Source organism: Exiguobacterium sp. ERU653, from assembly GCF_018617775.1.
Lineage (GTDB): Bacteria > Bacillota > Bacilli > Exiguobacteriales > Exiguobacteriaceae > Exiguobacterium > Exiguobacterium marinum.
The window spans coordinates 227,742-285,412 of record NZ_JACSKV010000002.1 but is presented as its reverse complement, the minus strand read 5'-3'; the positions used below and the strand labels follow the sequence as shown (position 1 = coordinate 285,412).

The window sequence follows — 57,671 nt, the reverse complement described above, 5'->3', positions numbered from 1 at the left end:
ACAGTGCCTTTTTCAACGTTTGAATCGTCTCTTGCATTTCCACATCGTTTTTCAGGAGTGTACTAATCTTTTCATGGGCATGAATCACAGTCGTATGATCGCGTCCTCCGAACTCCTCCCCGATTTTAGGCAATGAACTCTCCGTCATCTCTCGAGACAAATACATCGCAATCTGGCGTGGAAATGCCAGTGTTTTAGTACGCTTTTTCGAATTTAATTCTTCTACTTGAATGTTGAAGTGTTGACTGACAATTTCTTGAATGTCACGAATGACTATCTTCTTCGCTTCCTGAACGGGCATGATATTATGAAGCGCTTCAGCTGCAACGTCCGGATCAATTGGTCGTCCGACTAGTTTTGCGTAAGCGACGACACGTGTCAATGCCCCTTCTAGCTCACGAATGTTCGTATCGATTTGATTAGCGATATAAAGCATGACTTCATTAGAGATATCAAGACCTTCAGCAGTCGCTTTTTTACGAAGAATCGCAATACGTGTCTCGAGGTCTGGCGGCGTGATATCCGTAATCAGCCCCCATTCGAAACGCGAGCGCAGCCGATCTTCTAATGTTGGAATTTCTTTCGGTGGTCGATCACTTGAAATCACAATTTGTTTTTGATCGTTGTGTAACGCGTTGAAAGTGTGGAAAAACTCTTCCTGAGTCTGCTCTTTCCCTGCTAAGAACTGAATATCATCAATGAGCAGCACATCGATATTCCGATAGCGATTACGAAACTCACCGGTTTTGTTGTCCCGGATCGAGTTGATAAATTCGTTCGTAAATTTTTCAGAGGAAACATAGGCAATTCGAGCTCCCGGTTTTTGAGCTTTTACGTAATGACCGATTGCATGCATCAAATGCGTCTTCCCAAGTCCGACGCCTCCATAAATGAATAGTGGATTATACGCGCGTGCAGGTGCTTCGGCGACAGCGAGAGATGCTGCATGGGCAAATCGGTTCCCTGAGCCGATGACAAATGTCTCGAAAATGTATTTGTCATTCAGTTGTCCAAGATCCCCTTCCTCTTTTGAAGGTAATGGTAAGGGTTGTTCTTTTGTTTCTGTCACAGCAATTGATTCGTGAGATCCATCAGCTGGAGCATACTTGTGTGCTTGAGATTCTTCAATAAAATGAATTTCAAGTTTGTTATTTGTGATCTCTTCGACTGTATCTTGTAAAAGAGATAGATACTGCCGCTCTAACCATGTAACGATAAAACTAGCAGGTGCCGACACGACGAGTGTCGTTCCCATCAAGGATATTCCTTCGGTTGATTTTAACCACATGTCAAAACTAGCTTTTGGCGTTCGCTCTTCTTCTTCGATTACCGATAAGACATTTCTCCAAATCTCGCGAGCATTCTTCAATAAAAGACCTCCTTTACTCACATGTTAGGTAAAACTTATTCACACGATATACACATACACTATTTTATAGTAGAAACTAGGGTTATCCCCAAAGAACAAAAACTGTGGATAAAGTTATCCACATGGTGTTCATTATGGGGATAACACTTATCCACAGCCTGTGTATATCTTGGAATCACGAATTGTTCATCCACAAGTTTGTGCACATTCAGTTTAGCAAAATAAAATAGACGTGGCAATGCTTTTTGGTATTTATCCACAGATTAAGAAAAGTATCCACACCCACTTATCCACATGCTGTGTAGTTTGTGGATAACATGTGGATATGTTGTGGATAACGATATATTCGGGTATGAAAGAATAAAAAAGTTATACACAAAAGAGGAAGAAGGAAACTGTAGAAATGTTTTTGTAAAAGAAGAAAACGAAAAAATGAAGAATTTAATTATGAAAAAAGAGGAGTTATTCACATATAAATGTGGATAACTTCGAGTGATTGTGGATAAAATGGCTCAACATCAATATTTATAAAGACCATTTATAAAATGTGTAAAGGTTGTGTATGAATTTTTCCTCTACTAGCATATGAACTAGATCAATTTCACCTTCAAGTAGAGATTCCAGAACGCTTCCTTCGTTGAATTCGAAAACTGCTCGAAAATACATTGACAATTGGTGAAACGATTTATATAATCTTAAAGACTGCCTTAAATGAAACTATAACTTGCTAATAGAGCGTTAATCTTGAGGAGGTGCTGTAACCATGAAACCAACTTTCAATCCTAACAACCGTAAGCGTAAGAAAGTCCACGGATTCCGTGCACGCATGGCGACTAAAAACGGTCGTAACATTCTTGCTGCTCGTCGTCGTAAAGGCCGCAAAGCCTTGACTGTATAATTTCGAATAAAAATTGCCCGGGGATCCTGTCCTCGGGCAATTTTTTAGTTCGTCACAGAAACGTAGCATTTCATCGATTCTCCCTCGTTCAAATGATGCGGATATGATATGATGTTAGTTGACGATTTTTGAAGCGAAGGATGGAGTGAGAATTTTGAAAAAAGAATACCGCCTGCAAAAGAATGAAGAGTTCCAAGCGGTGTTTCGCGAAGGACGCTCCGTGGCCAATCGTCAGTTTGTCGTCTACACGCTCAAAGCGGATCAAGCGCATTTCAGAGTGGGCCTTTCCGTCAGTAAAAAGCTTGGCAATGCTGTGGAACGGAACCGTATGAAACGATTGATGCGTGAGTCGCTTCGCTTGCTCGAACCAAACGTTGCACCAAATGATTATGTCATCATCGCCCGGAAGCCTGCGACTGCATTAACGCAGTCGGAAGTGACCGAGAGTTTGAAACACGTATTCAAACGGTCGAAAGTTTGGCAAAAGCAAGGCCGGTGACCATGACAATCTGAATTTGTTCTCTCATATAATCAGAGTCTTATAAGATTGCCCGATCGACGTGTGCGTTAAAAAAGAATTGATAATGAAAGTGTAGGAGGAACTATGAGCAAAAAGCTAAAATTAGGATTACTCGCTGCCATGACTGCGGTCATCATGCTGATGGCAGGCTGTGTGGATCCGTCTACCATCCAAGCCGAACCAGTTACGGCTGACACAGAAGGTTTTTGGTCGAAGTACTTTGTATGGCCGCTCGCATGGCTTTTGAAGGAAGTTGCTTACTTAGTAGGTGGCCCTTGGCAATACGGGATTTCAATCATCATTGCGACAATCATCGTTCGTTTGTTGATTCTCCCACTCATGATCAAGCAGACGAAGAGTATGGGGGCAATGCAAGTGTTGCAACCAGAAATGCTGAAGCTTCGTGAAAAGTACAGCTCGAAAGACCAAGAAACACAACGTAAACTCCAAGAAGAGATGATGAAACTTTATCAAGAGTATCAAATCAACCCGCTCGCAGGGTGTTTGCCAATCTTGATTCAAATGCCAATTCTCTTCGCGTTCTATGATGCGATTCGTCGTACACCTGAGATTTTTGAGGCGAACTTCTTATGGTTTGACCTCGGTGCTCCGGATCCGACATTTGTTTTGCCAATTTTAGCGGCAATCTTGACGTTTGCACAACAAAAAATCTCAATGGCGGGTCAAGAACAGAACCCACAATTGAAGATGATGCTCTATATCTTCCCGGTCATGATCTTTATCATGTCAATCAACCTTCCAGCTGCCCTCTCATTGTACTGGGTAGTCGGATATATCATCTCAATCATCGTCACGATGGCAATCATGCTCCCGATGCGTGAGAAGATGAAGGTAGCAGCAGAAGCGAAAATCGCTGCGAAAGAAGCAGAGCGTGCAGCTCTTGCTGAAGAAGAAAAGAAAAACAAAAAGAAAAAGCGTAAATAATCATTAAGCTGGGTGTCTCATGACACTCAGCTTTTTTTTGTGGGGTTGCGTGTCGATGAGACGGGAATACAGAAAGAAAGGAATAAAAAAAGGAGGTGTAGAAAAATGGAAGCATTCATTCACCGTTTGGAGCGATCGACATTATGGCAAGCTGTCATTTATTTTGTGCTCGGTGTTCTTATTCTGCTGTACCCTCGATTTTTCTTTGATGTTATGGTGTATGTGATTGCTGGATATTTGGCCATTATGGGTATATGGATGGTTTTTCAAGGCATCCGCAGACGACAGGAAGGTTTACCACCATCTTTCTTTATGGGGGTAATTTATTTGATATTGGGGGCGATTGTCTTCTTCTTCGCAGAGACGTTAGCGAGCCTTCTTCCGATTTTAATCGGAGCATTGTTTTTATTTGGTGGAATCATTCGCCTGATTCAAGCGCTTGGATACCGTCAATCAATGGCAGGACGATGGCTCTGGTTTTTGATTGGAAGTATATTGTGGATTGGTGTTGGAATTCTCATGTTGACGAATCCATTTAGCAGTCTGCTCGTCCTGTTCCAACTGTTCGGTGGGATTATCATCGCTATTGCTGTGCTAGAACTCGTTCTCTATTTCACGATTCGCTCGACGAAACGGCAAACACGTTACTAAAGAACAAGCCGCCCTATACACGGGGGCGGCTTGTTTCTCGTTGAATCAACTGTTCCATGAACGGTCCGAATACGTCGTAACCGGGTAATGTCGCGAAGAACGGTTGCTCCTCTTTGAGTCGCTCGATATACATGCGGGCGGCCTTTTCGTGCGAAGCGGGGGTCAATTGGTCATAAAACGAATGTAAATCGATTGTTTGTCGTTGTGCCACATCTTTTAAGCCGAGCGATGCCCGTTCAGGTGTGTGGTGGGCGGCTAACACATATGCGAAATGAACCATCCCTTGCCGAAGCATCTCGGTCGCCCAAATGTCATTGCCTCGATTGCGTGATTTCGTATATTGGAAAAAGAACCAAATCGTATCGAACGCATGCTCACCCGTCGACACATCATCTAACTGCAAAGAACTTTCATGCGCGGAGAGAAGGTGAGCCGGATCATAGAGCACATGAATCGAGTCTTGGTGATTCAACGAATCTATCGTGACGGTGAACAGGTCGACGTGAAGAAAATCACCGTATACGACAATGAGTTGTGGGGCGACGATGTGAATCTCATCTTTCAACAAGATTGGGCGATACGCAAGGAGGTGCTCGAGACGTCTTGACAGGAAGGATATCTCTTCGTCAGGCTGAACCATTACATAGAGGTCCACATCGGAATGTTCATCTTCTTCTCCTCGACCGAACGAACCTTTCATATAGACGGCTTGAACCGCTTCGTCCTGCTTAAGTCGTTCGGTGATAACTTGAATCGCTGCCTGTTGTTTCACATCCATACCCTCTCTTCTATGTAAATATATTCCTTTATTGTACGAAAATAATGGGAAGATTCGCAATGACTTTATTGATGGGCGAACGCTTTCGTTCAAGTCGAATATCGTGTATAGTAGTTTCGTTATGCATATGATAGAAGAAGATGTTTAGGTTTGGAGGGAGAAAGATGCTAGAGTTTGACACGATTACAGCGATTTCGACACCGATGGGTGAAGGTGCTATCGGGATTGTCCGATTATCGGGCGATTTGGCGGTCGAAACGGTGAACAATGTGTTTTCTGGAAAAGACTTAACAACAGTCGATTCACATACCATTCATTATGGAACGTTGAAACGTCCTGAAACGGGCGAGGTCGTAGATGAAGTCATGGTCAGTATTATGCGCGCACCGAAGACGTTCACACGGGAAGATGTCGTCGAGATCAATTGTCACGGAGGCGTCGTGGCAGTCAATCGTGTCCTGGAGCTCATTCTCGATCAATCCGATATCCGCTTAGCAGAACCGGGCGAGTTCACAAAACGCGCCTTTTTGAATGGTCGTATCGATTTATCTCAAGCAGAAGCGGTCATGGACCTGATTCGAGCGAAGACCGATCGGGCGATGAACGTTGCGATGTCTCAAATGGAAGGACGATTATCACGACTCGTTCGTGAGTTACGCCAACAATTACTCGAGACGATTGCGGCAGTCGAGGTCAACATCGACTATCCGGAATATGATGCAGAAGAGATGACACAGGCCATCGTCGAAGAGAAGGCTGGCGAAGTCAAGCACATCCTTGAGCAGTTGCTTGAGACAGCAAAGCAAGGGAAAATCTTACGTGAAGGTTTGGGCACGGCGATTATCGGGCGACCGAACGTCGGAAAGTCCTCACTCATGAATACGCTTGTTCAAGAGACGAAGGCAATTGTCACAGAAATCGCTGGGACGACGCGTGATACGATTGAGGAATACGTCAATGTGAAAGGCGTTCCGCTCAAATTGATCGACACGGCAGGGATTCGGGAAACGGAAGATATCGTGGAACGAATCGGTGTAGAGAAGTCGAGGAAGGCATTGGAAGCTGCGGACTTGGTCCTTCTCGTCTTGAACGGTCATGAAGGATTGACAGTTGAGGATGAGGCGTTGTTTGAAGCGGTCAAAGACATGAATGCCATCATCATCATCAATAAGACGGACTTGCCACAAAACATGGATTCTTCTAAGCTAGAGAAACTAGCGGCAGGACGTCCGATCGTGGCGACGTCGCTCTTACTAGATGAGGGAATCGATGCGCTTGAAGCGGCCATTGCAAACCTCTTCTTCGCAAAAGGCGTCGAGTCGCAGGATATGACATATATCTCGAACGCTCGACACATTCAGTTAATCAAACGAACGATTGGCCAAATTGATGAGGCGCTCGGCAGTGCCGTCATGAATATGCCGATCGATATGGTCCAAATCGATTTACGTCGTGCGTGGGATACGCTCGGTGAAATCAATGGAGATACCGTACAAGAGAGCTTGATTGACCAGCTCTTTTCACAATTTTGTCTTGGGAAATAATAAGGAGGAACGAATATGGCTTATACGGCAGGCGAATTTGACGTCATCGTCATCGGGGCCGGGCACGCAGGGATCGAAGCGGCACTCGCATCGGCTCGAATGGGTGCGAAAACAGCGATGCTGACGATGAACCCGGACATGGTCGGATTCATGTATTGTAACCCGTCAATCGGTGGACCGGCGAAAGGGATCGTCGTACGTGAAATCGATGCGCTCGGTGGTGAGATGGGTCGTGCGATTGACGCGACATACATTCAAATGAAGATGCTCAACACATCGAAAGGTCCGGCGGTACGTGCGTTACGAGCACAGGCGGACAAATTCCAATACCAAAATCATATGAAGAAAGTGCTAGAAGACGAGCCGAATCTACTTCTTCGTCAGGCACTCGTTGAACGCTTGTTGATTGAGGACGGGGTAGTACGCGGCGTGGTAACGAACACGGGTTCAGAATATCGCGCGAAAGCTGTCATCGTCACAACAGGAACGTTCATGCGTGGTCAAATCATCATCGGTGAATTGGCTTATGAAAGCGGTCCGAACAACCAAATGCCATCGGTCGAGCTGTCGAAGCATCTAGAAGAGCTCGGTCTCGACTTGGTTCGATTCAAAACGGGGACACCACCACGAATCGACGGAAAGACAATCGATTACTCGAAGACGGAGATTCAGCCAGGAGACGAGAATCCATCATTCTTCTCGTACACATCGACGGATTTGAACCCAATCGAACAAATTCCATGCTGGCTCACATACACGAGTGAGCGGACGCATCAATTGATTGATGAGAACCTTCATCGTTCACCGATGTATTCGGGCGCAATCAAAGGGACGGGACCGCGTTATTGCCCATCAATCGAAGATAAGGTCGTTCGATTTAACGATAAACCGCGTCACCAAATCTTCTTGGAGCCAGAAGGTCGCGACACAGAAGAAATTTACGTCCAAGGCTTCTCGACGAGTATGCCAGAAGACGTGCAGCATCAAATGCTTCGGACAATCCCAGGTCTTGAAAACTCAGAGATGATGCGTCCGGGTTATGCGATCGAGTACGATGCGGTCGTACCGACTCAACTTTGGCCAACTCTCGAAACAAAAGCAGTCCCAGGTCTCTTCACAGCGGGACAAATCAATGGGACGAGTGGTTATGAAGAAGCGGCCGGACAAGGCATCATGGCGGGAATCAACGCCGCATGCAAAGTGCTCGGTAAAGAGTCTGTCATCTTGGACCGTTCGCAAGCGTATATCGGCGTCTTGATCGATGACCTCGTGACGAAAGGGACGAACGAACCGTATCGGCTACTCACTTCGCGTGCCGAATATCGTCTCTTGTTGCGTCATGACAACGCGGACTTGCGACTTAGCGACATCGGGTATGAGATCGGATTACTTTCAGAAGATCGTCATGCCCACCTCAACGAGAAGCGTGTAGCGATTGAAAAAGAAGTGAAGCGACTTGCGTCACTTGTCGTTAAATCGACACCTGAAGTCAATGCGATGCTCGAATCACTCGGTGCACACCCGCTCAAAGAAGCGACGCATGCCAACATCTTGTTGAAACGTCCGGAAGTATCTTATGAAGCGCTCATGACGGTCGTTCCATCAACAGAAGAATTGTCGTTTGAAGTGAAAGAGCAAGTTGAGATTCAAGTGAAGTATGAAGGCTATATTTCCAAACAGCTTGAACAAGTCGAGAAGATGCGTCGTATGGAAGAAAAACGAATCCCAGAAAACTTGGATTACGATGCAATCGGTGGTCTCGCGACAGAAGCAAAACAAAAACTAAAACAAGTTCGTCCCCTTTCGATCGGACAAGCGTCACGCATCTCAGGCGTAAATCCGGCAGACGTGTCAATCTTGCTCGTCTACATCGAACAAGGACAATACGCAACGGTGGAGTGAAACGATGAACGAATCTCAATTTATTGAAGCGTTACGAGCTGAAGGGTTTGAATTGAATGAGACACAACTCACTCAGTTCAAACGCTACTTCGAAATGCTTGTCGAATGGAACGAAAAAATGAATTTAACAGCCATCACAGATCAGGAAGAAGTGTATTTGAAACACTTTTATGATTCGCTCAGCGCAGCGTTTCACTTCGATTTCACGAAAGTCGAAACGGTATGTGATGTCGGGGCGGGGGCGGGATTCCCGAGTCTTCCTCTTAAAATTTTATTCCCGCACTTACACGTCACAATCATCGATTCATTGAATAAGCGCATCACGTTCTTGAACGAGTTGGCCCTTGCCCTCGGACTAGAAGGTGTCGCTTTCCATCATGGGCGGGCCGAAGAGTTCGGGAAAAATAAAAAGTTCCGTGAACAGTTTGATGTCGTCACAGCGCGTGCGGTTGCCCGCATGACCGTGTTGGCGGAATACTGTTTACCACTCGCGAAAGTAAGCGGAAGCTTCGTCGCGCTTAAAGCGGCCAAGGTTTCTGACGAGATGGCAGATGCCAAAAACGCTTTAGCTGTTCTAGGCGGAAAAGAAAAATCGACACACCAGTTCCTATTGCCAGGAGAGATGAGTGAGCGTAATATCGTAGTTGTAGATAAACTACGAAAAACGCCCGGGAAATATCCGCGTAAAGCGGGGACGCCGGCGAAAGAGCCACTTATCTGATGATGTCGTTTCACGTGAAACAAAAGCAGATTCCAGTGGTGGAGTCTGCTTATTTTTTTACATAAAAAGGGGTGCCCGACGTTGAAGAATAGATTTGCGAAATTGTTCGGTGTGAATCGAAAAGACGAAGTTGCCGTGACTCAGATTGCGGAAGTTCGAGCGGATGACACGGTACAGGAACTCTCGTTATCACGATTACGTCCCAACCGTTACCAACCACGAAAAGTGTTTGAACCGGCTAAAATTGAAGAACTGGCAACGACGATTTCGGAACACGGGCTGCTTCAACCAATCGTGGTCCGAAAGGCAGACGGGGACTGCTATGAAATCATTGCCGGAGAGCGTCGCTTCCGAGCGGTGAAATCTCTCGGTTGGTCAGCAATCCCGGCAATCGTTCGCGATATGGACGATGATACGACAGCCGCACTCGCCCTGATTGAAAACTTGCAGCGTGAGCAGTTGAGCCCAATCGAAGAGGCAGAAGCATACGATCGTTTACTTGCCTTGAACGGCTTGACTCAAGATGCGCTCGCGAAGAGTTTAGGGAAGAGTCAGTCGACGATTGCCAATAAGTTGCGTTTGTTGAAATTACCTGAGGATGTAAAACAGTCGCTTCGCGATCGTCGGATCAATGAACGACATGCGCGTGCACTGCTACCGTTAAAAGAAGAAGGATTACAACTCCAAGTTCTCGCTGAAGTATTGGAGCAAGACTTCAACGTCAAGGAGACGGAAGAGCGAGTCGCCTTTTTGACAACACCAATCGAGGAAGAAAAGCGTAAGCCAAAAAAACAACGTCGTCGGACGAAGAGTTTTGCGCGCGACACGCGAATCGCCATTAACACGATTCGTGACTCAATCGATTTGATTGGGAAAACAGGGATTGATGTCCAAACTGAAGAAGTAGACGAAGAGGAATTTGTTGAAATTCGAATTCGCATCCCGAAAGCGCGGCCTCAAAAATGAGTCCGTGCTTTTTCATACGATGAAGGAGGTTTGTAGATGGAACGATTAGCCTTAAAATTCATTCGCCCAAACCCGAATCAGCCCCGGAAACAATTTGAGGTGGAAAAACTCGAAGAATTGCGTCAATCGATTGAGCGCTACGGGGTATTACAGCCGATTGTCGTTCGAAAAGCGACTGGATACTATGAAATCATCGCCGGAGAAAGGCGATTTCAGGCTGCGAAACTCGCCGGGCAAGAAGACATTCCCGCTTTAATCGTCACGGCCGACTCGGATCGGGTCATGGAACTAGCTTTGATTGAAAACATACAGCGAGCAGACTTGAACGCGATCGAAGAAGCGGTCGCATATGAACAATTGATGAAGACGCTAGGACTGACGCAACAACAGTTGGCAGACCGTGTCGGGAAAAGTAGAAGCCACGTGACGAACAGCTTACGTTTGCTTCGCTTACCGAGTGCGGTTCAGCACGCGGTCATGGTCGGAGATTTAACGATGGGTCATGCGCGGGCCATTACAGGTGTGAAGTCGGAACAATTGATGGAACAGATCGCAAAACGCGTCATCACCGAGCATTGGACGGTCCGACGCCTTGAGCGTTACTTACAAAAAGAGCGCACAGAAAAAAAGACGCTGAAGCAATCGAACGCCGATATCGAAGCGGTCGAAGCGGTGCTTGCAGAGCGTCTTCAAATGGATGTATCGATTCGCCCACGCAGAAAAGGGGGCGTCCTCGAGTTGAAGTATTTTTCACAAGACGACTTGGAACAATTGTTGACGTTATTATCACCTCAAGACTTTGACTCGTCCCGTGACTGACGAAGTCGTGTGATGGCGGCCTCTTCATGATGAAGACGTCCGATGCGTGCATCAAAGTCGACGAACCCGTCTGTAATGAAGCGTGCGAGTTCATAAACGAGATGAAGGCGGGTATTCTGCAAAATCATCATTTCCATGAACCCGCTCACGTTTACGACGGCTTTTATATTATAAGCGCCTACTGCCGGAAGTTCTTTTTGAACACCCGCGCCAGGGGCAAGTGGCCCTTCTGAGAAAAAGACATACCCGACACTCGACAAACGACCGAGGCAAGCATCAATAGCAATAATGAGCGGCTGATGAAAGCGTGTTTGAATCTCATGCAACGTTTCCACCAAGTTAAGCGCATGTACGGGCTTGGTTAACGTGCCGTAAACGTGTAAATTCCGGATGTGACGTTCTTCCAAGAACGTCCCGACGAGGGGACCGAGAGAATCACCGGTCGAACGGTCCGAACCGATGCAAACAAGGACGATGGGGCGATGGGCTTCATTGGCCAACTGTTCATGAAGCTGGTCCGCAAGCAGTCTGGATCCACTCCGCTCAGTGTGTTCAATGAAGAAGGAGTATGGTTTATGAGGTTTTAAGCGAAACGGCATGAATCTCATCCTCTCTTCTAAGCTGCCTATTCCTAGTTGCGATGGGGGATTGATCTCGTATTAAACCATTCCCAAAAGTGGAAAACATCTAAACTTCCGAATGCAGTGTTTGAGAAAAGTCACGAAATGTGTTTTGATGATTTAGAATCTACGACTTTTGAGGTGAAAAGATGGCTTCGCAAAATACAGAAAAAGATTTAAACACGGTTGCGGATGAAACGATTGATAGCGTGAACCGATTCGTGGAATATTTCAAAGATACGGACATGTGGATTGGGCTTGGGATTAAACTCGCCGGTGTGGCGCTCATTATCCTTGGTTTATACATCGCGACAAGAATCTTGACCACGATGGTGGAACGCGTGTTTACGCTCCGAAAAATAAAAGAAAATGACATTGTCGCACAACGACAGAACGAAACGTTATTGAAACTGGCACAAAATACGATTCGTTATGTCATCGGATTGATCATGGTCCTGACGGTGCTTGGGCAATTCGGCGTAAATATTGCCGGGTTGATTGCTTCGGCCGGTGTGGCAGGTCTCGCTATTTCATTTGGTGCCCAAAGTTTGGTGAAAGACGTCATCACCGGTGCGTTCATCATTTTCGAAAACCAGTATAAAAATGGGGATTACGTCAGCTTGAACCAAGAAGTTGAAGGGATCGTCATCGAAGTCGGCATCCGGACGACAAAGTTAAAAGGATTGAACGGACAAGTATCCATTATTCCGAACGGACAGATCATGCAAGTGACGAACTACTCACTTGAAAACAGTGTGGCGGTCGTCGATGTTGGTGTTGCTTATGAAGAAGACATGGAACGCGTTGAATCGGCGATTAAAGAAATCGCAAAAGAAGTTGAGGCAAAATATCATGACCTCTTCATCGAACCGATTACCCTTGCTGGCGTGCAATCGCTCGGGGCTTCAGAGGTCGTCTATCGCTTGATGGCAGAAGTACCACCGACCCAACATTTCACAGCCGGCCGGATTCTGCATAAAGAATTGAAAGCCGGATTCGACAAACGCAATATTGAAATTCCGTACCCACGTACGGTTATGTTACCCCCTAACCCGACTCCTAAAGGAGGAGAAGTAGAAAATGCACAGTAAAACTTATGCGTTGAACGATATTGTGGAAATGAAAAAACCACATGCCTGCAAGACGAATCGCTGGCAAATCACACGTGTAGGGATGGACATTCGCATCAAATGTCAAGGTTGTGGAGCAAGTGTGCTCATGCAACGCCGGGACTTTGATAAGCGATTCAAGAAAGTGCTTGAGCAAGGCAACGCCGCGGAATAAGCGGCGTTTTTCTTTAGGTTATGAACGTGAGTTGCGGTTTAATCGTGGACTATCTATAATTGTGAAGGATGTGACGGTGTGGTGTACTGAATGTACCCACTCCACAGACGGTTTAACATTTCCCGGGAAACACCGGATGAGGAGGAACTATTAGTGGGATTAACAGCAGGAATTGTCGGATTGCCAAACGTCGGGAAATCGACATTGTTTAATGCGATTACACAAGCAGGAGTCGAAGCGGCTAACTATCCGTTCGCGACGATCGACCCGAATGTCGGCGTCGTAGAAGTACCAGATGCACGCCTTGATCGATTGACAGAACTCGTCAAACCAAAAAAGACGGTTCCAACAGCGTTTGAATTTACAGATATCGCCGGAATCGTTAAAGGGGCTTCAAAAGGTGAAGGACTCGGAAACAAGTTCTTAGCGAATATTCGCGAAGTCGATGCAATCTGCCAAGTCGTTCGTTGTTTTGAAGATGAGAACATCACGCACGTCGCGGGTCGTGTCTCACCAATAGACGATATTACGACAATTAACCTTGAATTGATTTTAGCCGACCTCGAGTTAGTTGAAAAACGGATCACGCGTGTTCAAAAAATGGTCAAATCAAAAGATAAAGGTGCCGCACAAGAACTCGAGGCACTTGAAATCGTGCAAGCCGTCTTAGAAGAAGAACGTCCTGCCCGTGTCGCAGAGCTCACGGATGACCAATTGGCAATCGTGAAGCACTTCCAACTATTGACGATGAAACCGATGTTGTACGTGGCAAACGTCAGTGAAGAAGAAGTAGCGGATGCGGATGCAAACGAACATGTTCAAGCCGTCCGTGATCACGCGACAACAGAAGGGGCGCAAGTGATTGTCATCTGTGCACGCATCGAAGAAGAAATTTCAGAACTCGAACCTGAAGAACGTCTTGAGTTCTTACAAGATCTCGGCATCGAAGAGTCTGGACTCGATCAATTGATTCGTGCGGCTTATTCGACACTCGGTCTTGCAACGTACTTCACTGCAGGTGAAAAAGAAGTTCGTGCTTGGACGTTCAAACAAGGGATGAAAGCACCACAGTGTGCTGGTGTCATCCACTCAGACTTCGAACGGGGCTTTATTCGTGCCGAAGTCGTCTCATATGACGATCTTTCAACGGCTGGCAATATGACGATGGTAAAAGAACAAGGGAAACTTCGTTCTGAAGGAAAAGAATACGTCTTCCAAGACGGCGATGTTGTCACATTCCGTTTCAACGTATAAGTTGATTTTCGGAAACGTATTGTAAAAGTTAAGTAAGTTTGATAGTATATTATGACGTGAGTAAAACAATTGTTTGCTCCTTGCTCCTGCAATTGGTAGGGGCCGCTAGTCCAAGAGGAGGTGAAAGATAATGCGTAAATACGAACTTCTTTACATTATCCGTCCATCAGTTGATGAGGAAGCGAAGAAAGCTTTAATCGAACGCTTCAACAACGTCATCACTGAAAACGGTGGTACTGTTGAAAAAACAACAGACATGGGTAAACGTCGTCTCGCTTATGAAATCAACAAGATGCGTGAAGGACACTACGTTCTTCTTAACATCGTTGCTGAACCTAAAGCGATCCAAGAAACAGAGCGTCTCATGAAGATCTCTGACGACGTTGTCCGTCAAATGACAACAAAAGACGAGCGTTAATCCTTAACGTTTCGTATCGTGAAAGGGGATCTTGGAGATGATTAACCGAGTTGTGTTAGTTGGTCGATTGACTCGCGATCCGGAAATGCGTTATACGCAGAGCGGAATCGCCGTAACACGCTTTACTCTCGCTTGCGATCGTCCATTTGCTGGGCAGGATGGGAAGCGCGAGACGGACTTTATTGATTGTGTCGTTTGGCGCAAACAAGCAGAGAACGTAGCACAATACTTGAAAAAGGGCAGCATGGCCGGCGTTGACGGTCGCCTTCAAATCAGTAGTTACGAAGGACAAGATGGCCAACGTCGTTACCGGGCAGAAGTAGTCGCCGACAGCGTACGCTTCCTTGAACCACGCGGAGCTTCAGGGCAACGTGAGCAAGCACCATCTGGAGATGTCTTCAGTGGTGGTGAGTCAAGTGGATCAGGATGGGGCGCAGGAGCTGCTTCGACTTCATCTCAGTCCTCAAACCAGTCTTCAAATAAAGGTTTTGATGCAGATCCGTTCTCGGGTGGCAACAAAATTGACTTGTCAGATGATGATTTGCCATTCTAATCATCGTTGACATGAAAAACTAACTTATAAAGGAGGTCTTCACATGGCACGTCGTCCAGGAGGTCGTCGTCGTCGTAAAGTATGTTTCTTTACGTCGAACAACATCACTCATATCGATTATAAAGACGTAGAATTACTCAAACGCTTCGTTTCAGAGCGTGGTAAAATTCTTCCACGTCGTGTGACTGGTACTTCAGCGAAATACCAACGTCCACTTACTGTCGCTATCAAGCGTTCACGTCAAATGGCTTTGCTTCCATACGTTGCAGAGTAATGTTTGACGAACGACTTATCCTTTTGGATAAGTCGTTTTTTTGTATTTCATCTCGTCTGTAAGTGTGTAAGTGAAACCGACGAATATGGTATGATAGAGCAGAAACCTTTACGATTCCATGGGTGAACATTACTCATTTTAGGAGGCATACATGCACAGTGGTGAAGCATTAACATCCGTGAAGAACCAATACGCGCGTCACATGGTTCCATATGTGATTGGAGTCCTTGTCTCGTTAGGATTGGCGTTCTACAATATTGTGGCGGCAATCACCCTGTTTATGGGCACGCTGATTTTCTTCATCTATCAGCAAGTAACAATGCGACGGGAGCGTAAAAATTGGGAACAGTATGTCCTCTCACTCTCTCATCAAATCGAAGAGGTCGGGAAAGAAGCGTTGACGACGATGCCGATTGGAATTTTAGTCTTTGATCAAGACCGGCGCATCAGTTGGTTTAACGAACAATCGCGATTGATCTTCGAACTCGATATGGCGATTGGAGTCCCGCTCGACGCGCTCCATTCTGCATTCGCTGAATTGATTGAAGAGGAAGAGGATGAAGCCACGATTGAAGTAGGCGATCGTGTCTACCGCGTCTACTACAATCAAATACATCAAACCCTTTATTTATTTGACATGACCGAGGAAGCAGAAATTGAGCAAAAGTATGTGCAATCGCAAACAGTCATTGGTATTTTGTACTTGGATAACTATGATGAGATGTCGACTGCGGTGGATGAACAAGTGCGTAGTGAGATCAATCGTCGTGTGACGGTACTTCTCAATCAATGGGCACAGCAGCATCACATCTACATGCGCCGTACAGCGGCGGATCGCTTTTTCCTCGTCATGAACGAGCGAACGTTATCTGAACTTGAAAACAACAGATTCTCAATTTTAGATGAAGTACGTGAAGCGACGAAAGAGCAGAGGATCCCGTTGACGTTATCGATCGGGATTGGATGTGGAGAGACAACGCTAACGGAGCTCGGCAACTTATCTCAGTCAAGTCTAGACCTCGGACTTGGTCGTGGTGGTGACCAGGCTGTTGTCAAACGTCACAACGGAAAAGTACGTTTCTTCGGAGGGAAGACAAACCCGACCGAAAAGCGGACGCGCGTCCGGGCACGTGTCATCTCGAACTCGATGCGTGACTTGATTCGAGAATCGAGTCGTGTTCTCATAATGGGACATAAAAATCCAGATATGGACTCACTCGGGGCGTCCATCGGGATTATGAAATTGGCTGAGTTTGTCGGACGTGAGGCGTATGTCGTGATTCCGTCTGGCGAAACGAGTATCGGAATTCAACGCCTCGTCCAAGAAGTAGAGAACGATGACGCGTTGATTAGCCAGTTCCTAACCGAATATGAAGCACAACCCCTCATTGATGAGCAGACGCTTCTCGTCGTCGTCGATACACACCGTCCATCGCTCGTCATTTCAAAAGATATTCTCTACCGAGCGGAACGAGTCGTCGTCATCGACCATCACCGTCGCGGGGAAGAGTTTATCGAAGATCCGGTCCTCGTTTATATGGAGCCATACGCGTCATCAACATGTGAACTTGTCACGGAGCTGATTGAGTATCAGGCGGGAAGCCGCAAGCTTTCCATTTTGGAAGCGACATCGCTTCTTGCAGGAATCATGGTCGACACGAAAGGATTTACGCTCCGAACAGGCTCGCGTACGTTTGACGCGGCATCTTTCTTACGAATTCAAGGGGCGGATACGGTTCTCGTACAGCATTTTATGCGCCAGGACCTCGATGCTTATATCGAGCAGTCTCAGATTTTGAGAAACACCGAAATTTATGCAGGCGGCATGGCGATTGCGGTCGCTTCTGACGATGAGGCGCATCATCAAGTGTTGATTGCCCAATCGGCAGACCAACTGTTAAATATGGAAGGCGTGAAAGCATCATTCGTCATCGCGATTTTACCGGATGGACGAACAGGGATTAGCGCAAGATCCCTCGGTGACGTCAATGTTCAAGTCATCATGGAAATGCTTGATGGTGGTGGACATTTGACGAATGCGGCGACGCAGCTCGAAGTGAGTCGCGAACAAGCGAATGCCATGTTGAAAGAGGCAATCGATCATTATGTAACAGATGAAACTGAAGGAGAGGAATTAGAATGAAAGTCATTTTGAAAGTAGATGTAAAAGGGCAAGGAAAAGCTGGAGAAGTGAAAAATGTGGCAGACGCTTACGCGAAAAATGTCTTGTTCAAGAAAAATTTGGCGGTAGAAGCGACACCTGGGAACCTAAAAGCGTTCGCAGCGAAAGAACGTCGTGCCGAAGAGGCCGCAGAAGAAGAGTTGAACGAAGCGAAACAACTAAAAGAGAAGCTTGAAAAAGAGACGATCGCCGTCACGACGAAAGCAGGGGAAGGCGGTCGCGTGTTCGGGTCAGTCACAAGCAAACAAATCGCGGATGCCCTTAAAACAATGGGCTACAAGATTGATAAGCGTAAAATTGAACTCGAGCACCCAATCAAGGCGCTCGGCTTCACGAAAGTGCCTGTGAAGTTGCACCATGACGTCGTCGCGACGTTGAACGTACATGTACAAGAAGCTTGAAGGTGAGGTAGAGACGGATGAGTGATGCGATTCAAGTCAATACACCACCGCATAGCGTGGAAGCGGAGCAAGCCGTCTTAGGGGCAATCATCCTCGATTCGGATCGGTTGATCACGGCCTCAGAGCGCGTCGACCCGGACGACTTTTATCGTGTCAGCCACCAACGCATCTTTGAAGCGATGTTAAAGATCAATGACCGGGGCGAACTCGTCGACTTAGTCACGCTCAGTTCAGAGTTACAGGCTCAAGGCATTCTTGACGAAATCGGCGGTCTCAACTATTTGGCAGAAGTCGCTGAATCTGTACCGGCCATTGGAAACATCGGCTATTACTTGAACGTCGTCGACCAAAAAGCGGCACTCCGTCGCCTGATTCGAACAGCGACCAATATCGTGTCAGACGGTTATGAGCGCCAAGATGAGGTCGATTCCGTGCTGTCAGATGCCGAACGGAATATTTTAAAAGTATCGCAGCGAAAAGGACAATCGAGTTTCCATCCAATCGGATCGGTTCTCTCGGATGCATATTCAACGATTGAAAAACTACATCAGTCGAGTGGTGAAATCACTGGAATTGCGACCGGCTTCACCGATTTGGATAAGATGACGGCCGGTTTCCAACGAAACGATTTGATTATCGTGGCCGCTCGTCCATCTGTCGGGAAGACCGCGTTCGCTTTGAACATCTCGCAAAACGTTGCCGTCCGTACGGGCGAGAACGTCGCCATCTTCAGTTTGGAGATGGGTGCCGAGCAACTCGTTATGCGTATGTTGTGTGCGGAAGGGAACATCGATGCCCAGCGTCTCCGGACCGGTCGTCTCGAAGCAGAAGACTGGGGCCGTCTGTCACTCGCAATGTCGTCGCTTTCGCAAGCAGGCATCTACATCGACGATACGCCGGGTCTCCGTGTCAACGAGATTCGAGCGAAGTGTCGTCGTTTGAAACAGGAGTACGGCCTCGGGATGATTATGATTGACTACTTGCAGCTCATCGTCGGGAACGGGAAACCGGGCGAGAACCGCCAACAAGAAGTATCGGAGATCTCGCGTACGCTCAAAGCGATTGCGCGGGAACTGCAAGTACCGGTTATCGCCTTGTCACAGCTCTCGCGTGGCGTAGAGAGTCGTCAAGACAAGCGACCGATGATGTCGGATATCCGGGAATCGGGAGCGATCGAGCAGGATGCCGATATCGTCGCCTTCCTCTATCGTGATGACTATTACGATAAAGAGAGTGAAGACGCCAATACGATTGAGATCATCATTGCGAAACAACGTAACGGTCCGACCGGTACGGTCAAGCTCTCCTTCCGGAAAGAGTATAACAAGTTCGTCAATATGGAGACACAAGCCTTCGCACCACCGATGTAACGTCGGTGGTGTCTTTTTTTTAATAGGTGATTTAAAAAATAACGAACGAATAGTTACATCTTATATAAAACGTTCGGTATTAGATTGACTTTCTCACTTTTCAAGTGTACACTTACGGATGGTTTGAACAGAACGTTGATTAATAAGGAGGATTCATTATGTCATCAGTAGTCGTAGTGGGAACGCAGTGGGGCGATGAAGGAAAAGGAAAGATCACCGATTTCTTATCGAAACAAGCCGAAGTCGTCGCGCGTTATCAAGGGGGAGACAACGCTGGTCACACGATCGTCTTCAATGATACGAAATATAAACTTCACCTCATTCCGTCTGGGATCTTCTATTCGGACAAAACGTGTGTCATCGGAAACGGAATGGTCGTCAACCCGAAATCACTCGTGACCGAACTCGCTTACTTACATGAGCGCGGTGTGAGCACGGATAACCTTCGGATCTCGAACCGGGCGCACATCATCTTGCCGTATCACCAGCTTCAAGACCGTCTAGAGGAAGACGCAAAAGGTGACGCAAAAGTCGGTACGACGCTCAAAGGAATCGGTCCGGCATACATGGATAAGGCGGCACGTATCGGGCTTCGCATCGCTGACCTTCTTGATAAAGAAGTGTTTGCGGAGAAACTAAAGACCGTGCTTGAGTTGAAAAACCGCATGTTCGTGAAAATGTATGAGGTCGACCCGATCGAGTTTGATGATATCTTTGAAGAGTACTATGCGTATGGCCAACAGTTCGCTAAATACGTGTGTGATACATCGGTCGTCTTAAACGATGCACTCGACGAAGAAAAGAAAGTTCTCTTTGAAGGGGCACAAGGGGTCCTTCTCGATATCGACCACGGAACGTACCCGTTCGTCACATCGTCGAACGCCGCGTCAGGTGGCGTATCGAGCGGTGCCGGAATCGGACCATCGAAGATTCATCACGTGGTCGGTGTCTGTAAAGCATACACGTCACGTGTCGGTGACGGTCCGTTCCCGACAGAACTTGACGATGAGATCGGCCATACGATCCGTGAAGTCGGTAAAGAGTACGGGACAACAACAGGTCGTCCCCGTCGTGTCGGCTGGTTCGACTCGGTTGTCGTACGTCACTCACGTCGTGTCAGTGGAATCACAGATCTTTGCCTCAACTCCATCGATGTATTGACAGGTCTTGAGACGCTCAAGATTTGCACATCGTATGAGTACGAAGGGAAGCATCTTGATGAGTACCCGCCGAACTTCCGCGTCCTCGAGAAGTGTGTACCAGTATACGAAGAACTTCCGGGTTGGACAGAAGACATCACGGGTGTCCGCAACTTCGATGACCTTCCGAAGAATGCACAGCGTTACGTACGTCGCATCGAAGAATTGACAGGAATCGAATTGTTGACGTTCTCGGTCGGACCGGCTCGTGAACAGACGGTTATCTTGCGTGATATTTACGAAGCATAAGAAAGGGAGCCATCGGGCTCTCTTTTTCATTTCCGCGGAAATGGACCACGCTTTCTAAGCTGTATAAAAAGAGTTACAATGTAGGCATGTACGTTTAATGATAAGAGGAGGACTCACTGAATGGATCGTACGATTTTAGTGGTAGATGACGAACAACCAATCGCAGATATATTGAAGTTTAAACTTGAAAAAGAAGGTTATCAGGTGCATGTCGCCTATGACGGTGAAGAAGCCCTCGTAAAAGTAGAGGAGATTCAACCGGACCTCATCTTACTCGACATCATGCTTCCGCTCAAAGACGGCATGGAAGTATGTCGTGAGGTACGGAAGAAGTATGATATGCCGATCATCATGTTGACGGCGAAAGACTCCGAGATCGATAAAGTACTCGGGTTAGAGCTCGGAGCGGATGACTACGTCACGAAACCGTTCAGCTCACGTGAACTGTTGGCTCGTGTCAAAGCGAATATGCGACGTCACGCGACGGCGCCGGCGCCAGAAGCGAAAGGGGCGAATGCGAACGATATCGCGATCGGCGACTTGACGATTCATCCGGATTCGTACATGGTGACGAAACGGGAAGAGAAAATCGAATTGACGCATCGCGAGTTCGAATTAATTCATTACCTCGCGCAAAACATTGGACAAGTGATGACGCGTGAACACTTGCTCCAAACGGTATGGGGCTATGATTACTTCGGTGACGTACGTACCGTGGATGTTACAGTACGTCGTCTTCGCGAAAAAGTAGAGGATAACCCATCGACGCCGACGTACATCATTACGCGTCGTGGCGTCGGATATTATTTGAAGGCAGGAGAAGAAGACTAAACGATGAAACGGACGAACTTCTTTAAATCAATCCAGTGGAAGCTCGTCGTCATCTATGCGCTGCTCATTCTCGTTGCGATGCAAGTCATCGGCGTGTACTTTGTACGTTCTTTGGAACGACAATACATCAACAACTTCTCGCAGTCACTCGTCGACCGGGCGAACCTACTGAGCTATAACGTCAGTGAGGGAATCGCAGCGAACGAGAGTGACTCGACTACGGACCAGCAGTTGAACCAGTTACTGGATCAGCTGCTGTCTGAATTTACAGAGAGCACGACGCTAGCTGACGACATTCGGGAAGTCCAAATCATCGACACGAACAGTGTCGTGCGGGCGACCTCGAATCAAAATAATCAAAGTCTCGTCGGACAACGGACGGCGAGTACGTTTATCCAGAAGTCATTCGCGACAGGCGGGGCGCAGGAGACGCTCGTCTATGAGGATTCGAATGACCGAATGCGCGTCGTCGCCGTTCCGATTAAATCAGAAGTGGATGGGACGACGACCGGGATGATTTATATCGAGGCATCGATGAAGTCCATCTACAACCAGATGGAACAAGTGACACGTATCCTCGCAACGGGGACGTTGATTGCACTCATCATCACCTCGTTCCTTGGTATTCTCTTATCGCGCACCATCACGCGACCGATTGCCGACATGCGCAGGCAGGCCGTAGAGATGCGGAAAGGGAACTTCTCGCGGAAAGTTAAAGTGTACTCGGATGACGAGGTCGGTCAACTCGCGTATGCGTTCAACGAATTGACAGACGAATTGATGGAAGCAAATGCGACGACGGAAGCGGAACGACGTCGCTTGACGAGTGTCCTTGAGAACATGTCGGACGGGGTGGTCGCGACCGACCGCTCGTTACGCGTCATCTTGATGAACGACCAAGCGCGCGACATGATCGGGGTTGCGGAGGAAGAGGCGATGGGGACGAATTTACAAAGTCTCCTCGCGTTCGAAGAGGAAATCGTTATTCCAGAAGATGGGACGATGCCGACGAAGCTGATTGACCTCAGTACGGATGAAGAATTGTTCCTCGTCCGTGCCTACTTCTCACCGATTCAAAAGCACAGCGGACCGATCACAGGTCTCATCGTCGTCTTGCATGATGTCACGGAACAAGAACAAGTCGAACAGGACCGCCGTGAATTCGTGGCGAACGTCAGTCACGAGTTGCGTACACCGCTCACGACAATGCGCAGCTATTTGGAAGTCCTCGCGGAAGGCGCTTATCAAGACGATGAGTTGGCGCCACGCTTCTTAGAGACGACACAAAACGAGACGGAGCGGATGATTCGCCTCGTCAACGACTTGTTGCAACTCTCGAAGATGGACAGTAAAGAATACAAGATGCAGAAAGTGAAGTTCGACTTCGTGCAATTCTTTAACGACATCATCGACCGTCACGAGATGACGAAAGGAGAGGCGATTCAATTCCGTCGCAAACTGATGAAGCGTCGTGTCTACGTGCATGCCGACCAAGATAAGATGACCCAAGTCATCGACAACATCATCACGAATGCCATCAAGTTCTCACCAGAAGGCGGGACGATCACGTTCCGGACGATGCTTCGGGCGAAGCGCCTCGTCATCGGGATCAAGGATGAAGGGGTCGGGATTCCGAAGTCGAACTTGAAGAAAATTTTTGAGCGCTTCTACCGTGTCGATAAGGCACGGGCGCGTAACATCGGTGGAACCGGACTCGGTCTATCGATTGCCAAAGAAGTCGTATCCGCTCACGGGGGCGACATCTGGGCAGAGAGTGAGTTTGGCCGCGGTACGACGATTTACTTCACCATCCCGTTCGATACGATTGTGGAGGTGAATGATTGATGAAACGGTTTACGATTGCAAAGCCGGAACTGTGGAAGTCGTTCATTTTGCTCACGTTAATCGTCACGTCGATTGTTCAAACCATCATCTTGTGGGATTACCATCCCACGTATCAGGCCGTTCAATCGGAGACGCAGCTCACGACGGTGGACGAGTCCCTGCAGCGCCGGGCGAATCAGGTCATCATCCCGACTCAAGCGGTCGTACATGACAACAATGCCGTCTTCGCTTCGAAGAATACGCCGAAGCAACTGATGCGCGTCATTCGGGATTCGTTTGAAGCGAGTGAGTTCAAACCACTCGCCGTGAAAAATGTCCCGAGCTTCTATACGGATATCAACGAGGGACTCGAGTTGATCTTACCAGAGGCCTACTATGCGGATACGCTCAGCTATATGTTGCCGGGAACGTATAGTCTGTCTGGGAAAATTCCACAACGGATCCTCATCTATATGGACGAAAATGCGTTCAACATTCGCACCATCATGAGCGACCAATCGATTTGGGAAGGAAAGTTGACGAAAGTCGGAAACGGCGATGTGAACAGTCTCTTCTTGAAAAATTCGAGTCGAACGATGAAGCGGGTGACGTACACCGATGAGCGGGTGAATTACATTCCGGTCATTGGACCTGAGATGAATGAGTTGTTTGCTTACGACGTATCATCGATTCAAATCGATACCCGTCTTGACTGGATGCGGGACACGTTCTTCCCGGGCGACCCGAATGTTCAGGAGGTCGACCCGGCAAGTTCGATTGGAGCCTTGACGAATGGTGTCAGCGTTGGGGAATATGATGCGACCCTGAACGCCAGTCGTTACCGAAACTTGTCTCGGAACAGTACAGAACGTGACACGGCACTCGGATTAGATTCGATTGTAGAATTCGTGAACTTCCACGGTGGATGGGTCGATGAAGCTTCTGAGAATCAAGGGCTCTCACTTCGCTTTGATGCCATCACACCTGCAAATAAAGGTTTTGAAACGACTGTGTTCCGTTTTCATGTGAAAGGGTATCCGGTCTTTAGTCAGCGCGAGGCATTTATCAACAACGATGCCATCGACTTATCCACATTACGTGTGGAAAACGACGGGGCACAGGTCCGGTCGATCACACGTCACCACTTGGAAATCGATCGGCTGATCACGGTCGGTACGACACAGTTGGCTAATGCGAACGAGGTGCTCAGTACCCTCATCAACTCCGGACGGTTTGAGAACGTAACGGAGATTCGAATCGGTTATGAAATCGAATATAACGAAGATACGAGCCGCTACGTGACGTTCTCACCGAACTGGTTCGTGCGTGAGGCGGGGCGTTGGGTCCCATATAATCAAGCAGACGGTTGGACAGAAAGGATGATGTATCGTGGATTGGAGTAAAGCGAAAACAATTTTAATCTTCGCCTTCCTCGCCTTGAACATCTATCTATTGTTCCAATTGTTGACGGAAACGTGGGCGACCGAAGTCGTGACGAATGACAACACGTCGATTGCACAAATTTTAGATCAGCGGAATGTCGATCCGGCAAAATTGCCACGAATGGGTCGCGATATCGGATATTTGACGGGATCGTCTGAAGAGATGTCCGCCGCGATGATTACAAAGAATCGGGAAGCGCAGCTAGCGACGACGCTCGATAACATGCAACTTGAAGTCGAATTGAAGCAACCTGTGCCACTCGATGCGAAAGATTTACGAACGACCGCTTCGACGTTTGTGGCGGAATATGTTCCGTTCGGAGATGAATATGCCTACTGGCGATACGATGAGTCGACGAAACAAATCGCCTTCGTGCAAACGTTCGAGGAGAACAAGATTTTTTCAACACCTGAAGTCGAGGGGGACACGGAAATGTATATCGGTCCGTCCCTCATCCTCATTCAGTTGAGCGAGGCATTTGAAGTGACAGATTATAAGCAGCGTCATTTAAAAAACCTGTCGTCGAAAACGCAAGACGACCTCGTGTTGACGGCGAGCGAAGCGATTTCTCAACTAGCATCCCGGAAGTATTTTCAGCCGAACCAAGAGATGCGAGCCATCAACACCGGGTTTTATAGCTTACCGCTCGATAGCTCGGGCAGTTTGATTATCATGCCTCCGCTCTGGTCGATTGGGATAGATGATCAAGTCTATTTCGTCAATGCGATCGATGGAACGGTCGAGCACGTCGAGTTTGAAAAGAAAGAATGAAAGGAGTGATCGCGTGACTTTACAGTATAGTGTGTTAGCGAGTGGATCGACCGGAAACGCCCTCTATATCGAGACGGAACGGACGAAGCTGCTCGTCGATGCCGGATTGACCGGAAAAGCGATGCAACAACGTATCGAAGCCATCGGTCGGTCGTTTGAGGGAATCGATGCACTACTCGTCACTCATGAGCACTCCGACCATATCAAAGGTGTCGGTATATTAGCACGAAAGTACAACTTACCGATTTATGCGAATGCGAAGACATGGACGGCGATGGAAGCGAACATCGGCAAGATTGATCCCGCCTTGAAGTTTCAAATCGAAGTCGGAGATGTGAAACAGTTCGGAGATATCGAAATCGAGACGTTCAACGTGAGCCACGATGCGGCAGACCCGATGTTTTATCAGTTTGCCCATGACGGGAAACGGCTGGCTCATATCACCGATACGGGTTATGTCTCGGACCGGATGAAAGGAGTCATCCGTGGAGCGGACGACTTCATCTTTGAGTCGAACCATGACGTCTCAATGCTCCAGATGGGGCGTTATCCATGGAGTGTCAAACGACGTATCCTCGGCGACTATGGGCACGTTTCGAACGAAGACGCGGCCATTGCGATGAGTGAGGTCATCGGTGACAGTACGAAACGGATTTATTTGGCCCACTTAAGCAAGGACAACAACATGAAGGAGCTCGCGCAAATGAGCGTCTCACAAACACTCGGCATGCGAGATGTCGACTTAGGTCGAATCAAATTGTGCGACACGGACCCGACAAACCCCACTTCACTCGTTTCTTTATAAGGAAACTTGGGAAAAGACAGGTATCACACTGTCTTGAAGGGGGGACGCGTCGTGAACGAAGAGAGACACCATGAGTATGAACCTCAAGACGTCGAACCTGAAGCACACGAAGCAAATGAAACAAACGAACAACAATCGACGTACCCATCTCGGAGCGAATGGCGACCGAAGCAAGAGGAGCACGTACGCCATAAGCCGAGACCAAATATAAAACCGTTGTTACTCGGAGGGGTTGGCGGATTCTTAGGAGCGGCTTTGTTTTTTGTCATTGTGATGCTCTGGGATTCGCCGACCTCTCGTTTTGTGACGAATGAACTGACACGGACCGAACAGGCCGTCACCGTCACAGAATCGGACGTGACGACGGCCGTACTTGGTGCCAAGACCTCCGTCGTCAGCATCACGAATATCCAGCGCGCCTTCACCTCGGACTCGCAGTGGGAGGCGGGTGCCGGCTCTGGCGTCATTTATAAAGTAGAAGGAAACACGGCCTATATCGTCACGAACTTCCACGTCATCGAAGAAGCGGACGAGGTCAACATCGCCTTCTCCGATGGTCAAATCGCATCGGCAACCATTTTAGGCGAAGACCCGCTTAACGACTTGGCTGTCGCCGAAGTTGAACTGCCGAAAAATATCGATGTGGAGCCGATTGTTCTCGGTGACTCTACCGTCCTACAGGCCGGCGAGACCGTCATGGCCATCGGAAATCCGCTCGGTGTCTTCTCAAACTCGGTCACCCGTGGTATCGTCAGTGGTGTCGAGCGGACGGTGCCGGTCGATACGAACAGCGACGGCTTGATGGATTATAACGCGGAAGTCATTCAGACGGATGCGGCCATCAACCCGGGGAATTCGGGTGGTGCCCTCATCAACATTCGTGGAGAGCTCGTCGGAATCAATTCGATGAAAATCGCCGAGGCGAGCGTAGAAGGGGTCGGATTCTCCATTCCCGTCAACGTGGCGCTACCGGTCATTGACATGTTAGAACGCGACGGTAAGGTGACACGGGCTCAGCTCGGGGTCACGATTCAGGAAGTCATCGCCGTACCTGGTAACATCCGGGAAGAGTACGGGATTTCATTCGACCAGGAAGACGGTGTCTTCGTCGAAGAGGTGACACCGGGTAGTCCGGCCGAAGAAGCAGGACTTCGGGTCGGGGATGTGATCACAAAAATCGGAGACCGGGAGATCAAACGATACGTCGATTTACGTGATGCGTTGTATCGTGACGCAACGGTCGGTGATACGATCTCCATTGAGTATTTACGTCGAGGGGAAGCAAGAGAAACTGAGGCGACATTAACTGAAGCAACATAAAGAAGCGGCGACGCTTCTTTTTTAAGGAGGAAAAACTGTGGAAAAAAAAGTATGCAAGGAACATGTTGAAATCGCTTTAGACATCATTGTAGATGAAACAGAGGAGTACCCGTTGCTAGAGGAATTATCCACAAGTGGACAAGTGGCATGTGAGTTCTGTGATGCCGATGCAACATATGTTGTGTCAAGCAAAAACTAATTATCAACATGTGGATTTGTGGATAACTCTGTGGATAACCCTATGGATAACTCCAAAAAAACTGTGGAAAAAGGAAGAATTGGATGAATATTTCAATTATCACGGTCGGCAAACTGAAAGAAAAATATTTAAAACAAGGAATTGCCGAGTATACAAAGCGGCTTTCCGCCTACGCAAAAGTGCAGGAAATCGAGGTGTCAGACGAAAAAGCACCCGAGCATTTGAGTGAGGCAGATATGTTACTAGTAAAACAAAAAGAAGGCGAGCGTATTTTGGCGAAGATATCCCCAGATACGCACGTCATCGCCTTGGCGATTCAAGGAAAGCAGCGGACGAGTGAAGAGTTCGCCCGTGAACTCGATCAACTCGCGACGTATGGAAAGAGTAAAATCGCCTTCGTCATCGGAGGATCACTAGGATTATCCGATGATGTAATGAAACGAGCGAACGATACGATCTCGTTCTCGAAAATGACATTCCCCCATCAACTCATGAAGCTCGTATTGTGTGAGCAGATATATCGGGCGTATCGAATCAATCGGAATGAACCGTATCACAAATAAACGTTATTTCTGAGGTACAGATATTAACGAACTCTCTTCTCTTTGTTATTTACGTGAAGCAAATGAATTTAACAAAAGCGAAGAACGTGACTATTCATGAAAATCATCTAAGTTGGACCTCAAATTTATGTTGCTACTGGCTATTAATACAAAATTTGAGGTCATGGATGATATATGAATCACAAAAGTTTGGTTGTGCACTGTAGATTACACTGAAATACGCTTCGCTACTCTATCTAAAAATCTTTTTCTTCGATGATCTTTCCCACTACTCGTAAACGGACTATTCAACCATTTCACATTTTTAAGTCCAATCCCTTTGAATGTTCTACGAATAAGAGTCCCTTCAATGGGATTCCCGGCCAGAAATTTTAAATACCACGTTGGCACTTCCGAAGTAGAAATGACAGTGGTTTTTTTAATATGAGTTAGTAATCCTTTCAATCCAGTAGATTCCTCTACATAGGCAAAATTTTTTAACATGACCTTGTCAAAAAAACCTTTTAAAATGGCTGGAACATCAAACCACCAAACAGGGAAGATAAAAACTAACTCATCACTGTCACTTAGCATCTTCTGATATTGATTCACTAAGGGATCTTGGGATTGACCTTTCGAGTAAAGAGATAAATCAGATTCACTTAATACAGGATTGAATTGATCCTTATTTAAGTCAATGATTTGGTAATCTTTTTTCCGACGGACTAACTGTTCAATTGTTGTATCCATAATAGATTTATTGAAACTACCATGCCATGGATGAGCAAGAATGATTGTTGTTTTCATAGGTAACCCTCCTACTATTTTTAGAATTTAAATAACCTTTAATTTGAGCATATGCTTTTATTTGAACAATTGCTCAAATAATATATCTGCAATATAATGTTAGTGTAGACGCTAGGTCAATAAGTAGAGAGGTATTTATACAAATCCCTCATTTTGTACAAATTAAGGAGTACTTATGCTAAAACAAAAACCAATAAACACGAATTCTAAGAGATCAATCAATCTTTTAGTGGATACTATGTTGGAATTAATGCGTCGAACGAACTTTACGAGTATCACCATATCAGAACTTACGAAAACTGCGGGATTGGCGCGAAATACATTTTATGCTCACTTTGATACGAAAGAGGATGTACTAACCTATCATATGTATCAAATATTTAGACAGAGGATTCAACTTGCATCAACAGAAGTGAAACAAGGACCATTTGATTTCGATACATTGTATTTTGAGATATGGAGTGATAACCTCGAATTCTTGAATCTCTTAAAGGAAAATGATTTACTTCCGCTTTTGAATCGCTTTGAGGAACATTTTGATTTACTTTGTACAGATTTTCAAATTTATGAGAATTGTAATGTATCTGAAAAAGCGGAAGCATATGCGAATGCAGTATACGCGGATTCATTAGCAAGCATTGTAAAAAGGTGGATGAAGACTGGCATGAAAGAAACTCCACAAGAGTTAAGTGAGATTTTTAAAGAGTTTATTCGGTAAACGTTGTTTAAAGTTTGCTCGGAATTGACGCAGGATTCACATATTCAGTTTCACAAATAACGAATCAAAACATAGGAGCGCTTTATGAACCACACCATCAATCTTCTTACAAAAAGAATAAATCAAGACTTTTTAAACACTTTCGAACGTTTCCAGGAAACGCATCGCATCTATGCTGTAGATCCGAGCGGTAAATTTTATCAAAAGGATGAGCATTACATTGATGAATGGGACGATGCGAAGAAACAACAGGTCATTGAGATTCTCAACTACTACATCGACCGTGGCGGAGTTGTTGTTGCAATCCGAAATGGTGAAACGTTACTCGGCTTTGCCGGACTGAACGGACAACCGCTCGGAACGGAAGGCCAGTATTTGAATTTGGGTTTCATTCATGTGAGTCGTCCTTGCCGAGGTCAGGGAATCGGAATGCGATTATTTGAACGTGTCTGTCAGGCAGCAATCGAACGGAGTGCGAAAAAACTGTACATCGGGGCGAATCCGGCCGTTGATACGTATCATTTCTACAAAGCGATGGGATGTACGTTAGCCGAAGAAATCGTGCCAGAAGTCTACGAGGCAGAACCACTCGACTTACAACTCGAATATGTTTTATCATCTCCTGAGACTGCATCATAACGATGTGGTCTTTTTCATGCAAAAAATCGCTTAACTTCAAGCTTTATCTCCTATGAAGAATTGAGGATTTCGAAAAATTGTGATAGAATCACAAGGCAAATGATTATCATTATCAGTCGATAAGAATAGATGGAATCGAATCGTTGGAGTGAACGTGAAAGGATGAATACAATGAGCACGCTTGAGACATATAACATGGCATTTAAAAACGGATTGGAACTAGAGGACGATGTGATCCTTGAAGGGATGAAGCTCGGGGAATCCACAGAATGGGATTCCATCGGGCACATGACGCTCATCGCAGAGATTGAGGATGCGTTTGACGTCTATATCGACTCGGATGAAATGACAGAGTTCCATTCGTACAAGTCTGGTATCGCGTTGTTGCAGCGTCTCGGTGTGGACATCAAATCATGACGCTTTTTCAAACACTCGAGCAGTATGCGAATCGTGAGGCGGTCTATGCGGACCGCTCTTATTCATACAGAGAGATGTTGGAAGTCGGGGATTCGATTTGTGAGGAAGTCGGCGAACGGTCGCTCGTCTTCTGTTTATGTGCGAACCGGGTCGAGTCGCTCTTCGGATATATCGGCTTTCTCCGTGGACGTTTCGTCCCGGTCTTGCTCGATGCAGATATTCCAGTAGAACAATTACAGAAGTTGATGGAACGGTATCAACCAACGCACGTCTGGGCTCCGGAGACAAGGGAGGATTTGGCGAACTCGTTGAATGCCTTCTATGGCTATGGTGGCTACGCCTTATTTGAAACCGGAACATCGGTTCACCACGAACTTCATGAAGAGTTGGCCCTTCTATTGACGACATCAGGTAGTACCGGAAGTCCGAAACTTGTTCGCCTCACATACAAAAATCTGAAGGCGAACGCTTCATCCATCATCGACTATCTCGACATCGATCAGACGGATAAACCAATCACGACGCTGCCGATGAACTATTCGTATGGACTCTCCATCATCAACAGTCATCTGTTGAAAGGGGCGACCCTCATCCTGACAGACCGCTCGATCGTTCAAAAGGAGTTTTGGGAGCTGTGTCGTGCCGAGCAGGCGACGACGTTTGGTGGGGTCCCGTTTCATTATGAGATGTTGAAACGATTGAAGTTTGAGACGTACGACCTCCCAAGTCTGAAGAAGTTGACGCAAGCCGGTGGCAAGTTGGACCCGGTGCTCGCACAGCACTTCGCAACGGTATGTGAAGAGAAAGGGATTCAATTTTTCATCATGTACGGTCAGACGGAGGCGACGGCCCGGATGTCGTATTTACCGGATCGGATGCATGCGAAAAAAGCAGGAAGCATCGGAATTGCCATCCCTGGTGGAACGCTCACGTTGCGTGACGAATCCGGAAATGACATCAAAGAGGCGAACGTGACGGGCGAACTGGTGTATCAAGGTGATAACGTGTCGTTCGGGTATGCGACCTCGTTAGCTGACCTTTCAAAAGGTGATGACAACAAAGGTATCTTGCGTACGGGTGACATGGCGTATCGCGACGAGGATGGATATTTCTTCATCGTCGGCCGCATCAAGCGCATGATTAAACTGTATGGAAGTCGAATCAGCCTGGACGAAGTCGAGGCGCTCCTTCGAGAGCATGGACATGATTGCGTCTGTGCCGGAGAAGACGACCAGTTATACGTGTATACGTTACAGGATGACGTCGCACGCATAAAAAAAATCATGAAAGAACAAATCAAGGTGAAAGGTGTTCGGGTGATGCAGATTGACGAGATTCCACGCAATGCGTTCGGAAAGATTCGTTATGCCGCGTTACCGAAGCGAGAACTTGTGACCACCTGATTGTCAGGAATCGGTACATCATCAAGTTTCATAGCATCAGGTGGTAAATATGACTTTTATTTCGATTGAATTTCTCTTATTTTTAACACTCATCGTTGGAACGTACTATATGATTCCACATCGATTCCGTTGGATACTCCTTCTCCTGGCGAGCTATGTCTTTTACGCCACGTTGAGCATTCAATTCATACCACTCCTGCTGATCAGTACCGCTTTCACCTATGTGATTGGAATTCTGATTGAGAAGCAGGAGAAGAAGGAGCAGAAAAAACGGCTCATGTGGGTCGGTGTCTCGGGGCTCGTCTTCTGCCTCGGCTGGTTCAAATATTTTAATTTCGTCAATGACTCGCTTCGTTCGTTCGCTGTATGGAGCGGGTTTGATTATGATGTTCCGTATAAAGAAATCGTCTTACCATTGGCGATTTCGTTCTATACGTTTCAGGCGATCAGCTATGTCGTGGACGTCTCACGCGGGAAGCAAAAGGCGGAGCGTCATTACGGCTATTTCTCGGTCTATTTTGCCTTCTTCCCGCAACTTGTAGCGGGACCGATTGAGCGGGCGAAAAAGCTACTTCCACAGTTGAAGACGGAACAACATCTCGACTACGACAACATCAGCTATGGTATCCAGCGCATTATCTGGGGATTCTTCAAGAAGACGTTAATCGCTGACCGGTTAGCCCCGATTGTCGCAAGCGTGTTCAACAGTCCGGACCCGACCGGTTCGGAGATCGTGCTCGCGACGATGTTGTTCTCGATTCAACTGTTCGCCGACTTCTCGGCGTGCAGTGACATCGCCATCGGCTGTGCACGCTTACTTGGGATTCGCTTATCGGAAAACTTCAAGCAGCCACACTTCGCCGTCTCAATCGCTGACTTTTGGAACCGCTGGCATATCACGCTTTCGATGTGGCTACGTGATTATATCTTCATGCCGCTCGCAAAAGGAAAGAAGAAGCGTGAACAGATTTATGGTGCCATCCTTGCGACGTTTTTAGTAAGTGGAATTTGGCATGGAGCCGCATGGAACTTTGTACTCTGGGGACTCATTCACGGAATCTATCGCGTGTTCGGAGACCATACGAAACAGCAGCGTGAAAAAATGGCATCATGGGCAGGATTTGACCGCGTGCCGACACTGCATCGGTGGTGGAAAATCGCCATCACGTTCCAGCTCGTCTGTTTTTCACGCGTCTTTTTCCAGTCGCACTCTATGGCAGAAGCGTTCTCTCATGCCAAACTATATATGACGCCTTCTTCATGGGCACCGTCAGGCATGGTGCAGGCGATTCAAATGTTCTCGTTACTCGATTTAATCATCTTCCTCGTCGTCTTTGTCGTCGTTCATCTGTTCCAACATATCGAGCGGACGAGAGGGTCGGCGTGGGACTGGATGGCACGTCAGTCTGCCGTGACGAGCGTAGCCATCAACTTGTTCTTGATTGTCTCGGCGTTCTTATTTGGTGTGTCTAGCCAAGGATTTGTATACGGTGGGTTTTAAGGTGAATGGAAAGGAATTAGCATGAAGCGTTTAGGAATCAAATTAGGTGTCGTATTACTCGTCATCATCGCAATCTTCATTCCCGTTAACGAGTTTGTGAAAGATTCGTGGGAATATAATAATAACCGAGCTGTCCTAGCGTTTAAAGAAGACCCTCATCCTGTCGACATCATCAATTTGGGGACGTCCCATGCGATGTATGGGTATTCATTCAAGTCGCTTGGATTGTCGCATCTGGATTTGGCGTTACCGAGTCAACCGATTGAATATGACTTGAAGATGTTAAAAGAATACGATGAGCACCTGAAGCCAGGTGGGGTCGTCATCGTGTCGCTATCTCAAATCACCTTCAGCAACTCGGACGTCGGGCGGAAAGAAAACTACTATCGCGTGTTGGAACGTGAAGACTTGGAGTCGGTCAGTTGGTTCAACTACTATACGCATGAACGCTTCCCGGCGCTGAACAGCGGTAGTGTCTACGCCGCTATTTCCCGGGAAATCCGAGATTTCCGGTTTGATGCGCATAAGCCATGGGAGAATGGTGGACTGAACTACTCAGAGCGTAAGTATGAGGAAGTGGCCGCTCAATATGAGAACGCTGTGAACAATCATGAGATTGAAGAAAACATGGCGCATTTACAAAGCATCATCGACTACTGTAAACAACAAGGCTATCGTGTCGTCTTGACGATGGAGCCGGTCCATACGTCATATCATACGTATTTTGATGAAGAAGTCATGGAGCGCCTCGTGTTTCAGCATTTAGAGAAGCTGGATTTAGATGTCCCGTTCCTCAATTATATGGGGGATGAACGATTCATTTATGAGCAGTCGTTCTTCCATAACCCTGACCATTTGAACGGGGACGGACGGGAGTTATTGTCTACGCTTGTCTATGAAGATTTGAAGCGATTGGGGTATGTTCAAGAAAAATGACTTCGTATTCAATCAAAAAGAATGCTCGCAAAGGTCCAAAATACTACTAGTATCGACAGGAACGAGAAGAATACTGTCTGATTCGATACCCGTTGCTCCGCAAAGCGTCGAAATAATGGGATGGATATCGCTTGACCGATGACGACAGATAAAAAGATGATCACCATTTCGATGAATAGCGAAAAATCGTTAAGGGCAGTAAATGTAACTGCTGAAAAGATGATAATAGAACTGACTAGTGTGATGAAGAAACGTTGTTTATTCAATCAAATCTCTCCCTTCTCTCATCATTACGTGTATGCTTTAGAAAAGATTCAAATAGACGGGGAGTGATTCCAATCGAAACGATCTATTTAGCCGGAGGATGTCTATGGGGCGTTCAAGAATTCGTGAAGACGTTACCCGGCGTCCTTTCAACTGAAGCAGGACGCGCGAACGGAATGACCGATATGTTGGACGGAGAGTATGATGGCTACGCCGAGTGTGTCAAAACAACGTTCGATCCGGACGTAGTGACGGTCGAAGATTTGATGCATTACTTGTTCGAAATCATCGACCCATACAGTATCAATCAACAAGGGATTGATGTCGGGGAGAAGTATCGAACGGGCGTCTACAGTGAGGAGTCACGACATTTGCTCGAGGCGCGAGCGTTTATAGATCAACGCGCTGATGTGGAACGGATTGCTGTTGAAGTGAAGCCGCTCACGAACTATGTGCGAAGTGCGGACGAACATCAGGACCGTCTGACACGTTGCCCGGACGATTATTGTCATATCCCGAAAGACGTGTTAATAAAATATCAGACCATATAGCCATTGAAAGCGTCTCTTTTTGAGGTGCTTTTTTAGATGAAAAAGTAAAAGAAGTAGTCTTTCACTCGAATTGAACTGAACCCAGAAAGGGGCACATTTATAAAAATTGCCCCATTCGTGAATATTCATGAGCATCTGAGTGACTGTTCAGCCTCCTATTGTTTCTTTGGAACTAGTAACCAATCAGGACTGGTATAATGGGTGACATGGATTGATAGAAAAGAAGAGGTGGATGGAATGAACAAGAAAGAGATTGCGGCGATTCGCCGACAGTTTAAAGTAAATGCGACCAAACTCAAGATTGCTGATCTATATACGATTTACATCCGACAGGAAACGAATGAGATTTATTACGAAGAGTTGCGCCCGTTCCCGTTCCTTGAAGAAGAACAGCAAGAACTGTTTTTGACGAACTTCAAAAAAGTGCTCGGCGGGAAGCTAGATGAAAAGTTGTTCGAAGTGAAGTTCCAATATCCTGAGGAAGGTCAAGTCGACCATACGCAAGGGTTGCTCTATGAAGGACTCCGTACGGAAGAGACAGACGTATGGACGGACTATATGCAGCGCATCGCGTTGAAGATGGTGAAGGACACGCCGTTTGAGAAAGACATGGTCGTGACGTTCATTCGGGGGAATTACAATAAACCGACGAACCGACATTCGGAAGAGTCTGAGATTCACGCGAACGATGAAGTGTATACGACGAAGTTCATCCTCGGCAGTATCAGCCCGACAGAACTTCCGAAAAAGTCACTCGTTTTTGACTTCGTCGAGCGGGAATTCAAAGCCAGCTTGATTGTAAATCCGATCATCAAACTCGAGGCGCCGATCGGTGGATTCTTATTCCCGTGTTTCACGGATAACGCGGCCGATGTGAACCATGTGCTTTACTCGGCGCATAAAGCGCATCAACCGGATATGACGTTCATCGAGAACGTGTTGAACGGTTCGGAAATCGTCACGGCAGTTGAAGAGAAGGCTGTCTTTGAAGAAGTCATCAAAGCGGTCATCGGCGAAGAAGTTAATTCCCGGACACTCGCGACCGTTTACGATGAGATCAATCAAATCATCGTCGCCGAGGAAGAGAATGAGCAAGAAGAAGAGACGGTGGCCATGCTCGACTCTCGGGCGGTCGAGGTCGTCTTACGGGCGAGCGGTGTGGAAGATGTGACGACGGAGAAGGTCGAGCAGGCGTTCAAGCAAGTCGTGGATGACACGAAATATGAGATGAAAGCGACGAGTGTCGTTCCGAAGTATACGTCAAAATCAATCAAGATCAATACAAAGGTCGCCAATATTTCGGTCAGTCCACAAGATTTGAAATACGTGAAGCAAGTGAATTATAAAGGAAAACCATGTCTCTTAATCGAAGTAGAAGAGGAGACAGAAATCGAAGGGTTCAAGCTCATCTCTGAAGAGTCGTTAGACTGATTGGGGGAAAATCGATGCATCCGATCGAGTTGATTGAATATGTTGCATTTTTCATCCTGGTTGCCATCCCACTATTACTTGCGCTAGCATTGCGTGGAAAATGGAGACTCGGTATGGTTGGCGTTGCATTGCTGATTGTTATGACGTACGGTACGTTCTATTTTTCACGCCCTGTTCTTATAGCGGAGCGGGTCGCAGAAGACAAGCACCTCGTTGACATGTATCTCGCTGAGCAGTATCCGGACGAAACATACAGCATAAGAACAATCCCGTTTCGCGCGGATGGTTTCGAACACACGAATCCGTATACGATCTACGTCACATTTACAAATGAACCGAACGCAGAATACTACTATCGCGTCGATGAAAAGAATGACGTGTCGATCTCGGGATTCACAGGGAACGTTCAAGATTTTCGATTCAAGTGAAGGGTCCAAGGCTTAAACCTTGGGCTCTTTTTTGACAATCAAGTGAGGAAGGTTGAATTCAATCTTTGATACAGGTATGATGCAGATGAAAACGTTTTCTAAAAACTATATTTTTTTACCGTTTATCGAAAGCGCTTTCGATGTTTGTCGAATAACGAAAAAGCCTCAAAGACGAACATCATCTTTGAGGCTGGGTATGCATTATTTATAAGCTTTGCTTACTTTAAGTTTCTTCCCTTTGATTGGCGTCGTTTCCATCGCCTGAAGGACGATCGAACCTTTTCCGTTGAGGATATCGACGTACGTCATCTGGTCGTTGATTGTGATGATTCCGATGTCGTCAGCGGATACTCCAGGGATTTTTGCAATCGTTCCAACGAAGTCGACGGCACGAAGTTTTTTCTTCTTCCCGCCACTGAAATGGAGCTTCATGATGTCTTGATTGATGCGAGCCGTCTTGTTGTTGCGAACGACGCGTCGTCCGCTCAACTTTTGCTCAAAGGCATCTTGGTTAGCCGCTACTTCCGCTTCTGTCGGAGCATCGATTATCGGAATTTCGAATTGAACGTAAGATTCGATGGCTCCGATGAGGCGCTCTTCCTGACGGGTCATGAGCGTGATGGCCGTCCCTTGTTTGCCGGCACGTCCGGTACGACCCGTACGGTGCACGTAACTTTCTTTTTCGACAGGAACGTCATAGTTGACGACGAGCTCGACGTTATCGACATCGATTCCGCGCGCTGCGACGTCTGTCGCCACGAGATAACGGAAGTTGCCCATCTTGAATCCGTTCATGACGGCGAAGCGATCCTCTTGCTCGAGTCCACCGTGAAGACGTTCAGTCGAATAGCCAGCTTTGTCGAGCTCGGCGTACACCGTGTCGACGTTCTCTTTCGTTCGACAGAAAATCATACAGCTGTCCGGGTTCTCGACGACCGTGATGTCTTGAAGGACAGCAAGTTTCTCATTCCGATGAACCGGGAGGAGACGGTGTTCGATTGTCGAAGCGGTCATGCCGGTCGATTCGATGGCGACACGCGCAGGAGCATTCATATGCTTCTGACAGAGGCGTTCGATATCTTGTGGGAACGTCGCTGAGAAGACCATCGTCACGCGTTCGTTTGGCAACTGCTGAAGAATCTTCTCGACGTCAGCGAGGAAGCCACGGTTGAGCATCTCATCCGCTTCATCGATGATCAAGTATTCGATACGGTCGAGTGAGAGGGTTTCGCGCTCGATGTGGTCCATGACGCGTCCTGGCGTACCGACGACGATATGTGTCTTTTGCTTCAACTCTTCACGCTGTTTCGAGAACGGTTCTTTCCCGTAGACGGCAGTCGCTTTGATTCGTTTGAAACGTCCGATGTTCGTCATATCTTCTCGGACTTGAACGGCGAGTTCGCGTGTCGGTGTCAAAACGAGCACTTGGGGTTTATTTTCAGCCCAGTCGATGAGCTCGATGACCGGAATCCCAAAAGCGGCAGTCTTTCCGCTTCCTGTCTGTGCTTTGACGATTAAGTCTTCGCGCTCGAGCGCACGGGGGATGACCTGCTGTTGTACTTCGGTAGGTGATTCGTATTTCATAATGCCTAACGCACGAGTGATCTCGTCGCTCAGGCGATAATCAGTAAATTGCTGTTTGTTCATGGGTAACCTCATTCTTTCGTGAAAACTTCTGCTACAGAAAATTTCAATGTCTATTTGCAATACAGTCCATTATAGACCGAAAGTTGGTAGGAAAGCGAATGACAATCCATTATCCGAAGTCAGGCAGCGTCGGATCGGGTTGAATTGCATAAAAAATAAATTGATCATGAACATCTTCTAACTGGTCAATCAACTCTTCATTTTGTTGTCGATATGCGTCTAGTAGTTGAGGGCATATGTAGTGGATGGTTCCATCTTCTCGAGCCAGACTAGCGGTCTCTTCCGCATCATATTGTAAAACTAACGGTTGTTGGCATGCTGTGCAACAACCAATCTCCATCTTGTTAAAACCGATTTTCGCTCCTTCGATGAAACAAGAATCACAATAATGTTTGATTGGATCACCAAAGTGACCGAGTTCATCTGTATGGATGACGTCATGTTCGTTCAATGATTTGTTGCAGCTAACGCAGTTGTACATCAATAACACTCCTTTAGTGATCTGTTCCAACAACGTATCATGCGATGAGTCGATGTACAACTTTACCCATAAACAATATTTTTACAGGCTAAAGAATATCGAAAGAAAGGGGCTTACATAATGGAATCCGATTATGAACATCTCGTCCAACACCTTCAACAAGACCAATATCGAACATACGCGAACCACCTCGAAACCATCATCAAACCTATTCCAGATTCAGACCGTACTGGAGACCTCGATCCACGCGTGTTCGCGACACTGGCCATGAATCATTCAGATGACGAACCGGACGTGGCGTTCAATCTCGAGGCAGCACGCGCCGGCATGGGCTGGCCAAATCAGGATCAGACAACGATTGAGATCGCAACGGAATCTCTACTCATTCCAAGTGAGGACGGCGACATCCGGGCCCGTCTGTATCGTCCGCATCATACTGAAGCAATCCCGGCCATTCTCTTCTTCCACGGCGGTGGATTCTTCGGGGGGACGCTTGAGACGATCGAGAATCCATGTAAGCTACTCGCGGAACGGGCGAATGCGGTCGTCATCTCTGTTGATTATCGTCTCGCCCCGGAGCATGCGTTCCCAGCCGGATTGAATGACTGTTACCGCGCCTTTGAATGGGTGTATGAAAATGCGACTGAGTTGAACGTCCATCGCGACCGAATCGGCGTCGCCGGTGACAGTGCCGGTGGCAACTTGGCGACCGCTTGCTGTCTGATGGACCAAGAACGAGGGGAACATCGAATCAGTTATCAAGCGCTCGTCTATCCCGTCGTCAATCTAGGGTCGATTCCGACAGATGATTTTGAATGGACACTCGATGCGTACGACATCTCATACCATCACGATTTGATTCGTGGTGTCGTGCTTGCGCTTGCGGATCCAGATTCGCTACTAAATGATCTCTATCTTCAAGGGAAGACGGATCTCAAACATCCCCTCGTATCGCCGTTGTTCGCAGACGATGTCACGGGTCTACCACCTACCCTGATTGTGACAGCCGAATACGATTATTTACGACTTGAAGGAGAGGCCTATGCACGGAAACTGTCGAGAGCAGGTATTCCGACAAGGCTCATTCAATATCGAGGGATGGACCATGCTTTCATCGATAAGTTGGGAGACTATCCACAAGCAGAAGATTGTATGTATGAAATCGCAAATGGACTAAAGGAGCTGACGAAATGAAACAGTATACATTAGATTGGACACGTTATGAGGAATTGGCCCGTCAAGCGGTCGCGGAAGGCGTCGTGTTAGTCAAAAACGAACAGAAGACCCTCCCGTTACAGCCTGAAACAAAGCTCGCCGTATTTGGTCGTAGCCAGTTCCATTACTATAAGAGCGGTACCGGATCAGGCGGGATGGTGAACGTCGGACACGTCACGACACCGCTCGAGGCACTACGTGAGCGTACGGACATTCACATCAATGAATCGCTCTATGCGACGTATGAAGAGTGGGTGACGGAGAATCCATTTGACCAAGGTGTCGGTTGGGCGGGTGAACCGTGGTCGCAACAGGAGATGGACGTAACGGACGAACTCGTCGATCAAGCCGCACAAGAGTCAGATGTCGCGCTCATCATGATTGGACGCACGGCAGGGGAAGACCGTGACAACACGGCCGACCCGGGTAGCTACTTGTTGACGGATATCGAACACGCGATGATCGAGTGCGTCACGAAACGCTTCCAAAAGACAGTCGTCGTCCTAAACGTCGGGAACATCATCGACATGAAATGGGCAGAGCAACCGAGTGCCATCCTCTATGCTTGGCAAGGCGGGATGGAAGGTGGAAAAGGACTTGTCGACGTTCTCGTCGGAGACGTGACTCCTTCCGGGAAACTGACAGATACGATCGCTCGTTCGATCGAGGATTATCCGTCGACAAAGAACTTTGGTCACGCAGACAAAGGAATTTATCAAGAAGACATCTATGTCGGCTATCGCTATTTCGAGACGTTCGCGAAGGATGATGTCTTGTACCCATTCGGATTCGGACTGTCTTACACGACGTTCAAAACGGAGGTCAAACAGACTAAAGAAGTCGATGGTGTCCTAACGGTTGACGTGGAAGTGACGAACACGGGAGACTGTGACGGGAAAGAAGTCGTTCAGCTCTATGTCGAGAAGCCACAAGGGAAGCTCGGGAACCCACTCCGGTCAATGGTCGCGTTCGAGAAGACGTTGCTTCTTGAGCCAGGTGAGCGACAGACACTTTCTTTCACCGTCCACATGACTGACTTTGCGAGTTATGACGACTCTGGCGTGACGGGTCATGAATCGAGCTTCGTTTTAGAGGCGGGGACGTATCGGTTATATGTCGGAACAGACGTGCGTTCGGCTGCACTCGCTTTTGAGGTCGAGCAGCGTGAGCAACGTGTCCTTGAGACGTTGAGCGAGAATATGGCACCTGTCCTCCCGTTCGAACGGATGAAACCGATTCAAGGCGAACGAGGGTTTGAAGTGAGCTATGAGTCGACACCGCTTCGCGCCGTTGACGTCGAGACACGTTATTTGGAAGAACGCCCTGAGACGCGAGCGTTCACGGGTGACCAAGGCATCAAATTGAGTGATGTGTACCACGGGAAGGCGTCGCTCGACGCATTTCTAGATCAATTGACGGATGAGGACTTGGCTTGTATCGTCCGCGGACAAGGGATGAACTCACCACGCGTCACACCGGGAACGGCCGCTGCGTTTGGTGGGGTGTCCGACCGATTGAACGAGCTTGAGATTCCAGCGGCCTGTTGTGCCGATGGTCCATCAGGGATTCGCATGGATATCGGGATGAAGGCGTTCGCGCTTCCGAACGGCACACTCTTGGCGTCCACGTTCAACGTCGATCTCGTCGAAGACTTGTTTGAGATGACAGGACTCGAGATGCGGAAAAATCGCGTCGATACGTTGCTTGGACCAGGGATGAACATTCACCGAAATCCGTTGAACGGACGTAACTTCGAGTACTTCTCGGAAGACCCACATGTGACTGGGAAGATGGCAATCGCCCAACTAAATGGGATGCATCGTGTCGGCGTGACGGGCACACTCAAACACTTCAGCGCCAACAACCAAGAGGCACATCGTCACGATATCGATTCGGTCGTCTCGGAGCGGGCATTACGCGAGATTTATTTGAAAGGCTTCGAGATGGCGGTGAAAGAAGGACGTGCAACGTCAATCATGACGACTTATGGCGCGGTCAACGGAATCTGGACGGCTGGACTGTATGACCAAAACACGCGTATCTTACGTGACGAGTGGGGCTTTGAAGGGATTGTCATGACGGACTGGTGGGCAAAAGTGAACTTCCGTGAGGATGAGTCGGCCAACCGTAAAAACACGGCAGCGATGGTTCGTTCGCAAAACGACTTGTATATGGTCGTCGACCGCCCGGACCTCAACTCATTCGAGGACAACACGATGGCATCGGTCGAAGAAGGCGTGGTCACACGAGGCGAGTTGTTGCGGAGTGCGCACAACATTTGTTCATTCATCTTGAAATCACCGGCGATGGAGCGTCTGCTTGGGATTCATGATGGTTCGGTCGAGGTGCTCGGCTTTGAAGACGAAACGAATCAACAGGATGCATTTGAGTTGGACTATCAACATCTCGAAAACGGGGAACACGTTGATTTGTCAGGAATCGACACCTCGACCGGAAACACACACGTCTTCGCTATCTCGGTCGACCAGACCGGAACGTATGACATCACGTTGACTGCCCGTTCGAACGCGGGAGAATTGGCACAGATGCCGGTGACATTGTTTGCGAACAATATCCCAGGTGCGACGTTCACGTTTAACGGGACGGACGGAGAATGGGTGACGCAGACGAAGCAGGTCTTCTTCTTGAACCAGCATAATTATCTCCAGCTCTATTTCGCGTTGAGCGGATTAGAAGTGAAGGACGTGTCCTTCACGCTCGCAGATGAATTCAGTATGAAGAACGGCTGAGTCGCCCTTTTGCCGATTCATTGAATTCGGTATAATTGAAGGAACGACACATCGCAAAGGAGGCGCATACCCGTGGAAAATCGGCTTCGATTTTCTAGGTCTTCACGCACTCATGCAAAGCCATTTGGACGAAAGGCGATCACTTGCATGGGGCGAAACGAATACCTTGATCGCTTGATTTAACGTAACCCACTTGGCTTTGCTCCCTTATCGAATTGGATTCATTCAATAAGGAGCGAGGTATGATGAAGTACGTCAATGCGCAACACATTCTGCCAGAACGATTGTTGCAAGAGGTGCAACAATACGTACAAGGTGAAACGTTATATGTGCCGACCCCGACCGACACGAAACGGAAGTGGGGAACGGTCAACGGAGGGAAACAATTACTTGAGAAACGAAACGAAGCCATACGCGCAGCGTTTCGGAACGGAGAGCGAATCGAAAATCTGGCCATATCCTATCATTTGGCGACGCACACGATTCGAAAGATTGTATACTGCTCGACATGAATGAGGTACGACTAGTTCGCTAGTCGTACCTTTTTAGGTCGACTATGTTTCTTAATCAAAGTGTACACAGTAAGGAAGCGTCGTCTCCTGTAAACTGAGGATTGAGGAAGGGGGCGACAAGATGTCAGATCCATTTATTCAAAACGAACAATATAATCTCATCAAAGAACAAGTGAGGCTCGTCAAAGAGAGTCGAATGCAAAGCTTGCCGTCTTCTGTTTTGCGGGCAGTCATCGACTTGGCACAGTCGAAAGTGATTTATGCATTCCCTGAGGCAACGACTGAACAATTGAAGCTTTTACAGTTCTCGACGTTACAGACGAACGAAGCGTTCGAAGAGTACATGCAACAATTACAAGAATGGGTTCAACCATTTCCCGTCGTATCTGCCGAGCAGCTGAAGGATTTGTTCCCGAAACAGAAGAAGCTTCGCTTACCGGAGCTAGCCGATGTTGATTTTGGACGACTCACTTATTTGAGTTGGAACGATGGACGTTCCAAGCAAAAGTTGATGATTTGTCAACATGAAGGTCGATTGATTGGCATCGTATGTAAACCGAGCACGAATACGAAGAAAAACATATGTGCCTTCTGTAATCAGTTCACGGACGTGACGTACTGCGTTACGATCACGAAAGCGAAACAAGCGAAAAATCCGGACTATTACAAAGCCATCGGCACATACATATGTGTAGACAGTAAGACGTGCAACGAACACATCACGAGCCAAGAGGCTTTGCATACTTTTGTTCATAAAGCGTTACAGGCCTGACGAGGGAGTCAGGCTTTTTATTTTTCATAAAATACTGTACAACCTTTCCGATATCCCTTTAGATAGAATCCAAGAAGTTTCAATCTAGAAAGAAGGGAATGAATGAAACACGTAGTCATTTTTGATATGGAATGGATCGTTGGATTACAGAAACATATAGCATTCAACAAATCGAAACGTTGGATAAGGGCGATTTAGTGTCAGAAATCGTGAAGAAGTATGAACTGCCGGATGGCTTCGTGGTAGGTGACCGATTATCGGAAGTTCTCGAAACTGTATCAAAAGAAACTGTTTCGTGATAAGTGAATCGATTTCAAGATTGGACTCGTACGTAAAGGACTACATAAAATCGGAGGGATCATCATGCACACGCTTTACATGAAACAAAAAGTGTTCAGTTTACGCGGGCGCTTCACCATCAAGGATGCAGACGGACATGACCATTATTTCATCGAGGGTAGCTTTATGAAGTTTCCAAAATCATTTGAAATCAAAGATATGAACGGTCAGACGGTCACGACGATCACAAAAAAGACGTTCAGCTTTTTGCCGAAGTTTTTCGTAGAAGTGGACGGCACAGATATGATGACCATCTCGAAAGATTTTTCATTCTTCAAACCGAAATATTCCATCGATGCAGCTGGGATTGATGTCCAAGGCGATTGGTGGGACATGGATTTTGATGTGACGAAGAACGGACATTCTATCGGAAGTGTTCAAAAGAAATGGTTCACGTGGGGAGACAGTTACGAGATTCGTGTCGAAGAACCAGAGATGGAGCACCTTCTCATCTCCATCGTCGTAGCCATCGATTGTGCGAAAGCCGATCAAGCAGCAGCATCTAGCGCCGCAACATAAAGGGGAGGATCTAATGGAATTTTGGGACGTCTATACGGTGAACCGAGAAAAAACCGGTCGCACGTGGCAACGGGGAATTCGATTGCCAGAAAGCGAGTATCATCTTGTCATTCACGTGTGTATCTTTAACCAGAAGGGCGAGATGTTGATTCAACAGCGCCAACCGTTCAAGGAAGGTTGGGCAAACATGTGGGATATCACGGTCGGAGGAAGTGCCACGGTAGGGGATACGAGTCAGCAAGCCGCCATGCGGGAACTCGAAGAGGAGATTGGGCTCAAGCTTGATCTATCTCAGACACGACCGCATCTGACCGTCAATTTTGATGAAGGGTTTGACGACATTTATCTGGTCGAAATGGAAGTGGATTTGAATGAACTGACGCTACAGGAATCTGAAGTGCAAGCCGTGAAATGGGCGGATGAAGCGGCGGTTCTGCAGATGATTCAACAGCAAGAATTCATACCGTATCACACACCGATGATACCGTTACTTTTTGCCATGCGAGGGCAATGGGGAGGAATCAATCATAAAGCTGCGGTGAAAGTAGATTCGTGAATAACATGAGATCTGATTCGTATTGAAGAATCAGATCTCTTTTCTTTGAGTTGATTTTGAATCAAATAGACCTCTAGTTTTACATGTAATTTTTTGAAAATGAGTCGATGAGCGGTATCTCTCGTTATGATTTTTTCCGACTAATCAACCGCGCTGTCCGTAAAATCGAGGGCAACAACTTCCGACGTTGACGGAATGCGAGATAGCGTCCTTCCCACGACGGTTTGAACTTCTGTTTGAACTGTCGCAAGCCACTGAACGGATAGATATAGCTGATATTTTCAAAAATATCGGCGGCGACGCGCTCTGGCCAGTGCGAGAACGTCTGCCCCCCGACGGCCGCAAGTGGTGCCACGCCGAGTCCGACATGTTCATAACCTTCCGCACGCGCCCATTCGATGATGTGAAGAATCAATACTTCGATTGCTCCAGATGGCGCATCATTTTTCGAACGCATCAAATCGATTGAGATGGCTCCGTCTCCTCGGAGTAACGAAATGAAAGCTACGACGACACCGTCCGCATCTCGTAATAAGGCAATCGGATAACGGGTCAACGTTTCATAGTCGAAGAAACCGAGGGAGAAGCCTTTCTCATTTCGATTGCCAATCCACTCATCTGAGATGTCTTTTAACTCTTGTAACAGAAGGAGGCTCGGTTCACAGACGATGTCGAACGTGATGCCCTTCTTCTCAAACTGATTGTAGAGAGAGCGCATATTTGCACGCTTCTTCCCGGATAAGGAGAAGGTCGAGACGTCAATCGTCGCCTCTTCCCCTAGTTTGAAGAACGTGAAGCCGGCATCATGAAGGCGCGGCATCCAATTCGGTGTAATTTGATAAAATAAAGGGATATACCCGATTCGGTCCGCATCCTCGATGAAACGTGTCAATAACGCAGTCGCCGCCTGTCGCTCACCTTGGATATCACCAAGAACAATCGCATGGTTCCGCGCTGTCGCAAACAACAGACACGCATCTCCGGCCTCGGTCATGTAAAAGCGCTTATCTGCCATATGGGCCAAATCAAAGCTACTTGATGTTTGTTGCGCCGCTTGGAACTGTCGGATTCGATGTTCATCGTATGCCTCTCCAAGCGCCGGGCGTTTCCAACGGTCGAATAAGAGCAGAAGCGCACTTGCTACGATCGAAGTCAATAACAAGACAAACGTCGTCAACCAGCCGGCTTGATGAGATGTGAAGAATAAGTCATCCGTACCCGCGAATGATTGCAACAAGAGGGCCTGGGTGCCGACATAGAGCAGGACGTAGATCAAGCTTCGAATGAGACGTCCTGTCGTTAAAATCGAGCGGTATCGGACGTGTCGTTTACGTGTCAACCAGACGAACATCGCAAACCCGATGACGACGAAGGTCTCAAACAGGTTTAAACCACGAGCGATGACCCCGATGGTCGCCAAGATGAAGGCAGTGTTGAGTAACCAGAGTGTTCGTTTAGTCCGCACATACATGCCATAGACGGACAAAAACATGAGAAGTCCGGCACTCAATATGAAAAGGGTACCGACCCATTCAAACCAGCGATTCACTTCATAGAGCGGCGTCACGCTCGGGAGAAGCGTCTGGAACCAAATCAACAGACTGCTCATGAGTGCGATGAGACTTCCGGTCAATCGTCCAATCTTCGCAAGCGTCCGCGAAACGACGCGCCAGACGACGGTCCCAATCTCATACGATGACCCGATGATTGGCCGATACTCGATTTGTTTGACGACCTGGTCCCCAAACGCGATAGCCGCGAGAAAGAGTCCAATTAAAAATGGGACGACAAAATAAACGAATCGGTAGATGATTAGTGAAGACAAAACGATGTCTTGATGAATCCCAAGTTGAGTCATCCCAACGAGATACAGTAAGTCAAACGTTCCGGCACCCCCAGGTACGAGAGAGACGACACCGACGACCGTCGCGACGATGAATACTCCGAAAAGTTGCACGAACGAGGCCGAACCGTCTAGTAATGTCAAAGCATAGATGGCGACGAATCCAGCGGTGACCCATTCTGCGAGCGAGGTCATCGTATACCCGAGCAGAGTGGACCACCCGACGTTTGATCGGCGTGAGGTGACGAACAAATAAAACGGGAGCATCGCACTCACGGCGAGTAACACTGGCCAAATCCACGGTTTCGTACCGACGAGCCCACCGGCCGGGAAGATACCGAGGAGCACACCGATGGAAAGAATGGACAGACCGCTGATAAGTGTCGGAGTCATCCACCCGATGGCACGGAGCAAGCGTTTCGTGTCCGTATAGGGACGATAGAGCGAGGTACGAAGCGCGATCCCGATCACGCCGCCGAAGCCGAGCAACCCGTTCATCGAGTTCGTGATCCATGCCGTTTGAACGATTTTTCGTTTCGGTAGCTCGATATGTAAAGAGCGTAGCAAGAAATAGTCATAGCCCGTCATGGTCAAGACAGCGAATCCACCGAGTAGGATGAGTGTGAACTGTTCCCAACCGGTCAGTTGTTTCAGTGTCGTGAAGGCGGTCGCGAGCGAGAGGTCTTTCAACTCTTGTCCGCTCTGAATCAAGATCAAACCGATTAATGCTATAGGGATGAGCCATTTTAATTGTTTCCATGAAAAACGAGTGCGCATGAGGTTTTCTCCTTATCTGTCATATGACTGACAGTGTCTTCTAACTAAATCGTACTATAGGATACGATTGAAATCTGTAAAACGTTTCAAAAACAGGGGATTGTAAGCGCAAGAAAGAGGACGAAATGTTGATTTTAGATTTGCTACAGTGTAAGGAGAAAGGGGTGTGGAGATGCTGACATTTGAAGAAAAATGGGCGAAAGTGCTCGCTTGTGATGCGACGTATGACGGGCTATTCTATACGGCCGTTAAGACGACAGGAATCTATTGCCGACCATCATGCCGTTCCCGCAAACCGAAAAAAGAGAATGTCGATTTTTATATGACGAGACAAGAGGTGGAAGCGAACGGATTCCGACCGTGCAAGCGATGCCAGCCGGAAGTCGAGCATGCTCCACACCGAGCGCTCGTACAACAGGTGACAGTGTATCTGATGGAACATTATAAACAGCCGATTCGCCTCGAACAAATTGCCGAGCATGTCCAGCTGAGTCCGTTCCATTTGGAGCGAACGTTCACCCAAACGACAGGAGAGACGCCAAGGCAACTATTGGAGCGACTTCGTATCGACAAGGCAGCTTATTTATTACGAACGACCGCGATGAGCAATCTGACAGTCTGCTATGAGGTCGGGTTTCAAACACCGTCGAACTTTTACCGCGTGTTCCGTCAAGTGAAAGGTTGTACACCAAATACGTATCGAAAAGGAGAGGACGTATGACAGAGATGCTAATCGCTGTACAGCAGCCGTTTGATTTTCAAGAGTGTCTCGTCTTTTTAAGTCGGTCAAATCAAGAGGTGCTCCATGTCACGACGGACGAGGCGATTCAAAAGTTGATGCGAATCGGGGAACGCCTTATCCTCGTCGAACTTCAAGGAGAGCAGGGTCACATTCGTGTGGTGTTCCCAGTCGATGACGTTTCAGAGATGGAGATGGAAAGCATTGAACGTGAGGTGCGTGACTGGTTAGACCTCGATCGTGACCTAACACCGTTTGAGGCGATGGGGGCAGAGGATGAATTACTGGCTCCTTTGATTGAAGTGCATCGCGGGTTACGGATGATCGGCTTCCCAGATTTGTTCGAGGCACTCACGTGGGCCATCATCGGGCAACAAATCACGTTATCCTTCGCCTATACAATCAAACGTCGGTTCGTCGAACGATATGGAGAACAGCGAGTCGTCGAGGGAAGAACGTATTGGACGTTCCCACGGGCGGAACGAATCGCCTCGCTCGAACCGGAAGCGTTACGTGAGCTTCAGTTCAGTCGAAGGAAAGCGGAGTATATCATTGATATTGCACGGGAAATAACAGGTGGGACATTATCAAAATCGGCTCTACAATCGCAATCTTCAACTGATACCCGTCAACGGTTACTCGCAATCCGGGGTGTCGGAGAATGGACGGCAGACTATGTGTTGATGAAGTGTTTCCAAGACGCCTCAGCATTCCCAGTCGCGGATGTCGGATTGCATCAAGCGATTCAACATCGTTTAGGGACGACTGAAAAGCCGACGATTGAAGAAGTGAGACGTTACGGTGAGTCCTGGAAGGGTTGGGAAGGATACGCGACATTTTATCTGTGGAGGTCATTATATGGAAACGTATAGACTAGACGTGGAGACACCAATTGGCTTGATCGAAGTCGTTGGGACAGAGAAAGTCATTCAATCAATCTTATTCGTCGAACGCGAAGCGGCGCAATTACCTGAACCGAATGTACCTGATGTGTTGCGACAGTGTAAGGATGAACTCGATGATTATTTTCGAGGGGAGAGGATGACGTTCACCTTTCCGATTGAACAAGTGGGCACGCCGTTTCAGCGGGATGTGTGGAGTACGTTACAGAAAATTCCTTATGCGGAGACGGCTTCTTACCGAGAACTCGCCGAACGAGTGAAACGACCCGCGGCTGTCCGCGCGGTCGGAGCAACGAACGGACGCAACAAGCTGAGCATCGTTGTGCCATGTCACCGTGTCATCGGATTAAACGGGAAATTGACTGGCTATGCCGGCGGATTATGGCGAAAAGAATGGCTCTTACACCACGAGAAACAAGTCGCACATCAAACCCAGTAAAAAAACATTTCCCCCTCCAAATCTGCTACACTAGAAGAGGTCCTATCGTGACGTCGGAATCGACGAAGTTATAGGATGATTCCCGTCACTTATGGAGAAAGTTTTGGAGGAATGCATGATTAAATTATTAGCAGATTCAACGTGTGACTTATCGGATGAAGTGCTTGAACGGTACAACATCGGGGTCGCGCCGTTGATCATTACCATGAACAATATGTCTTACCAGGACCGGGTGGATATCCAGCCGGATGATTTTTATGGAATGTTGGAAGCGCTCCCGGAATTTCCGACGACGGCAATGCCGAGCCCGGCGACGTTCTTACGATTGATGGAAGATGCGGTCGCTGCCGGTCATGAGGAGATTTTATGCATTTGTATGTCGAGTGGCACGAGCGGCTCGTATCAGTCGGCGATCATCGGAAAAGAGTACTTCGAAGAGGCGCATCCTGACTCGACTGTTAAAATTCACGTTGTCGACTCCCGTTCGATGAGTCACGGGAGCGGCTGGCTGTTGCTAAAGAGTGCGCAGATGCGTGAAGCCGGTGCGACGTTCGAACAGCTCGTTGACTTCAATGAGACGTACAAGACGAAAGTGAAGCATTTCTTATCCGTGGACGACTTGGACCATTTGATCAAGAGCGGACGAATCTCGAACACGAGTGCCATCATCGGAAAGCTACTTATGGTCAAGCCGATTATGAGCATGAAGGACGGCAAAGGTGCGATTGTTGCCAAGGAACGAGGTACCCGTAAAGTGCTGAAGCATTATACGGACGAGTTCGTGAAACGCGTGAATCCGGATATCACGAATTTTGTGATCATCGGGTACACATCGGACCAACGAATCGCGGAGAACTTAAAAGCGAAGCTCGAAACCGAAACCGATTTCGCCGGTGAGATTTACCTCATGCAGATGGGGGTTTCGGTCGGAACGCATGTCGGACTCGGTGCCATCTCGATGTTTTTCGTAGAGAAGTAACAAAAGCCGTCTCATCGCGAGACGGCTTATTTGTTTGGCCAAATATGCTCGATGGACGGTGTGCTGTCGTGATAATCGAGACGATAGACGTCTGGGTTACGCATCGTGCGCCATGTCTCAAAGTCATATTGCGGGTCGAGATGTTGCAATAAGAGTGCGAGCAGATTGCCGTGCGTCACCAATAGTGTCGCGGCATGTTGAGATTGAGCACGCTCCACAACTTGTAGGATGCGATTCGTCGCTTCTTGGCTAGATTCAGCATCAAGTAGTTTGAAAGTCGGGTCGATGAATGACTGACGTAATGGGGTCAGCCAGTCTTCGAGCGGTTCGTGAGACAGGATGCGTTCTCTCAGTAACGGTTCACGCTCGATTGAGAGGTGATGAGAATCGGCGAGTGACGTGACCGAAGCGACCGCACGGATATAATCGCTTGAGATGATCCGACCAATCGAGATATCACGAAAAAAGTCGTGAAGCAGGAGAGCTTGTGCGTGACCTGCTTCCGTGAGCGGGGCGTCAGGTTCTTGGCCCGCGGCTGAGCAGTGGCGAATCAAATAGAGTGTGGGCATGATGGATTCTCCTTGATCATTTTTAGTGAAAAGCCAATAATGAAATATATGTAAAACTATTTCACATCATAGAATATATTTCAATTTACTTAGTGATAAGTAGGAGGAACCAATGAGTCATTTTAAAAGACAATTAGAAAGCTCTCTTTATACTGGGTTTATAGATAAAGATCACCATCATTCTAGTCCATTTAAACCAGAACTTTTAGTAAACGAACGAGTTAAAAGACAGGATGTATTGACCGTGTTACTCGATGAATTGAAAGTTTGTAAGAAGTTTCAATTCGCTGTTGCGTTCATTACAGAATCAGGTTTGGCAACACTCAAATCAACATTATACGACTTGAGTCAAAAAGGTATCCGAGGCGAGATCATTACTTCTACATATCAACTGTTTAATCAGCCAAAAATGTTTAAAGAACTTTTAAAAATTTCGAACGTTGACGTAAGAATTGCAGATGTGAATGCGTTTCATTCAAAAGGGTATATTTTTCAACATGAAGAGTACTATTCATTGATTGTTGGTAGTTCAAACTTAACTGCAGGAGCATTAAAAACAAACTACGAATGGAATATTAAACTTACTTCTCATGAAAACGGTGAAATTGTTCAACACTTTTTCAATCGATTTGAAACGATGTGGAATGAATCGATTCCGTTAACCTTAGAATGGATTAAGGCTTATGAAAATGTATATCGTCCAATGGTTAGAGATCGAGTTGCTGAGTTTCCAAGTATTCACGATTTTAATCAAATTAAGCGGGACCTTGAAATTAAACCGAATGCTATGCAGCGTTCTGCTTTAGACGGTATTGAAACAGTCCGACAGCAATGTCATCAACGCGCACTAGTTGTATCAGCTACGGGGACTGGGAAAACATACTTAGCTGCATTTGATGTTCGTAGGTATGAACCGAAGCGAATGTTATTTGTAGTCCATCGTGAACAAATTTTGAAAAAAGCTATAAGTGATTTTCATAAAGTGATTGGTGGAAACATTGAAGATTTCGGGATTTTGTCGGGAACTAGTCGAGCAATTGATTCTAAATATATATTTGCAACTATTCAAACCATCTCAAAAGATGAAACTTTATATCAATTTGCACGAGAGACTTTTGATTACATCTTGATTGATGAAAGTCATCGGGCCGGAGCAAATACATATCAAAAACTATTAGAATATTTCGCGCCGAAGTTCTTACTTGGAATGACTGCTACTCCTGAACGTTCAGATGGATATGATTTGTTCAGACTTTTTGATTACAATATTGCATATGAAATTCGTTTACAAGAAGCACTTGAAGAAAATATGCTATGTCCATTCCATTATTTTGGGGTAACTGATCTTGAAATTGATGGGGAACAAAAAGAAATTGAAGTGTTTCAAAAACTTGTATCAACTGAAAGAATTGATAGGATTATTGAAAAGATTAAATACTACGGTTATTCGGGGGAAAAGTTGCGAGGCCTAATGTTCTGCAGCTCTAAAAAAGAAGCAATGTATTTATCTGAGCAATTAAATGCTCGAGGTTTTAGAACATGTGCTTTAACCGGGGATGATACTCAAGCGAAGCGAAAGCAAGAAGTAAATAATTTAGAACAAGGATTACTAGACTATATTCTCACTGTGGATATATTTAACGAAGGGATCGATATACCAAGCATTAATCAAGTTGTAATGCTTCGACAAACTGAATCGAGTATTATTTTTATTCAACAATTAGGAAGGGGCTTACGAAAGCATAAATCTAAACGTTACGTAACCGTTATTGATTTTATAGCAAACTATAAAAACAATTATTTAATTCCAATTGCTCTCTCGGATGATCGTTCTCAAAATAAAGATTCTATTCGTCGTAAAGTAATCGATCGGAGCTATATCTCTGGTACATCAACTATTAATTTTGAAGCGGTTGCTAAAGAACGCATTTATGAATCAATTAACCAAGCAAGGTTAACAGATTTAAAAACTTTAAAAGAAGCATATCAGAACTTAAAAAATCGATTAGGTAGACAACCTATGTTGACTGACTTTATAGAGAACCACTCAATGGATCCAATTGTTATAGCAACTAAAAATGGACATTATGGTGCTTTTTTAAGAGTTGTTGAAAGTGAATTGCCTTCTCTTTCGAAAGAGGAAGAGCAAATTTTACTTATGGTAACGCAAGAACTTTTATCAGGTAAAAGAATACATGAGATTTATTTGTTAAAACTTTTGGCCTCTGATCGCTCTATAAGTAAACTCAATTTTATTAACTACCTACATGATCATCATGTTCGAGTAGATGAAGCAACGCTTAAATCAGTAGAGAATGTATTATTATTAGACTTTTTTAATGATGCAGATCGAAAGAAATATGGTAATAAGCCGTATGTTGAATTAGATCGTGACATGTATCGGTTACCTTCACACATACAATCTATGTTACAAAACGAATGGTTTGCTAAGTTATTTAACGACTCACTAGAAGCATCAATCCTAAGAAGTAAACGATATAATCAAACACAACCTTTAACGAGGTTGGAAAAATACACGAGAAAAGATGTATGTCGATTATTAAATTGGAAAAAAGAAGAGCAATCTACGATGTATGGCTATAAAGTTAAGCATCATACATGTCCTATATTTGTAACGTATCATAAAAGTGAAGACGTTGAAGCAAGTGTTAATTACGGTGATTCCTTTATTAGTCCAGAGGTATTTCATTGGTATACTCGGAGTCGAAGAACCACAAAATCTGAAGAAGTGCGCAAAATTATTGATTCAGAGAAAGACAACATTGATATTCACCTATTTGTAAAAAAAGATGATGATGAAGGCGGAGATTTTTTTTATTTAGGTGAAGTGAAACCAGATCAACAATCTATAAAAAATACCACGATGCTAAATAAAAATGGTCAAGAACTTCCTGTAGTCACGATGAATTTAATGTTGAGAGAGAGTGTCGATCAACAGATATACGATTACTTGCACGAGATAACGCATTAAAAAAAAGCCGAGGCGTAATTTATACGTTCTCGGCTTCAGTTATTTGATTGATCACATCATTTACTGCAGGTAAATCTGCTGGTGCCCAGACCAAGGAACGTAGATTTTCACGCTTTAACCAGATTAATGCATCATGCTCCGTAGCTATAGGAGTTCCCGATTTTAATTCTGCACGTAATGAAACTAAATGAATAATGAAAGTTTCATATTCATGTACATGTTCATTAATAATTTCATGAGCAGTAATTTCACATTGCAACTCTTCAAAAATTTCACGTTCGAGTGCTTCTTGTAAGTTCTCTCCATCCTCAACTTTTCCTCCGGGAAATTCCCACATGTTTGGAATGAGCATAGTTGTTGAACGAAGTGCACAAAGAATTTCATGTTTTTCGTTTTCAATAACTGCTGCTACGACTTTTACTGTTTTTTTCATTGGTACTCCCTCATTTTTGAGATTTGATTACCTCTATCATAACATTCGTCTTTTCTTTATGAATTCAATCTTCACTTAAAGAATTTTTTCGCCCTAAACCCCTTATCATTCATCACAAAAGAGTTATAATCGGTATAACGATTATAAAATATACGATTGAGGAATGGGGATTCTTCGATTGTATGACAAAAAATTCAGGGGATAAGGATGGGGTTTTCATGAGCAGTACGCAAACGAGAACAGACGTCATTTTAATTGGGGCAGGCATTATGAGCGCAACGCTCGGTTCACTCTTTAAAGAGCTCGTACCGGAGTGGAACATTAAAGTGTTCGAAAAGCTCGATGCAGCAGGGGAAGAAAGTTCAAACGAATGGAATAACGCAGGTACGGGACATGCCGCACTATGCGAATTAAACTATACAACTGAGAACGCAGATGGGACGATCGATATCTCCAAAGCAGTCAACGTTAACGAGCAGTTCCAAATCTCGCGCCAGTTTTGGGCGCATCTCGTCAAGCAAGGATTAATTGAAAACCCAGAGGCCTTTATTCGTTCGATTCCACATATGAGCATGGTCCAAGGGGAGCAGAATGTCGATTTCCTGAAACGCCGTTTGGAAGCGCTCACAACGAATCCGTTATTTGAAGGGATGGTCTTATCAGACGATCCGAATCAGCTACGGGAATGGTTCCCGCTCATCATGGATGGACGGACATCGGATGAACCGATTGCCGCGACGAAAATCGATTCAGGGACGGACGTGAACTTCGGTGCATTGACACGTATGTTGTTTGAGCATCTCACATCAAACGGGGTCGAGGTCAACTATGGTCATAGCGTCGAGGACGTGAAGCGTCTCGACAACGGTCATTGGGAAGTGAAAGTGAAAGACGTGTCTCGAGACACGATTGAGACGCATACGGCACCGTTTCTCTTTATCGGGGGCGGGGGTGGCAGTTTGCCACTCTTACAAAAGACAGGGATTCCCGAGTCGAAACAAATCGGAGGATTTCCGGTCAGTGGACTCTTCCTCGTCTGTAAAAATCGCGAGATTATCGAGCAACATCACGCTAAAGTTTACGGAAAGGCGAAAGTCGGGGCACCACCGATGTCGGTCCCGCACCTCGACACACGCTTTATCGATGGACGAAAAGAGTTGTTGTTTGGACCGTTCGCTGGCTTCACGTCGAAGTTCTTGAAAACAGGTTCGAATTTGGATTTGATTCGTTCGGTCAAACCAAACAATGTCATCACGATGCTTGCGGCAGGGGCGAAAGAGATGCCGCTCACGAAATACTTAATCGAGCAGGTACTCTTGTCACACGACAAGCGTATGGATGAACTTCGCGAATTCATTCCGAACGCCAAGAACGAAGATTGGGAAATCGTTGTGGCTGGGCAACGGGTTCAGGTCATCAAAGATACACCGCAAGGAAAAGGGACACTCCAGTTCGGAACA

Annotated in this window: 58 protein-coding genes and 1 pseudogene (2 of these 59 cut by a window edge); 49 read left to right on the top strand and 10 right to left on the bottom strand. The window is 46.8% G+C overall.

What is annotated here, in order from left to right; translation table 11 throughout:
* A protein-coding gene (gene dnaA, locus KNO95_RS11420) for a chromosomal replication initiator protein DnaA (protein ID WP_026824742.1) crosses the window boundary here: on the bottom strand, positions 1–1,369 show its 5' portion. 8 nt of this gene lie to the left of the window's left edge; the window shows 1,369 of its 1,377 coding nt (coding positions 1–1,369); its start codon is at positions 1,367–1,369; its stop codon lies off the left edge, out of view.
* A 763-nt stretch (positions 1,370–2,132) separates the two neighbouring features.
* Here dnaA and rpmH point away from each other — a divergent pair.
* The 4 genes from rpmH (at position 2,133) to KNO95_RS11400 (ending at position 4,383) form a co-directional block, all read left to right on the top strand.
* On the top strand, positions 2,133–2,267 hold the full coding sequence (gene rpmH, locus KNO95_RS11415) for a 50S ribosomal protein L34 (RefSeq protein ID WP_015880216.1): 135 nt from the start codon (positions 2,133–2,135) through the stop codon (positions 2,265–2,267).
* Between the two features lie 154 nt (positions 2,268–2,421).
* A complete protein-coding gene (gene rnpA / locus KNO95_RS11410; RefSeq protein ID WP_214700767.1) occupies positions 2,422–2,766 on the top strand; it encodes a ribonuclease P protein component in 345 nt (114 codons plus the stop codon).
* A 105-nt stretch (positions 2,767–2,871) separates the two neighbouring features.
* The gene (gene yidC, locus KNO95_RS11405) at positions 2,872–3,732 is read left to right on the top strand and encodes a membrane protein insertase YidC (protein WP_026824740.1); all 861 of its coding nucleotides are present in this window, start codon (positions 2,872–2,874) and stop codon (positions 3,730–3,732) included.
* A gap of 105 nt (positions 3,733–3,837) precedes the next feature.
* Positions 3,838–4,383, top strand: coding sequence for an HdeD family acid-resistance protein (locus KNO95_RS11400; RefSeq protein WP_214879054.1), 546 nt, complete (start codon positions 3,838–3,840; stop codon positions 4,381–4,383).
* Between the two features lie 13 nt (positions 4,384–4,396).
* Here the strand turns inward: KNO95_RS11400 and KNO95_RS11395 are convergent, their stop codons facing one another.
* Positions 4,397–5,161 carry a nucleotidyltransferase domain-containing protein gene (locus tag KNO95_RS11395; protein WP_251129397.1) on the bottom strand — a complete coding sequence of 255 codons (765 nt, stop codon included), beginning with the start codon at positions 5,159–5,161 and terminating at the stop codon, positions 4,397–4,399.
* A gap of 164 nt (positions 5,162–5,325) precedes the next feature.
* On the opposite strand from KNO95_RS11395, the gene mnmE reads away from it, so the two are divergent.
* The 5 genes from mnmE to KNO95_RS11370 all read left to right on the top strand — a co-directional run bounded on the left by mnmE (position 5,326) and on the right by KNO95_RS11370 (position 11,113).
* Positions 5,326–6,705, top strand: a complete 1,380-nt coding sequence (mnmE, locus tag KNO95_RS11390; RefSeq protein ID WP_026824737.1) for a tRNA uridine-5-carboxymethylaminomethyl(34) synthesis GTPase MnmE — start codon at positions 5,326–5,328, stop codon at positions 6,703–6,705.
* 15 nt (positions 6,706–6,720) lie between these two features.
* Positions 6,721–8,607 (top strand): tRNA uridine-5-carboxymethylaminomethyl(34) synthesis enzyme MnmG, encoded by a 1,887-nt coding sequence (mnmG, locus tag KNO95_RS11385; protein WP_026824736.1) that lies wholly within the window; start codon positions 6,721–6,723, stop codon positions 8,605–8,607.
* 4 nt (positions 8,608–8,611) lie between these two features.
* Entirely contained in the window at positions 8,612–9,328 is a 717-nt protein-coding gene (rsmG, locus tag KNO95_RS11380; protein ID WP_214879052.1) for a 16S rRNA (guanine(527)-N(7))-methyltransferase RsmG, read from the top strand.
* 81 nt (positions 9,329–9,409) lie between these two features.
* Positions 9,410–10,294 (top strand): nucleoid occlusion protein, encoded by an 885-nt coding sequence (gene noc, locus KNO95_RS11375; protein ID WP_015880224.1) that lies wholly within the window; start codon positions 9,410–9,412, stop codon positions 10,292–10,294.
* 36 nt (positions 10,295–10,330) lie between these two features.
* Positions 10,331–11,113 (top strand): ParB/RepB/Spo0J family partition protein, encoded by a 783-nt coding sequence (locus KNO95_RS11370; RefSeq protein ID WP_214703532.1) that lies wholly within the window; start codon positions 10,331–10,333, stop codon positions 11,111–11,113.
* Here KNO95_RS11370 and yyaC read toward each other — a convergent pair.
* Positions 11,086–11,712: a spore protease YyaC gene (gene yyaC / locus KNO95_RS11365; RefSeq protein WP_026824733.1), complete on the bottom strand. Its 627-nt coding sequence runs from the start codon at positions 11,710–11,712 to the stop codon at positions 11,086–11,088. The genes KNO95_RS11370 and yyaC overlap by 28 nt on opposite strands.
* A gap of 170 nt (positions 11,713–11,882) precedes the next feature.
* On the opposite strand from yyaC, the gene KNO95_RS11360 reads away from it, so the two are divergent.
* The 18 genes from KNO95_RS11360 (at position 11,883) to rlmH (ending at position 28,673) form a co-directional block, all read left to right on the top strand.
* Entirely contained in the window at positions 11,883–12,824 is a 942-nt protein-coding gene (locus tag KNO95_RS11360) for a mechanosensitive ion channel family protein (RefSeq protein WP_051545930.1), read from the top strand.
* Positions 12,814–13,017 carry a DUF951 domain-containing protein gene (locus tag KNO95_RS11355; RefSeq protein WP_026824731.1) on the top strand — a complete coding sequence of 68 codons (204 nt, stop codon included), beginning with the start codon at positions 12,814–12,816 and terminating at the stop codon, positions 13,015–13,017. Before KNO95_RS11360 ends, KNO95_RS11355 begins: the two co-directional genes overlap by 11 nt.
* Before the next feature lie 153 nt (positions 13,018–13,170).
* Entirely contained in the window at positions 13,171–14,271 is a 1,101-nt protein-coding gene (gene ychF, locus KNO95_RS11350) for a redox-regulated ATPase YchF (protein WP_026824730.1), read from the top strand.
* A gap of 130 nt (positions 14,272–14,401) precedes the next feature.
* Positions 14,402–14,689: a 30S ribosomal protein S6 gene (gene rpsF / locus KNO95_RS11345; RefSeq protein WP_026824729.1), complete on the top strand. Its 288-nt coding sequence runs from the start codon at positions 14,402–14,404 to the stop codon at positions 14,687–14,689.
* 37 nt (positions 14,690–14,726) lie between these two features.
* A complete protein-coding gene (gene ssb, locus KNO95_RS11340; RefSeq protein WP_026824728.1) occupies positions 14,727–15,242 on the top strand; it encodes a single-stranded DNA-binding protein in 516 nt (171 codons plus the stop codon).
* 43 nt (positions 15,243–15,285) lie between these two features.
* Positions 15,286–15,516 carry a 30S ribosomal protein S18 gene (rpsR, locus tag KNO95_RS11335; protein WP_015880232.1) on the top strand — a complete coding sequence of 77 codons (231 nt, stop codon included), beginning with the start codon at positions 15,286–15,288 and terminating at the stop codon, positions 15,514–15,516.
* A 151-nt stretch (positions 15,517–15,667) separates the two neighbouring features.
* Positions 15,668–17,659: a DHH family phosphoesterase gene (locus KNO95_RS11330; RefSeq protein WP_214703533.1), complete on the top strand. Its 1,992-nt coding sequence runs from the start codon at positions 15,668–15,670 to the stop codon at positions 17,657–17,659.
* Positions 17,656–18,099, top strand: a complete 444-nt coding sequence (gene rplI / locus KNO95_RS11325; protein ID WP_214700773.1) for a 50S ribosomal protein L9 — start codon at positions 17,656–17,658, stop codon at positions 18,097–18,099. The genes KNO95_RS11330 and rplI overlap by 4 nt, the downstream gene beginning before the upstream one ends.
* Positions 18,100–18,116: 17 nt before the next feature.
* Positions 18,117–19,469: a replicative DNA helicase gene (gene dnaB, locus KNO95_RS11320; RefSeq protein ID WP_026824725.1), complete on the top strand. Its 1,353-nt coding sequence runs from the start codon at positions 18,117–18,119 to the stop codon at positions 19,467–19,469.
* A gap of 158 nt (positions 19,470–19,627) precedes the next feature.
* Positions 19,628–20,917: an adenylosuccinate synthase gene (locus tag KNO95_RS11315; RefSeq protein ID WP_026824724.1), complete on the top strand. Its 1,290-nt coding sequence runs from the start codon at positions 19,628–19,630 to the stop codon at positions 20,915–20,917.
* A gap of 120 nt (positions 20,918–21,037) precedes the next feature.
* Entirely contained in the window at positions 21,038–21,748 is a 711-nt protein-coding gene (gene yycF, locus KNO95_RS11310) for a response regulator YycF (RefSeq protein WP_026824723.1), read from the top strand.
* Positions 21,749–21,751: 3 nt separating this feature from the next.
* The gene (gene walK, locus KNO95_RS11305; RefSeq protein ID WP_026824722.1) at positions 21,752–23,593 is read left to right on the top strand and encodes a cell wall metabolism sensor histidine kinase WalK; all 1,842 of its coding nucleotides are present in this window, start codon (positions 21,752–21,754) and stop codon (positions 23,591–23,593) included.
* Positions 23,593–24,975 carry a two-component system activity regulator YycH gene (gene yycH / locus KNO95_RS11300; RefSeq protein WP_026824721.1) on the top strand — a complete coding sequence of 461 codons (1,383 nt, stop codon included), beginning with the start codon at positions 23,593–23,595 and terminating at the stop codon, positions 24,973–24,975. The genes walK and yycH overlap by 1 nt, the downstream gene beginning before the upstream one ends.
* Entirely contained in the window at positions 24,962–25,786 is an 825-nt protein-coding gene (locus KNO95_RS11295; RefSeq protein WP_214879050.1) for a two-component system regulatory protein YycI, read from the top strand. The genes yycH and KNO95_RS11295 overlap by 14 nt, the downstream gene beginning before the upstream one ends.
* 13 nt (positions 25,787–25,799) lie before the next feature.
* A complete protein-coding gene (locus KNO95_RS11290; protein WP_214879049.1) occupies positions 25,800–26,591 on the top strand; it encodes an MBL fold metallo-hydrolase in 792 nt (263 codons plus the stop codon).
* Positions 26,592–26,642: 51 nt separating this feature from the next.
* The gene (locus tag KNO95_RS11285; protein ID WP_214703536.1) at positions 26,643–27,911 is read left to right on the top strand and encodes a S1C family serine protease; all 1,269 of its coding nucleotides are present in this window, start codon (positions 26,643–26,645) and stop codon (positions 27,909–27,911) included.
* 37 nt (positions 27,912–27,948) lie between these two features.
* Positions 27,949–28,110, top strand: coding sequence for a CxxH/CxxC protein (locus KNO95_RS11280; protein WP_214879048.1), 162 nt, complete (start codon positions 27,949–27,951; stop codon positions 28,108–28,110).
* 83 nt (positions 28,111–28,193) lie between these two features.
* Complete coding sequence (gene rlmH / locus KNO95_RS11275) at positions 28,194–28,673, top strand: 23S rRNA (pseudouridine(1915)-N(3))-methyltransferase RlmH (RefSeq protein WP_214703537.1); 480 nt, start codon at positions 28,194–28,196, stop codon at positions 28,671–28,673.
* A 207-nt stretch (positions 28,674–28,880) separates the two neighbouring features.
* On the opposite strand, the gene KNO95_RS11270 is transcribed toward rlmH, so the two are convergent.
* Positions 28,881–29,459, bottom strand: coding sequence for an NAD(P)H-dependent oxidoreductase (locus KNO95_RS11270; protein ID WP_214784579.1), 579 nt, complete (start codon positions 29,457–29,459; stop codon positions 28,881–28,883).
* 175 nt (positions 29,460–29,634) lie between these two features.
* Between KNO95_RS11270 and KNO95_RS11265 the strand changes: the two genes are divergently transcribed.
* From KNO95_RS11265 to KNO95_RS11240, 6 genes are all read left to right on the top strand, one after another.
* Positions 29,635–30,177, top strand: coding sequence for a TetR/AcrR family transcriptional regulator (locus tag KNO95_RS11265; protein ID WP_214879047.1), 543 nt, complete (start codon positions 29,635–29,637; stop codon positions 30,175–30,177).
* A gap of 84 nt (positions 30,178–30,261) precedes the next feature.
* Positions 30,262–30,816, top strand: a complete 555-nt coding sequence (locus KNO95_RS11260; RefSeq protein WP_214879046.1) for a GNAT family N-acetyltransferase — start codon at positions 30,262–30,264, stop codon at positions 30,814–30,816.
* A gap of 171 nt (positions 30,817–30,987) precedes the next feature.
* Entirely contained in the window at positions 30,988–31,233 is a 246-nt protein-coding gene (locus tag KNO95_RS11255) for an acyl carrier protein (RefSeq protein WP_214879045.1), read from the top strand.
* Positions 31,230–32,636, top strand: coding sequence for an AMP-binding protein (locus KNO95_RS11250; RefSeq protein WP_214879044.1), 1,407 nt, complete (start codon positions 31,230–31,232; stop codon positions 32,634–32,636). The genes KNO95_RS11255 and KNO95_RS11250 overlap by 4 nt, the downstream gene beginning before the upstream one ends.
* Positions 32,637–32,685: 49 nt before the next feature.
* Positions 32,686–34,137 (top strand): MBOAT family O-acyltransferase, encoded by a 1,452-nt coding sequence (locus KNO95_RS11245; protein WP_214879043.1) that lies wholly within the window; start codon positions 32,686–32,688, stop codon positions 34,135–34,137.
* 21 nt (positions 34,138–34,158) lie between these two features.
* Positions 34,159–35,073, top strand: coding sequence for a hypothetical protein (locus KNO95_RS11240; protein WP_214879041.1), 915 nt, complete (start codon positions 34,159–34,161; stop codon positions 35,071–35,073).
* An 8-nt stretch (positions 35,074–35,081) separates the two neighbouring features.
* On the opposite strand, the gene KNO95_RS11235 is transcribed toward KNO95_RS11240, so the two are convergent.
* Positions 35,082–35,339: a hypothetical protein gene (locus KNO95_RS11235; protein WP_214879040.1), complete on the bottom strand. Its 258-nt coding sequence runs from the start codon at positions 35,337–35,339 to the stop codon at positions 35,082–35,084.
* A gap of 72 nt (positions 35,340–35,411) precedes the next feature.
* Between KNO95_RS11235 and KNO95_RS11230 the strand changes: the two genes are divergently transcribed.
* From KNO95_RS11230 to KNO95_RS11220, 3 genes are all read left to right on the top strand, one after another.
* Complete coding sequence (locus tag KNO95_RS11230; RefSeq protein ID WP_214879066.1) at positions 35,412–35,888, top strand: peptide-methionine (S)-S-oxide reductase; 477 nt, start codon at positions 35,412–35,414, stop codon at positions 35,886–35,888.
* Between the two features lie 237 nt (positions 35,889–36,125).
* On the top strand, positions 36,126–37,319 hold the full coding sequence (locus tag KNO95_RS11225) for a DUF4317 domain-containing protein (protein ID WP_214703546.1): 1,194 nt from the start codon (positions 36,126–36,128) through the stop codon (positions 37,317–37,319).
* A gap of 14 nt (positions 37,320–37,333) precedes the next feature.
* Positions 37,334–37,747 carry a hypothetical protein gene (locus tag KNO95_RS11220; RefSeq protein ID WP_214700790.1) on the top strand — a complete coding sequence of 138 codons (414 nt, stop codon included), beginning with the start codon at positions 37,334–37,336 and terminating at the stop codon, positions 37,745–37,747.
* 201 nt (positions 37,748–37,948) lie between these two features.
* On the opposite strand, the gene KNO95_RS11215 is transcribed toward KNO95_RS11220, so the two are convergent.
* A complete protein-coding gene (locus tag KNO95_RS11215) occupies positions 37,949–39,394 on the bottom strand; it encodes a DEAD/DEAH box helicase (RefSeq protein WP_214703547.1) in 1,446 nt (481 codons plus the stop codon).
* 109 nt (positions 39,395–39,503) lie between these two features.
* Positions 39,504–39,875, bottom strand: a complete 372-nt coding sequence (locus KNO95_RS11210) for a hypothetical protein (protein ID WP_214703548.1) — start codon at positions 39,873–39,875, stop codon at positions 39,504–39,506.
* Positions 39,876–39,995: 120 nt separating this feature from the next.
* On the opposite strand from KNO95_RS11210, the gene KNO95_RS11205 reads away from it, so the two are divergent.
* The 7 genes and pseudogenes from KNO95_RS11205 to KNO95_RS11175 all read left to right on the top strand — a co-directional run bounded on the left by KNO95_RS11205 (position 39,996) and on the right by KNO95_RS11175 (position 46,538).
* A complete protein-coding gene (locus KNO95_RS11205) occupies positions 39,996–41,069 on the top strand; it encodes an alpha/beta hydrolase (protein ID WP_214879039.1) in 1,074 nt (357 codons plus the stop codon).
* Positions 41,066–43,840, top strand: coding sequence for a glycoside hydrolase family 3 protein (locus KNO95_RS11200; RefSeq protein WP_214879038.1), 2,775 nt, complete (start codon positions 41,066–41,068; stop codon positions 43,838–43,840). The genes KNO95_RS11205 and KNO95_RS11200 overlap by 4 nt, the downstream gene beginning before the upstream one ends.
* A 245-nt stretch (positions 43,841–44,085) precedes the next feature.
* Positions 44,086–44,352: a CD3324 family protein gene (locus tag KNO95_RS11195; RefSeq protein ID WP_214879037.1), complete on the top strand. Its 267-nt coding sequence runs from the start codon at positions 44,086–44,088 to the stop codon at positions 44,350–44,352.
* A 121-nt stretch (positions 44,353–44,473) separates the two neighbouring features.
* The gene (locus KNO95_RS11190; protein ID WP_214879036.1) at positions 44,474–45,124 is read left to right on the top strand and encodes a FusB/FusC family EF-G-binding protein; all 651 of its coding nucleotides are present in this window, start codon (positions 44,474–44,476) and stop codon (positions 45,122–45,124) included.
* Between the two features lie 125 nt (positions 45,125–45,249).
* Positions 45,250–45,390: pseudogene (locus tag KNO95_RS11185) on the top strand (nucleosidase); the annotation flags it as partial.
* 97 nt (positions 45,391–45,487) lie between these two features.
* Positions 45,488–45,982, top strand: coding sequence for an LURP-one-related/scramblase family protein (locus KNO95_RS11180; protein WP_214879035.1), 495 nt, complete (start codon positions 45,488–45,490; stop codon positions 45,980–45,982).
* 13 nt (positions 45,983–45,995) lie between these two features.
* Positions 45,996–46,538: an NUDIX hydrolase gene (locus KNO95_RS11175; protein WP_214879033.1), complete on the top strand. Its 543-nt coding sequence runs from the start codon at positions 45,996–45,998 to the stop codon at positions 46,536–46,538.
* Positions 46,539–46,662: 124 nt separating this feature from the next.
* Here the strand turns inward: KNO95_RS11175 and mprF are convergent, their stop codons facing one another.
* Positions 46,663–49,158: a bifunctional lysylphosphatidylglycerol flippase/synthetase MprF gene (gene mprF, locus KNO95_RS11170; protein WP_214703553.1), complete on the bottom strand. Its 2,496-nt coding sequence runs from the start codon at positions 49,156–49,158 to the stop codon at positions 46,663–46,665.
* 172 nt (positions 49,159–49,330) lie between these two features.
* On the opposite strand from mprF, the gene KNO95_RS11165 reads away from it, so the two are divergent.
* From KNO95_RS11165 to KNO95_RS11150, 4 genes are all read left to right on the top strand, one after another.
* Positions 49,331–49,879, top strand: coding sequence for a bifunctional transcriptional activator/DNA repair enzyme AdaA (locus KNO95_RS11165; protein ID WP_026824696.1), 549 nt, complete (start codon positions 49,331–49,333; stop codon positions 49,877–49,879).
* The gene (locus KNO95_RS11160; protein WP_214703554.1) at positions 49,876–50,769 is read left to right on the top strand and encodes a DNA-3-methyladenine glycosylase family protein; all 894 of its coding nucleotides are present in this window, start codon (positions 49,876–49,878) and stop codon (positions 50,767–50,769) included. Before KNO95_RS11165 ends, KNO95_RS11160 begins: the two co-directional genes overlap by 4 nt.
* Positions 50,756–51,238 (top strand): methylated-DNA--[protein]-cysteine S-methyltransferase, encoded by a 483-nt coding sequence (locus tag KNO95_RS11155; protein ID WP_214703555.1) that lies wholly within the window; start codon positions 50,756–50,758, stop codon positions 51,236–51,238. Before KNO95_RS11160 ends, KNO95_RS11155 begins: the two co-directional genes overlap by 14 nt.
* 115 nt (positions 51,239–51,353) lie before the next feature.
* Positions 51,354–52,217, top strand: coding sequence for a DegV family protein (locus KNO95_RS11150; protein WP_214879031.1), 864 nt, complete (start codon positions 51,354–51,356; stop codon positions 52,215–52,217).
* Positions 52,218–52,243: 26 nt separating this feature from the next.
* Here the strand turns inward: KNO95_RS11150 and KNO95_RS11145 are convergent, their stop codons facing one another.
* Complete coding sequence (locus KNO95_RS11145) at positions 52,244–52,786, bottom strand: histidine phosphatase family protein (RefSeq protein WP_214703557.1); 543 nt, start codon at positions 52,784–52,786, stop codon at positions 52,244–52,246.
* Positions 52,787–52,898: 112 nt separating this feature from the next.
* On the opposite strand from KNO95_RS11145, the gene KNO95_RS11140 reads away from it, so the two are divergent.
* Positions 52,899–55,778: a DEAD/DEAH box helicase gene (locus tag KNO95_RS11140; RefSeq protein ID WP_214879029.1), complete on the top strand. Its 2,880-nt coding sequence runs from the start codon at positions 52,899–52,901 to the stop codon at positions 55,776–55,778.
* Positions 55,779–55,797: 19 nt separating this feature from the next.
* Here KNO95_RS11140 and KNO95_RS11135 read toward each other — a convergent pair whose 3' ends face one another.
* Positions 55,798–56,211, bottom strand: coding sequence for a (deoxy)nucleoside triphosphate pyrophosphohydrolase (locus KNO95_RS11135; protein ID WP_026824690.1), 414 nt, complete (start codon positions 56,209–56,211; stop codon positions 55,798–55,800).
* 218 nt (positions 56,212–56,429) lie between these two features.
* Here KNO95_RS11135 and KNO95_RS11130 point away from each other — a divergent pair, with 218 nt between their 5' ends.
* Positions 56,430–57,671, top strand: partial view of a malate:quinone oxidoreductase gene (locus KNO95_RS11130; RefSeq protein WP_214879027.1) — the 5' portion only. The gene runs 258 nt beyond the window's last position; 1,242 of the gene's 1,500 nt are visible here — the first part of the coding sequence; the start codon lies at positions 56,430–56,432; the stop codon falls past the right edge of the window.

What these genes read in the sequence shown, in the direction of transcription:
- rpmH (WP_015880216.1), top strand. Translation starts at nt 2,133, where the DNA reads ATGAAACCAACTTTCAATCCTAACAACCGTAAGCGTAAGAAAGTCCAC.
- yidC (WP_026824740.1), top strand. Translation starts at nt 2,872, where the DNA reads ATGAGCAAAAAGCTAAAATTAGGATTACTCGCTGCCATGACTGCGGTC.
- KNO95_RS11400 (WP_214879054.1), top strand. Translation starts at nt 3,838, where the DNA reads ATGGAAGCATTCATTCACCGTTTGGAGCGATCGACATTATGGCAAGCT.
- KNO95_RS11395 (WP_251129397.1), bottom strand. Translation starts at nt 5,161, where the DNA reads ATGGATGTGAAACAACAGGCAGCGATTCAAGTTATCACCGAACGACTT.
- mnmE (WP_026824737.1), top strand. Translation starts at nt 5,326, where the DNA reads ATGCTAGAGTTTGACACGATTACAGCGATTTCGACACCGATGGGTGAA.
- mnmG (WP_026824736.1), top strand. Translation starts at nt 6,721, where the DNA reads ATGGCTTATACGGCAGGCGAATTTGACGTCATCGTCATCGGGGCCGGG.
- rsmG (WP_214879052.1), top strand. Translation starts at nt 8,612, where the DNA reads ATGAACGAATCTCAATTTATTGAAGCGTTACGAGCTGAAGGGTTTGAA.
- KNO95_RS11370 (WP_214703532.1), top strand. Translation starts at nt 10,331, where the DNA reads ATGGAACGATTAGCCTTAAAATTCATTCGCCCAAACCCGAATCAGCCC.
- yyaC (WP_026824733.1), bottom strand. Translation starts at nt 11,712, where the DNA reads ATGCCGTTTCGCTTAAAACCTCATAAACCATACTCCTTCTTCATTGAA.
- KNO95_RS11360 (WP_051545930.1), top strand. Translation starts at nt 11,883, where the DNA reads ATGGCTTCGCAAAATACAGAAAAAGATTTAAACACGGTTGCGGATGAA.
- KNO95_RS11355 (WP_026824731.1), top strand. Translation starts at nt 12,814, where the DNA reads ATGCACAGTAAAACTTATGCGTTGAACGATATTGTGGAAATGAAAAAA.
- rpsF (WP_026824729.1), top strand. Translation starts at nt 14,402, where the DNA reads ATGCGTAAATACGAACTTCTTTACATTATCCGTCCATCAGTTGATGAG.
- ssb (WP_026824728.1), top strand. Translation starts at nt 14,727, where the DNA reads ATGATTAACCGAGTTGTGTTAGTTGGTCGATTGACTCGCGATCCGGAA.
- rpsR (WP_015880232.1), top strand. Translation starts at nt 15,286, where the DNA reads ATGGCACGTCGTCCAGGAGGTCGTCGTCGTCGTAAAGTATGTTTCTTT.
- KNO95_RS11330 (WP_214703533.1), top strand. Translation starts at nt 15,668, where the DNA reads ATGCACAGTGGTGAAGCATTAACATCCGTGAAGAACCAATACGCGCGT.
- rplI (WP_214700773.1), top strand. Translation starts at nt 17,656, where the DNA reads ATGAAAGTCATTTTGAAAGTAGATGTAAAAGGGCAAGGAAAAGCTGGA.
- dnaB (WP_026824725.1), top strand. Translation starts at nt 18,117, where the DNA reads ATGAGTGATGCGATTCAAGTCAATACACCACCGCATAGCGTGGAAGCG.
- KNO95_RS11315 (WP_026824724.1), top strand. Translation starts at nt 19,628, where the DNA reads ATGTCATCAGTAGTCGTAGTGGGAACGCAGTGGGGCGATGAAGGAAAA.
- yycF (WP_026824723.1), top strand. Translation starts at nt 21,038, where the DNA reads ATGGATCGTACGATTTTAGTGGTAGATGACGAACAACCAATCGCAGAT.
- walK (WP_026824722.1), top strand. Translation starts at nt 21,752, where the DNA reads ATGAAACGGACGAACTTCTTTAAATCAATCCAGTGGAAGCTCGTCGTC.
- yycH (WP_026824721.1), top strand. Translation starts at nt 23,593, where the DNA reads ATGAAACGGTTTACGATTGCAAAGCCGGAACTGTGGAAGTCGTTCATT.
- rlmH (WP_214703537.1), top strand. Translation starts at nt 28,194, where the DNA reads ATGAATATTTCAATTATCACGGTCGGCAAACTGAAAGAAAAATATTTA.
- KNO95_RS11270 (WP_214784579.1), bottom strand. Translation starts at nt 29,459, where the DNA reads ATGAAAACAACAATCATTCTTGCTCATCCATGGCATGGTAGTTTCAAT.
- KNO95_RS11265 (WP_214879047.1), top strand. Translation starts at nt 29,635, where the DNA reads ATGCTAAAACAAAAACCAATAAACACGAATTCTAAGAGATCAATCAAT.
- KNO95_RS11260 (WP_214879046.1), top strand. Translation starts at nt 30,262, where the DNA reads ATGAACCACACCATCAATCTTCTTACAAAAAGAATAAATCAAGACTTT.
- KNO95_RS11255 (WP_214879045.1), top strand. Translation starts at nt 30,988, where the DNA reads ATGAGCACGCTTGAGACATATAACATGGCATTTAAAAACGGATTGGAA.
- KNO95_RS11250 (WP_214879044.1), top strand. Translation starts at nt 31,230, where the DNA reads ATGACGCTTTTTCAAACACTCGAGCAGTATGCGAATCGTGAGGCGGTC.
- KNO95_RS11245 (WP_214879043.1), top strand. Translation starts at nt 32,686, where the DNA reads ATGACTTTTATTTCGATTGAATTTCTCTTATTTTTAACACTCATCGTT.
- KNO95_RS11240 (WP_214879041.1), top strand. Translation starts at nt 34,159, where the DNA reads ATGAAGCGTTTAGGAATCAAATTAGGTGTCGTATTACTCGTCATCATC.
- KNO95_RS11225 (WP_214703546.1), top strand. Translation starts at nt 36,126, where the DNA reads ATGAACAAGAAAGAGATTGCGGCGATTCGCCGACAGTTTAAAGTAAAT.
- KNO95_RS11220 (WP_214700790.1), top strand. Translation starts at nt 37,334, where the DNA reads ATGCATCCGATCGAGTTGATTGAATATGTTGCATTTTTCATCCTGGTT.
- KNO95_RS11215 (WP_214703547.1), bottom strand. Translation starts at nt 39,394, where the DNA reads ATGAACAAACAGCAATTTACTGATTATCGCCTGAGCGACGAGATCACT.
- KNO95_RS11210 (WP_214703548.1), bottom strand. Translation starts at nt 39,875, where the DNA reads ATGTACAACTGCGTTAGCTGCAACAAATCATTGAACGAACATGACGTC.
- KNO95_RS11205 (WP_214879039.1), top strand. Translation starts at nt 39,996, where the DNA reads ATGGAATCCGATTATGAACATCTCGTCCAACACCTTCAACAAGACCAA.
- KNO95_RS11200 (WP_214879038.1), top strand. Translation starts at nt 41,066, where the DNA reads ATGAAACAGTATACATTAGATTGGACACGTTATGAGGAATTGGCCCGT.
- KNO95_RS11195 (WP_214879037.1), top strand. Translation starts at nt 44,086, where the DNA reads ATGAAGTACGTCAATGCGCAACACATTCTGCCAGAACGATTGTTGCAA.
- KNO95_RS11190 (WP_214879036.1), top strand. Translation starts at nt 44,474, where the DNA reads ATGTCAGATCCATTTATTCAAAACGAACAATATAATCTCATCAAAGAA.
- KNO95_RS11180 (WP_214879035.1), top strand. Translation starts at nt 45,488, where the DNA reads ATGCACACGCTTTACATGAAACAAAAAGTGTTCAGTTTACGCGGGCGC.
- KNO95_RS11175 (WP_214879033.1), top strand. Translation starts at nt 45,996, where the DNA reads ATGGAATTTTGGGACGTCTATACGGTGAACCGAGAAAAAACCGGTCGC.
- mprF (WP_214703553.1), bottom strand. Translation starts at nt 49,158, where the DNA reads ATGCGCACTCGTTTTTCATGGAAACAATTAAAATGGCTCATCCCTATA.
- KNO95_RS11165 (WP_026824696.1), top strand. Translation starts at nt 49,331, where the DNA reads ATGCTGACATTTGAAGAAAAATGGGCGAAAGTGCTCGCTTGTGATGCG.
- KNO95_RS11160 (WP_214703554.1), top strand. Translation starts at nt 49,876, where the DNA reads ATGACAGAGATGCTAATCGCTGTACAGCAGCCGTTTGATTTTCAAGAG.
- KNO95_RS11155 (WP_214703555.1), top strand. Translation starts at nt 50,756, where the DNA reads ATGGAAACGTATAGACTAGACGTGGAGACACCAATTGGCTTGATCGAA.
- KNO95_RS11150 (WP_214879031.1), top strand. Translation starts at nt 51,354, where the DNA reads ATGATTAAATTATTAGCAGATTCAACGTGTGACTTATCGGATGAAGTG.
- KNO95_RS11145 (WP_214703557.1), bottom strand. Translation starts at nt 52,786, where the DNA reads ATGCCCACACTCTATTTGATTCGCCACTGCTCAGCCGCGGGCCAAGAA.
- KNO95_RS11140 (WP_214879029.1), top strand. Translation starts at nt 52,899, where the DNA reads ATGAGTCATTTTAAAAGACAATTAGAAAGCTCTCTTTATACTGGGTTT.
- KNO95_RS11135 (WP_026824690.1), bottom strand. Translation starts at nt 56,211, where the DNA reads ATGAAAAAAACAGTAAAAGTCGTAGCAGCAGTTATTGAAAACGAAAAA.